41 protein-coding genes and 2 other annotated features are annotated in these 40506 nt (G+C 33.4%); of the genes, 36 read left to right on the top strand and 5 right to left on the bottom strand.

Annotated elements, in window-relative coordinates; all coding sequences use genetic code 11:
- The first annotated feature begins 513 nt into the window (after positions 1–513).
- The 5 genes from COC46_RS22230 (at position 514) to COC46_RS14000 (ending at position 5383) form a co-directional block, all read left to right on the top strand.
- Positions 514–687, top strand: coding sequence for a hypothetical protein (locus COC46_RS22230; protein WP_088013656.1), 174 nt, complete (start codon positions 514–516; stop codon positions 685–687).
- Between the two features lie 71 nt (positions 688–758).
- Positions 759–986, top strand: a binding site (T-box leader).
- Between the two features lie 69 nt (positions 987–1055).
- Positions 1056–2321, top strand: a complete 1266-nt coding sequence (hisS, locus tag COC46_RS14015) for a histidine--tRNA ligase (protein ID WP_098810327.1) — start codon at positions 1056–1058, stop codon at positions 2319–2321.
- 19 nt (positions 2322–2340) lie between these two features.
- Positions 2341–4110, top strand: coding sequence for an aspartate--tRNA ligase (aspS, locus tag COC46_RS14010; protein ID WP_098810326.1), 1770 nt, complete (start codon positions 2341–2343; stop codon positions 4108–4110).
- Between the two features lie 165 nt (positions 4111–4275).
- The gene (locus tag COC46_RS14005) at positions 4276–5043 is read left to right on the top strand and encodes a tRNA threonylcarbamoyladenosine dehydratase (RefSeq protein WP_088013659.1); all 768 of its coding nucleotides are present in this window, start codon (positions 4276–4278) and stop codon (positions 5041–5043) included.
- Positions 5044–5137: 94 nt separating this feature from the next.
- Positions 5138–5383 carry a hypothetical protein gene (locus tag COC46_RS14000; RefSeq protein WP_098810325.1) on the top strand — a complete coding sequence of 82 codons (246 nt, stop codon included), beginning with the start codon at positions 5138–5140 and terminating at the stop codon, positions 5381–5383.
- A gap of 57 nt (positions 5384–5440) precedes the next feature.
- Here COC46_RS14000 and COC46_RS13995 read toward each other — a convergent pair whose 3' ends face one another.
- Together COC46_RS13995 and COC46_RS13990 are read right to left on the bottom strand one after the other, a co-directional pair.
- Entirely contained in the window at positions 5441–5659 is a 219-nt protein-coding gene (locus COC46_RS13995) for a hypothetical protein (protein ID WP_098810324.1), read from the bottom strand.
- A gap of 97 nt (positions 5660–5756) precedes the next feature.
- Positions 5757–6188 (bottom strand): Myb-like DNA-binding domain-containing protein, encoded by a 432-nt coding sequence (locus COC46_RS13990; protein WP_098810323.1) that lies wholly within the window; start codon positions 6186–6188, stop codon positions 5757–5759.
- A gap of 138 nt (positions 6189–6326) precedes the next feature.
- Here COC46_RS13990 and COC46_RS13985 point away from each other — a divergent pair, with 138 nt between their 5' ends.
- Positions 6327–7616 carry a replication-associated recombination protein A gene (locus tag COC46_RS13985; RefSeq protein ID WP_098810322.1) on the top strand — a complete coding sequence of 430 codons (1290 nt, stop codon included), beginning with the start codon at positions 6327–6329 and terminating at the stop codon, positions 7614–7616.
- A gap of 42 nt (positions 7617–7658) precedes the next feature.
- Here COC46_RS13985 and COC46_RS13980 read toward each other — a convergent pair whose 3' ends face one another.
- On the bottom strand, positions 7659–8306 hold the full coding sequence (locus COC46_RS13980) for a DUF2306 domain-containing protein (RefSeq protein WP_098810321.1): 648 nt from the start codon (positions 8304–8306) through the stop codon (positions 7659–7661).
- Positions 8307–8412: 106 nt separating this feature from the next.
- Positions 8413–10173, bottom strand: a complete 1761-nt coding sequence (locus COC46_RS13975; RefSeq protein WP_098810320.1) for a hypothetical protein — start codon at positions 10171–10173, stop codon at positions 8413–8415.
- 309 nt (positions 10174–10482) lie between these two features.
- Here COC46_RS13975 and COC46_RS13970 point away from each other — a divergent pair, with 309 nt between their 5' ends.
- The 28 genes from COC46_RS13970 to COC46_RS13835 all read left to right on the top strand — a co-directional run bounded on the left by COC46_RS13970 (position 10483) and on the right by COC46_RS13835 (position 36787).
- Positions 10483–10815 (top strand): DUF4257 domain-containing protein, encoded by a 333-nt coding sequence (locus COC46_RS13970; RefSeq protein WP_176545157.1) that lies wholly within the window; start codon positions 10483–10485, stop codon positions 10813–10815.
- 42 nt (positions 10816–10857) lie between these two features.
- Positions 10858–11070 carry a hypothetical protein gene (locus tag COC46_RS13965; protein ID WP_098810318.1) on the top strand — a complete coding sequence of 71 codons (213 nt, stop codon included), beginning with the start codon at positions 10858–10860 and terminating at the stop codon, positions 11068–11070.
- 840 nt (positions 11071–11910) lie between these two features.
- The gene (gene cymR, locus COC46_RS13960) at positions 11911–12327 is read left to right on the top strand and encodes a cysteine metabolism transcriptional regulator CymR (RefSeq protein WP_098810317.1); all 417 of its coding nucleotides are present in this window, start codon (positions 11911–11913) and stop codon (positions 12325–12327) included.
- 45 nt (positions 12328–12372) lie between these two features.
- On the top strand, positions 12373–13518 hold the full coding sequence (locus COC46_RS13955; RefSeq protein WP_098810316.1) for a cysteine desulfurase family protein: 1146 nt from the start codon (positions 12373–12375) through the stop codon (positions 13516–13518).
- Positions 13519–13545: 27 nt separating this feature from the next.
- Positions 13546–14664, top strand: coding sequence for a tRNA 2-thiouridine(34) synthase MnmA (gene mnmA / locus COC46_RS13950; protein ID WP_098810315.1), 1119 nt, complete (start codon positions 13546–13548; stop codon positions 14662–14664).
- A 221-nt stretch (positions 14665–14885) separates the two neighbouring features.
- Entirely contained in the window at positions 14886–15545 is a 660-nt protein-coding gene (locus COC46_RS13945) for a tetratricopeptide repeat protein (protein WP_098810314.1), read from the top strand.
- 34 nt (positions 15546–15579) lie between these two features.
- Positions 15580–17937: an SF1B family DNA helicase RecD2 gene (recD2, locus tag COC46_RS13940; RefSeq protein WP_098810313.1), complete on the top strand. Its 2358-nt coding sequence runs from the start codon at positions 15580–15582 to the stop codon at positions 17935–17937.
- Between the two features lie 109 nt (positions 17938–18046).
- Positions 18047–18238 (top strand): hypothetical protein, encoded by a 192-nt coding sequence (locus tag COC46_RS13935; RefSeq protein ID WP_098810312.1) that lies wholly within the window; start codon positions 18047–18049, stop codon positions 18236–18238.
- 13 nt (positions 18239–18251) lie between these two features.
- A complete protein-coding gene (locus tag COC46_RS13930; RefSeq protein ID WP_098810311.1) occupies positions 18252–18386 on the top strand; it encodes a DUF3918 family protein in 135 nt (44 codons plus the stop codon).
- A gap of 119 nt (positions 18387–18505) precedes the next feature.
- The gene (locus tag COC46_RS13925) at positions 18506–19060 is read left to right on the top strand and encodes a GNAT family N-acetyltransferase (protein WP_098810310.1); all 555 of its coding nucleotides are present in this window, start codon (positions 18506–18508) and stop codon (positions 19058–19060) included.
- A 39-nt stretch (positions 19061–19099) separates the two neighbouring features.
- The gene (locus COC46_RS13920) at positions 19100–20167 is read left to right on the top strand and encodes an AI-2E family transporter (protein ID WP_098810309.1); all 1068 of its coding nucleotides are present in this window, start codon (positions 19100–19102) and stop codon (positions 20165–20167) included.
- A 366-nt stretch (positions 20168–20533) separates the two neighbouring features.
- Positions 20534–23185 carry an alanine--tRNA ligase gene (gene alaS / locus COC46_RS13915; protein WP_098810308.1) on the top strand — a complete coding sequence of 884 codons (2652 nt, stop codon included), beginning with the start codon at positions 20534–20536 and terminating at the stop codon, positions 23183–23185.
- A 114-nt stretch (positions 23186–23299) separates the two neighbouring features.
- On the top strand, positions 23300–23566 hold the full coding sequence (locus COC46_RS13910; RefSeq protein ID WP_056472706.1) for an IreB family regulatory phosphoprotein: 267 nt from the start codon (positions 23300–23302) through the stop codon (positions 23564–23566).
- Between the two features lie 3 nt (positions 23567–23569).
- Positions 23570–23986, top strand: a complete 417-nt coding sequence (ruvX, locus tag COC46_RS13905) for a Holliday junction resolvase RuvX (protein ID WP_098810307.1) — start codon at positions 23570–23572, stop codon at positions 23984–23986.
- A 97-nt stretch (positions 23987–24083) separates the two neighbouring features.
- Positions 24084–24374, top strand: a complete 291-nt coding sequence (locus tag COC46_RS13900; RefSeq protein WP_056472710.1) for a DUF1292 domain-containing protein — start codon at positions 24084–24086, stop codon at positions 24372–24374.
- A gap of 120 nt (positions 24375–24494) precedes the next feature.
- Positions 24495–25589: an endolytic transglycosylase MltG gene (mltG, locus tag COC46_RS13895; protein ID WP_255294905.1), complete on the top strand. Its 1095-nt coding sequence runs from the start codon at positions 24495–24497 to the stop codon at positions 25587–25589.
- Between the two features lie 233 nt (positions 25590–25822).
- Positions 25823–26488: an O-methyltransferase gene (locus tag COC46_RS13890; RefSeq protein WP_098810306.1), complete on the top strand. Its 666-nt coding sequence runs from the start codon at positions 25823–25825 to the stop codon at positions 26486–26488.
- Entirely contained in the window at positions 26475–27407 is a 933-nt protein-coding gene (locus tag COC46_RS13885; protein WP_098810305.1) for a peptidase U32 family protein, read from the top strand. Before COC46_RS13890 ends, COC46_RS13885 begins: the two co-directional genes overlap by 14 nt.
- A 130-nt stretch (positions 27408–27537) precedes the next feature.
- Positions 27538–28815: a peptidase U32 family protein gene (locus tag COC46_RS13880; RefSeq protein ID WP_098810304.1), complete on the top strand. Its 1278-nt coding sequence runs from the start codon at positions 27538–27540 to the stop codon at positions 28813–28815.
- A gap of 20 nt (positions 28816–28835) precedes the next feature.
- On the top strand, positions 28836–29471 hold the full coding sequence (gene udk, locus COC46_RS13875; RefSeq protein WP_098810303.1) for a uridine kinase: 636 nt from the start codon (positions 28836–28838) through the stop codon (positions 29469–29471).
- A gap of 211 nt (positions 29472–29682) precedes the next feature.
- The gene (gene greA / locus COC46_RS13870) at positions 29683–30159 is read left to right on the top strand and encodes a transcription elongation factor GreA (protein WP_098810302.1); all 477 of its coding nucleotides are present in this window, start codon (positions 29683–29685) and stop codon (positions 30157–30159) included.
- Positions 30160–30232: 73 nt separating this feature from the next.
- Entirely contained in the window at positions 30233–31993 is a 1761-nt protein-coding gene (locus COC46_RS13865; protein WP_098810301.1) for a peptidoglycan D,D-transpeptidase FtsI family protein, read from the top strand.
- Between the two features lie 65 nt (positions 31994–32058).
- Positions 32059–32655 carry a YrrS family protein gene (locus tag COC46_RS13860; protein ID WP_098810300.1) on the top strand — a complete coding sequence of 199 codons (597 nt, stop codon included), beginning with the start codon at positions 32059–32061 and terminating at the stop codon, positions 32653–32655.
- Positions 32656–32812: 157 nt separating this feature from the next.
- Positions 32813–33505 carry a 5'-methylthioadenosine/S-adenosylhomocysteine nucleosidase gene (mtnN, locus tag COC46_RS13855; protein WP_098810299.1) on the top strand — a complete coding sequence of 231 codons (693 nt, stop codon included), beginning with the start codon at positions 32813–32815 and terminating at the stop codon, positions 33503–33505.
- 167 nt (positions 33506–33672) lie between these two features.
- Entirely contained in the window at positions 33673–34392 is a 720-nt protein-coding gene (locus tag COC46_RS13850; protein WP_098810298.1) for an ABC transporter ATP-binding protein, read from the top strand.
- Positions 34389–35405, top strand: coding sequence for an ABC transporter permease (locus COC46_RS13845; protein WP_098810297.1), 1017 nt, complete (start codon positions 34389–34391; stop codon positions 35403–35405). Before COC46_RS13850 ends, COC46_RS13845 begins: the two co-directional genes overlap by 4 nt.
- Positions 35406–35459: 54 nt before the next feature.
- Complete coding sequence (locus COC46_RS13840) at positions 35460–36053, top strand: TetR/AcrR family transcriptional regulator (protein WP_255294906.1); 594 nt, start codon at positions 35460–35462, stop codon at positions 36051–36053.
- Positions 36054–36553: 500 nt separating this feature from the next.
- Complete coding sequence (locus tag COC46_RS13835) at positions 36554–36787, top strand: YrhC family protein (RefSeq protein ID WP_098810295.1); 234 nt, start codon at positions 36554–36556, stop codon at positions 36785–36787.
- Between the two features lie 72 nt (positions 36788–36859).
- Here the strand turns inward: COC46_RS13835 and sigK are convergent, their stop codons facing one another.
- Entirely contained in the window at positions 36860–37579 is a 720-nt protein-coding gene (gene sigK / locus COC46_RS13830) for an RNA polymerase sporulation sigma factor SigK (RefSeq protein ID WP_098810294.1), read from the bottom strand.
- Positions 37580–37837: 258 nt separating this feature from the next.
- Positions 37838–38064: a binding site (T-box leader), on the top strand.
- Between the two features lie 104 nt (positions 38065–38168).
- On the opposite strand from sigK, the gene COC46_RS13825 reads away from it, so the two are divergent.
- Positions 38169–39254, top strand: coding sequence for a bifunctional 3-deoxy-7-phosphoheptulonate synthase/chorismate mutase (locus tag COC46_RS13825; RefSeq protein ID WP_098810293.1), 1086 nt, complete (start codon positions 38169–38171; stop codon positions 39252–39254).
- 36 nt (positions 39255–39290) lie between these two features.
- A complete protein-coding gene (locus tag COC46_RS13820) occupies positions 39291–40391 on the top strand; it encodes a prephenate dehydrogenase (RefSeq protein ID WP_098810328.1) in 1101 nt (366 codons plus the stop codon).
- Positions 40392–40506: the final 115 nt, after the last annotated feature.

Genomic DNA, 40506 nt, shown 5'->3' with positions numbered 1-40506 from the left:
AACTTTATGGGGTCAGTACAAACTGAGAATCGCATTTAAAAATGGAAACCGCAAATAAAAACTGGAAACCGCAAATAAAAACTGAGAATCGCAAATAAAAATGAGGAATCGCAAATAAAAACTAAGAATCGCAATTAAAAACTAAGAATCGCAAATTAAAACATGGAATCGCAATTAAAAACTGAGAATCGCAATTAAAAACTCGGAATCACAATTAAATTCTGAGGAACAGATTATTATCCAAAAAAATGGTGATTTTTTTGGATAATTTTATAGAATCTACCTGGTTTTTATTACAAATACAAAATAAAATAAGCAAGACCTCACATAAATAACTAAAATCCCATTAAATCCTTTCGCATATACAATTTTTTATGACGATATAAATTGAATAGAAATACTCAAATTTTACACATTTTCACCTATGTCGCAAGAACTGAATTTACTTTAGTTGATTAATCCATGTAATATTTGGACATCCTATAAACAACATACTTGGAAGGAGACTGCAACATGAGAATAAATAACCGTAATAGTCTAGGATCAGGTAGAAAAGGTGTCTTAAATATGGATTTTCATGAGTTTCAAAACAGAGGACAAGAATCCAATTCATTAGAGATGGCTAGCGAGTTTGGATTAACTTTAAGAGAAGTTCGTGATTTAAAAAGACAGTTAGAGCGTTCGTAAAAAAATTTTATCTGTCCTTGACATTTATTGTATCCGAACGTAAGATATTAAATAACATATTGATACATAGTAACATTCCATAGACGGAGAAAAGTAGGATAGGAACTCTTGTAGAGAGAGGAAGTGCCGTGGCTGAGAGCATTTCCACAAGTAGACTATTTGAAAGACACTCCCGAGGTTTTATTCTGAACGGAATCTAGTAAGGATAAACGTAATCGGCGTTAACGATGAAAGTGGGAGAACAGTTTATCGTTCTTCAATTAGGGTGGCACCACGGGCTTATAACTCTCGTCCCTACTGATTTTATTTCAGTAGGCACGAGGGTTTTTTGTATTTTTATAAAGGTTTATTATTTAGGAGGATTTACAATGTCGATTAATATCCCAAGAGGTACCCAGGATATTTTACCTGGTACGATTGAAAAATGGCAGTATATTGAAAAGTTTGCAAAGGATTTATGCAAGCGATATAACTATAACGAAATTCGTACGCCAATGTTTGAGCATACTGAATTATTCCAACGAGGAGTTGGGGATACAACTGATATCGTTCAAAAAGAAATGTATACATTTACTGATCGCGGAGATCGTCAATTAACATTACGTCCAGAAGGAACTGCGTCAATTGCTCGTTCTTATGTTGAACATAAAATGTTCGGAAGTAGTAATCAACCTACAAAGTTATACTATATTGGTCCTATGTTCCGTTATGAACGTCCACAAGCTGGTCGTTATCGTCAATTTGTACAATTCGGTATTGAAGCATTAGGAAGTAATGATCCATCAATCGATGCTGAAGTATTAGCACTTTCAATGGACCTATATCGTGGTCTTGGTTTAAAAAATGTTAAATTAGTTATTAATAGTTTAGGGGATTTACAAAGCCGTAAAGCACACCGTGAAGCACTTGTTAATCACTTCAAACCAGTTGCAAATGAGTTATGTAGCGATTGCAATAAGCGCTTAGAAACAAACCCATTACGTGTGTTAGATTGTAAAAAAGATCATGATCACCCATCTATGAAAACTGCACCTTCAATTTTAGAATATTTAAATGAAGAGTCATTAAACTATTTTGAAGCTGTTCAATCTTATTTAACAGCTATGAAAATTCCATTCGAAATAGATGCGAATTTAGTACGTGGTTTAGATTATTATAATCACACTGTATTTGAAATCATGATAGAAGGTAAAGGATTCGGTACAATATCAACTTTAAGTGGCGGTGGTCGCTATAATGGTTTAGTTGAAGAAATCGGTGGTCCAGATACACCTGGTATTGGTTTCGCGTTAAGTATCGAGCGTTTATTATTAGCTCTTGAAACAGAGGGGATCGAACTTCCAGTCCAACAAGAAATGGATGTATTTTTAATCGCACTTGGAGAAGAAGTGAAAAAAGATGCAACTGCTATCTTATATCAATTACGTAAAGCTGGTCTTGTTTGTGAAAAAGATTACCAAGATCGTAAAATAAAAGCTCAATTCAAAGCAGCAGAGCGTTATAAAGCAAAATTTGTAGCTGTTCTAGGTGAGGAAGAATTATCACGCGGGGTCATTAATTTAAAAGACCAAGAAACTGGTGTACAAGAGGAAGTCGCATTAGACATCTTTGTTAAATACGTAAGCTCTAAATAAACAAATGGGGGAATTGAAAATGGAACAACGAACGCATCTATGTGGAGAACTAAGAGAATCTCATATCGGTCAAAGTGTAACACTTAAAGGTTGGGTACAAAAAAGACGTGATTTAGGTGGATTAATTTTCATTGATCTACGTGACCGTTCTGGACTTGTGCAAATCGTTTTTAATCCTGAAACTTCAGGTGAAGCATTAGCATTAGCGGAATCTGTGCGTAATGAATTTATTCTTCATGTTCAAGGGCAAGTAGTATCTCGTGGTGAAGGTACAGTTAATACAAATCTTGAAACTGGAGCAATTGAAGTTTCTGCAGAAAAGCTTGATATTATTAACAAAGCTAAGAATCCTCCATTTGCGATTGAAAATAAATCAGAGGTTGCTGAAGACCTTCGCTTAAAATATCGTTATTTAGATTTACGTCGTCCGGTTATGTATGACACATTTAAATTACGTTCAAAAATTACAAAATCAATTCGTGATTTCTTAGACGGTGAAGACTTCTTAGAAGTTGAAACACCAATTTTAACGAAGAGTACACCGGAAGGAGCTCGTGACTATTTAGTGCCTAGCCGTGTACATCCAGGTGAGTTTTATGCTTTACCACAATCACCTCAAATATTTAAACAATTATTAATGGTTTCAGGCTTTGAGCGTTATTTCCAAATTGCACGATGCTTCCGTGATGAAGATTTACGTGCTGACCGTCAGCCAGAATTTACTCAAATAGACATTGAAACTAGTTTCTTATCTCAAGAGGAAATTATGGAAATGACTGAAAGAATGATGGTTAAAATGATGAAGGAAACAAAAGGTGTTGAATTAGTAACGCCACTTCCTCGAATGAGCTATGCGGAAGCGATGAATCGTTATGGTTCTGATAAACCAGATACTCGTTTTGGATTAGAGTTAATCGATGTTTCTTCTTTCGCAAAAGAAAGTGGATTTAAAGTATTTACTTCAGCGGTTGAAAACGGTGGCCAAGTTAAATGTTTAAACGTAAAAGGTCAAGCAGCAAACTATTCACGTAAAGACATTGATGGTCTTCAAGAATATGCTGGTCGTTATGGAGCAAAAGGCCTTGCTTGGTTAAAGCTTGAAGAAGATGGTTTCAAAGGACCAATCGCTAAATTCTTTAGTGAAGAAGAATTTGCTACATTAAAATTAGCTGTAGAAGCCGAAGCTGGTGACTTAATTTTATTCGTAGCGTCAGATGCCTCAGTCGTTGCAAACAGCTTAGGCGCACTTCGATTAAAACTAGGTAAAGATTTAGATTTAATTGATCAATCTAAATTCAATTTCTTATGGGTCACTGAATGGCCATTACTTGAGTACGATCCAGAATTAGATCGCTACTTTGCGGCTCATCATCCATTCACATCACCTGTTCGTGAAGATATAGCAAAATTAGATTCTGAGCCTGGTAGTGTAAAAGCTCAAGCTTATGACTTAGTATTAAATGGCTATGAGCTTGGTGGTGGATCAGTTCGAATTTACGAAAGAGACGTCCAAGAAAAGATGTTCAAGTGCTTAGGATTCTCAGAAGAAGAAGCGCAAGCGCAATTTGGTTTCTTAATGGAAGCATTTGAATACGGGACTCCACCACACGGCGGAATTGCGTTAGGTTTAGACCGTATCGTAATGTTACTTGCAGGTCGCACAAATTTACGTGACACAATTGCATTCCCTAAAACGGCGTCAGCAAGCTGTTTATTAACAAATGCACCAAGTCCAGTTTCTTCTGCACAATTAGAAGAATTAGCGTTAAAAACAACTGTAGAAGAGTAAAATAAAAAGGAAGGGTGAAGGAAGTGAATTTCTTAACCCTTTCCTTTTTCTTGTTGAAAGATTAAGAAAAAATCTGTATTTCTTTAATTCAAGCTTGATGTAAATAGCTTGTATCATGTATATTTAAATCATTGTAATCTGATTAAGATAGTGGGAGTTGAATAAATGTTACACCAATTTTCTCGTAATGAGCTTGCTTTTGGTAAAGCAGGTTTGGAGCGATTACAAAACAGTACGGTTGCTATTTTAGGTATTGGAGGAGTTGGCTCATTTTCTGCAGAAGCTTTAGCGCGTTCTGGAGTCGGTCGTTTAATTCTAGTGGATAAAGATGTTATTGATATAACAAACGTGAATAGACAAATTCATGCTTTATTATCGACTGTTGGAGAGCCTAAAGTAGAAATGATGAAGCAACGTATTCTTGAAATTAATCCTGAGTGCGAAGTAATTACTCATAGAATGTTTTATACAGAAGAAACATTTGAAAAGTTTTTCGAAATTCCATTAGATTTTGTAATTGATGCATCTGATACAATTACATATAAAATTCACTTAATTAAAGAGTGTCGCCGTCGTGGAATTCCACTTATTTCAAGTATGGGTGCTGCCAATAAGATGGATCCAACACGATTTAAAATTGCAGATATTTCCAAAACAACACATGACCCGATTGCAAAGGTTATTCGAACTAAACTTCGCAAAGAAGGTATTCAAAAAGGGGTTACAGTTGTTTATTCAGATGAAAGCCCAATTGTCATTCGCGAAGATGTACGTAAAGAAATCGTGCCAGATGAAAATACAAAAATTCGTAAAGCAAAAATGCCACCATCTTCAAACGCATTTGTACCTTCAGTTGCTGGCCTGATCGCAGCTAGTCATGCTGTACGTGAATTAATTAAAGATATTGAAATTAAGCGTGTAGGAAAAGAATAAAAACAACTTAGTGGGCAGTCTGACTGTAGGAATTAATTTCCTACAGTTTTTTTATTTATAATGCAAAAACTACCTTCAATAGGAGGTGTTTGTAATGAATAGAGCTTTGAAAGTGTTATGTACTTTCGGATTATCTTTAACAATATTAACTGCATGTAGTGGTAATAATGACATGGAAAAAGATCGAACTCAACAAAATGTAGACAATTTATCCAATCAGATAAATGTACTATCTAAAAATAAAAATAATGTCGTCGAGAAAAAAGGTAGAGTTGGTAATGATGGCGTTGTTAACGACATGGAATCGGTTAAGTTGAATAAGAGAAAACCTAGTAAGTAAAATAAAGCCCCCAATTAGATTGGGGGTTTCAAACTTTTAGTAGCTTTCTTAGTTGGTTTACATATTTAAATCCTTTTCTTTTTTAATTCTATTTTTACGTATCCTCACAAACTGACGTCCAATAATTGAAATTCCAATTAATATAACAACAAGAAATAAAATTTGAATATATGATAAATTAAAGTATTTAGCACCTGTAACAATTAAAAGTGTTGAAAGTGTACCTTTAATAATAAAAAATATAATGATCCAAAGACCGCCTTTTTTCCAATTCATTTATGATACTCCTTACTTTGCATGCATTTTGTTACTTCATTATACAATAGTACGAGATTTAATAACCTGTGAATGTTTTACAGTATTTTGTCTAAAGTTAATCAACTAGATTGATTAATACTTTTTGTTTCTTTTGGATGAATGTTTTTGCATTAATTATTTTCTTATTTAAATCTTCATTTTCTTGTTTTATTTTTCTAATTTTTTCTTTCAGTAGACTATTTTGTTTTTTAATTCGAAGATTTTGTTCTAAATTTTTTAAGAATTGGATGCTCATTTCTAAGTTCAATGAGGAATGATTTATAGGCGTATTTAATTCGGTAAATTCATAAGAATCCTTTATTTCATTATTTTGTTTTTTTGATATTTTTCGGTATCGAGAAGCACATGCAGCTTTTGTTCGATTAATAATATTTGCTACCATTTCAAATGCCTCTTGTTTGGATTTACCTTTATTTTCATACTTTTCAACTATTTCAATTAATGTATGTTCATCTTCAGTTGACCATTTTGTTTTAGGAGCATTCATTTTTTTCACCTTCTTAAATTCATCTAATATTATCTTCACCAAATAATTTGTTTAATAAAGAGAAATATTTTCAGGTGAAGATGAAAAATGTTTCCAATTCATTTACAATAGAAGGAAGAGTTTAAAGGAGGGGGAAAAATGAGTCATGAACCTCTAGCGTACCGTATGAGACCAAGAACAATTGATGAATTAATTGGTCAGGATAAAATTATTGGAAAAGAATCAGCTTTATATCGATTAATACATAACGGACGAGTTCCTTCTATGTTAATTCATGGAGAACCTGGAATAGGTAAGACATCGTTTGCATATGCGATTGCTGGTACTGTTGATAAGCGATTTGTAACTGTTAATGCGACTACTTCAGGTAAAAAAGAACTTGAGGATATTGTTCATGAAGCAAAAATGTTCGGTGAGATTATTCTTTTTGCTGATGAAATTCATCGTTGGTCGAAACTACAACAGGATTATTTATTATCATATGTAGAAAGTGGTTTTATTACTTTAATTGGAGCGACAACTGAGAATCCATATCACGATGTAAACAGTGCGATTAGAAGTCGCTGCAACCATATACTAAAACTAGATCCGCTTTTACCAAAACATATTTATAAATTATTAGATAAAGCCTTAAGAGATGAAGATAGAGGGTTAGGTCAATTACAAATCCAAATTTCAGAAGAACAAATTTTAAAAATTGCTCATGGAGTAAATGGTGATGCGAGGTCCTCATTAAATATTTTGGAATCAATTGTCTACGGTTCTCCTAAGGAATCAGACGGAACAATTGTAGTTCAAGATGAGATTATTGATGAGTTTCTTCGTTCTAAAGGATTTAATCACGATAAAAATGGCGACTTTCATTATGATACATTGTCTGGATTTCAAAAGAGTATTCGCGGAAGTGATGTTAACGCTGCACTATATTATTTAGCGAGGCTAATTGAAGCAGGTGATATAACTAGCATCATACGGAGATTATTAGTTATTGCTTACGAGGATATCGGATTAGCTGGCGATCCTTGGAAGGTTGTATTAGCTTGTGAAGCGGCAAAGCAAGTTGGATTTCCTGAAGCAAGAATTATTCTTTCAAATGCAGTAATTGAACTGTGTTTGTCATCAAAATCTAATTCTAGTGTTACATCAATTGATCGTGCATTAAATGATGTGAGAAGTGGGCTACATGATGATATTCCAGCACATTTAAAGGATAGCCATTATGCGGGAGCTAAGGATATGGGGCATGGGATTGATTATATTTATCCACATGATCATCCATTAGGAAATTTTGGCGGTTGGGTAAATCAACAATATCTTCCAGAACGACTTGTGAATCAAGTTTACTATAAACCAAAAGAAGCAGGGAACGAAAAACGTTATGGAGCTATTTTTGAAAAACTACAACAGTTCAAGAAAAATCAAAAATAATACATAAAAAAAGAGAAGGTAGTTTTAAGCGAGATTATTCGCCTAAACTACCTTCCTTTTTTTATTCTCTCTTTTTAAAATTCCCCATACTATAATAATGAAATTAATGAATAATCCTAGCCATATATTAACGTTTAAAGCTTCTTCAACCATGCTCTCTCTACCACCAGGGATATGAAATCCATTTAGTAAAAAGTAAACTAAAAATATAATTGGCACTAAAAGTCTACCACTGACTGCTACTAAAGTGATTCCGAAACTTCGAGTCATCCAGATTTTATGAGTACTGAAATCTTTCTTCTTTGCACTAAGAACTCCCTTTAATGTAGTGAAAATCCATAATATAGCTAAAACAAGGAAAGAAATTGCCTTTGAAAAATTATCAATATAAAGAGTAACAATTAATGCAAGAAGCCCACTTATATAAACACTAATATAATAAATCTTACCAATTATACGATGGGTTCGAGGATTACGAATTCTAATGTCTTTAACAAATTGTAAGAAACCAGCAATTAAAGCGATAAATGCAAAAAAGATATGTGTAATTAAAGCAGGGAATTGAATTGAAGCTGAACTGATTTGGATACGACTATTTTCAGGAGATAGTAGAAAATAAGGAGCCATAAAAGGAATGATGACACAAAGCGAAAAAATAAATAAAATCCACCAACTTTTTTTAGAATACATAAAAAAACTGCCTCCGTTATTTAGTGTGAAAATCTAATTAAGCAATATCATATCAACTTAATATGAACGGAGCATGAATAAAAAAGTCGAGATAATATCTCGACTTTTAAGCACTTACATCATTATCAAAAACTTCTTTATTTGGAGTTTCTACTAAATGATTTGTTAATAGTTTTATTTCGAATAAAAGTAGTTCAGGGTTTATAAAAGTTGATGGAATTGATAAAATCTCTTCGTCATCATGATCATAGAAAACAATATAATTTACTTTTCGTTGATATGCAGCCAATTTACCTTCGTTTTTACCCCATTTTCGAAGTTCAATTGTTATCCGGTTTATCTTATGAAGCTCAATTGACTTCAATTCTTTTCCCTTTTTTAAGCTTAGCTGTCTACTAGTTAAAATAACTTTCGATTCTTTTCGAAGTTGGATTGTGGCATACACTTTAAATAAGAAAATAAGCCAGAGTATAGATAGCAATAAAAAATAAATAGGATCATGATTACCAAAAGCAGTACCGGTTCGCATAGCCGTTAGAAAACCAAGAAAATAAGTCCCAAAATGCCAAGGTGGCTTCGATTCCAAAATGACTTCTTGCCCTATTTTATCGCTTTCCTCTTTATTTAATAATTCAAGTTGATTCTTATGTTCATCCTCAGTATATTTATCCCAATTTGTAAATGCCGTTATTGTTTCATCAAAAAATCGAGGACTAGGAATATTTTCAGTAATATATGCACCTACATATGCAGCCATCCAATCTTTTTCGTTCCAGTTTTCTTGATGACTGCGAAATCTAGTTAAATAATAAGTTACTTCTTGTTCATAATAGTTTGAAGTATCATAGCGTTTTATAACTTCGATTTCGTCAGGTATAATCCCGAACTCCTCATGAGCAATTAAATAAAGGAACAATCTGTTTTTTACAAAACTTTGTTGATGTTCTTCCGTAAAAGTATATAAATCATTTTTTGAGACTTCATTTAGTTTTGTATAAAACCATACAGCTGATTCTATATTGTGGGCACAGTAATCAAGAAGTTCCTTTTTAATTTGAACGCCTTGTCCCATTAGTGAGATTACAGCATCAACCTTTAAATAAGGATCCTTATACTCAAGTGATTCTACTAAATATTCACGAATACAGTCATCAAAAAAATATTGCATTAACTGAAGGCAAATCCCCATCTCAGTTCGAACGATAAGGTAAGATTCCTTCCAAGCTTGGTACACATATTTTAAATTGTAATCTTGATCGTAATGTAAATATGAATCTAATTTATGCTTATAAAACAGTTTAATTTGCTCTTTCACATATTCGTTTTCAGCAAATGTAAAAGGAAGAGTAATTGAATTCCTTTTACATAGAAGAATCAAGTGGAAAATAGAAACAGAAGTTTCTTCATTTTCGATTAAATATAATAAATTTTTTACAATATCTGGAGCCCAATTTGTCTCCTCGAAAATAAATTGAACATCAATATCCAGTGAAAATCGATTAATATTTTTTTTGATAATTCGTATATAAGCATCTCTAGCTGATTCGGATTTAAGATTTATTAATAAATATAGGGCTTGAAGTTTTGCGCGTTCACTATATGATTCAAAATTCTTTTCGATTGGCGTTATTAATTCTGGGAGTTCAAACTCTGAACAAAAACCGACTAAATGATAACTTCCATCATCCCAATCTTCTATTGATTTCGGGAAGCTATTTCCCGCTTCTTCCAATAAAAAAATTAACGATTCAATAGAAGCACTTGAACGAAGAGACTTCCTAAGTTGGTCAATTCCTTTTGCTCGCTGATATAAATCCTGATGACGTAGCTGTTTTACTATGTTCTTGAATTTTCTTTGTATGGCCAACTTATAACCTCCTCTAGCTTCTTTTTAAATCAAATATATCATATTAAGGGTAATGGGAAATAGTTAAATAGACTTATAGTCTATTTGTTTAATTAATAAAACAGGACTTTTAACTTGTTTTTTGTTTTAATTGGATAAATTTTACAAATTGTTTTGAAAATTAATTTTTAAGCTTTTATAATAATAAGTACAAGCTGTTCATACTTTAATATAGAACTTGTCCAATCCTAGCGATCATTTCGATAAACTTATTCTCGAAACGAAAGTAGGAATTTTTTTTGTACCTAAAATTAAGAATGGAGGATGAACATGGTTAAGCTCTATGTCTTGGCGATCGTCATTGGTGGAGTGACCGGATTTATTTTTCACATCTTGTTTAACAAAGGTACGATTATGCTCCCAGTGAGACGAAAGAAAGGCTTTTATTTAGGATTTCTTGCGGACATTTTATTTGGAGCAACAGCCTCGACATTATTTGTTTCTTTATTTATACCAGAGAACATGCTAAAGGATATACGTATGGTAATTGGATACTGTATATTAGCTGGCCTCTCATCACAGAGCTTCCTTTTAAGTAGGGCACTTAACACTGAACGGGAAAGGGTAAGTTCACTGCATAATATTTCAAAGCAAATAGTATAGTAGTTTCAATAATATTCTTAGCTGAAATGAAGGAGGCATGTAATGAGGCTAGTGTTAACACCTGAAGAGAAAGCGATTTATTTAGATTTATTAGAGGATTTATTAAATGCTGATACCGAATACGAAATAAAAAGCATCGAATTCAACATCTTAAATTTTTTAAATAACATAAAAGAATCTCGAAAAAATGTTGAAGATTTCGATGAAAAAGCGGCAACTGCTCAATTCGTGCGAGCTGGGAAGTTGAAAAGTTAAGTAGAAAAAAATCTAAAAGAAAAACACCTTCTATGTCGTTTAGATAAACTAGATGACATAGTGGGTGTTTTTTTATTACCATAGAGACACATACCCCATCTTATGAGTAAGAAAAAAAGGCCAATTAGCGTTTTTAGTAACTCATGAGGCTTTCATGAGTAAGAAAAAATGGCCAATTAGCGTATTAATTAACTTATGAGGCCTTCATGAGTAAGAAAATAAGTCCAATAATCGTTTTTAGTAACTCATGAGTCTTCATGAGTAAGAAAATAACTTCTATTAGCATATTAATTAACTCATGGGCCCTTCATGAGCAAGAAAATAACTTCTATTAGCATATTAATTAACTCATGAGCCTTCATGAGTAAGAAAATAAGTTCAATAATCGTTTTTAGTAACTCATGAGCCCTTCATGAGTAAGAAAATAGGACCAAATATCGTTTTAATTAACTCATGAGCCCTTCATGAGTAAGAAAAAAAGCCCAAATATCGTTTTTATTAACTCATGAGCCTTCATGAGTAAGAAAATAAGTCCAATAATCGTTTTTAGTAACTCATGAGCCCTTCATGAGTAAGAAAATAAGCCCAAATTTCATTTTTAGTAACTCATGAACCCTCATAAGTAAGTAAATTTCTACATGGTAATCAAAAAAAACTAAAAATTATTTCCATACGATTTTTATGTTAGATATTACACTTTTCCAATTGGATTAGGCGTATTTTTTCCCAGACATGTGAATTTATAGTATAAATAGTGTACAATATTTGTATTACTACAGTTTAAAAATAGGATAAAACAGATAAAAATAAGAGATACAGTTTATTGAACGGAGTGAATTAATGAAGATTTCAACTAAGGGAAGATACGGACTGACAGTTATGATTGAATTAGCTAAAAGATATTGTGATAAACCAATTTCACTTAAAAGTATTGCGAAAGCACAAAATCTTTCTGAGCATTATTTAGAACAAATTATCTCTCTATTACGAAATGCGGGATTAGTTAAGAGTATTCGTGGAGCATATGGTGGGTATATTTTAACAAAGGAACCAAATGATATTTCTGCAGGCGAAGTGATAACTGCTCTTGAAGGATCGTTATCTCCAATCGAAAATCTAGAGGATGAAAATCCTGCGCAAAGAGAGTTATGGACTCGAGTTCAGAAGGCGATTAATGAAGTGTTAGATCATACTAGTCTTGAAGACTTAGCTAAATTAGAATCTGATGATTTAAATGGATATATGTTTTATATATAATTTTAGTGCGTTTGAACGCTTCATCAAAGAAAGGATTTAATAAAAATGGAACGTATTTATGTAGATCATGCTGCAACTTCTCCAATGCATCCTGAAGTTATTGAAAAGATGGTTGTAGAAATGCAAGAAACTTTTGGAAATCCATCTAGTATTCATTCTTTTGGTCGACAAGCAAGGCAAAAGATTGATGCTGCACGCATGATTTGTGCCAATAGTATAGGAGCAAAAGTTAACGAAATTATTTTTACGAGCGGTGGAACTGAGAGTGATAACTTTGCAGTTCGAGGTGCTGCTTATGCAAATCAAAAATATGGTAAGCACATTATTACCTCAAGCATCGAGCATCATGCTATATTACATACATGCAATGCTCTTGAAAAGGAAGGCTTTGAGGTTACGTATTTACCTGTTGATCATACAGGTCGTGTGAATGTAGCGGATGTAAAGGCTGCACTGCGTGATGATACGATTTTAGTATCTATTATGATGGTTAATAATGAAATCGGAACAGTTCAACCAATTAAAGAAATTGGTGAACTTCTTAAAGACCATAGAGCTCATTTCCATACAGATGCAGTACAAGCTTACGGCTTAATTCCTATAAATGTTGAAGAACTTGGTGTCGACTTTTTATCAATTTCCTCACATAAAATTAATGGGCCTAAAGGTGTAGGATTTCTTTATATAAGTGAAAATGCGATTTTTACGCAATTACAATTCGGTGGACAGCAAGAACGAAAACGTCGTGCAGGTACAGAAAACGTTCCTGGGATTGTTGGATTAGCAAAAGCTGTGGAATTAATTCAGATTGAAAGAGAAGAGCGTGTAAAAAGTTATTTACGTTTTCGCGAAATTTTAATAAGTGTCCTTAATGAAAATGGAGTTCGTTTTGAAAAAAATGGAAATGAGACGTTTTTTGCACCACATGTGTTAAACTTATCATTTGAAGATATTTCAATTGAATCATTTTTAGTGAATCTTGACTTATCAGGTATAGCAGCTTCAAGTGGATCTGCTTGTACAGCTGGTAGTATAGATCCTTCGCATGTTTTAGTTGAAATGTTTGGAATTGATTCACCTAAAATCCAATCTTCAATTCGATTCAGTTTTGGTTATGGAAATACAGACGAACAAATTCGTATACTTGGGGAGCGTGTATCTTCAATTGTAAAACGATTAGTTAAAATATAAATTTTAAGGTGCGAGAGGATATTATTTATGAATAAAAAAGATCCAAAAGACACTCGCGTAGTAGTAGGAATGTCTGGTGGTGTAGATTCATCTGTAACGGCATATTTATTGAAGCAACAAGGATATGATGTCATCGGGATTTTTATGAAAAACTGGGATGACACAGATGAATTTGGTGTATGTACAGCAACTGAAGATTATGAAGATGTAATTGCAGTTTGTAATCAAATAGGAATTCCGTATTATGCAGTGAATTTTGAAAAGCAATATTGGGATAAAGTGTTTACTTATTTTTTAGATGAATACAAAAAGGGTAGAACACCAAACCCTGACGTAATGTGTAATAAAGAAATTAAATTTAAAGCATTTCTTGACCATGCAATGACACTAGGTGCTGATTATGTAGCAACTGGTCATTATGCTGGGGTTGAGTTTCGTGACGGTGAATATAAAATGTTACGAGGCATCGATAGCAATAAAGACCAAACTTATTTCTTAAATCAGCTTGGCCAAGAACAATTATCGAAGGTTATGTTTCCTCTTGGAGGCTATTTGAAGCCAGAAATTCGTAAAATAGCTGAAGAGGCAGATTTAGCAACTGCTAAGAAAAAAGACAGTACAGGAATTTGCTTCATTGGCGAACGTAACTTTAAAGAATTTCTTAGTAACTATTTACCTGCTCAACCTGGCGAAATGAGAACGATGAGTGGGGAAGTTAAAGGGAAACATGATGGACTAATGTATTATACGATTGGTCAACGTCATGGTCTTGGAATTGGTGGAAATGGTGATCCTTGGTTCGTAGTAGGAAAAGACTTAGAAAATAATGTTTTATTAGTTGAACAAGGATTCCATAACGAGCTACTTTATAGTAATGAAGTACTCGCTTCAGATATTAGTTGGACATCTGAAAAGCCAAAAGAAGGATCATTTACATGTACTGCGAAATTCCGTTATCGCTCAGAAGATAACGAAGTAACAGTTCAAATTTTAGATGATAATTCAGTAAGAATTCTATGTCATGAAAAAATTCGTGCAATCACTCCGGGACAAGCCGTTGTATTTTACGACGGAACAGACTGCCTAGGTGGAGGAACAATTGACCGTGCATTTATTGATGGTAAAGAATTAACGTATTTAAGATGATTTTAATCACCCCAATCATAATGGTTGGGGTTGTTTTTTTTGAAAAGAAATAACCAATTGGACGTGATAAATTTAAAGAAACGTTCCTTTGAAATGTATACGGCGGTGTGATAGTGTTAAATAGATAAATTATGTTTTGGTTATTTCTAAAAAGTTTAGTAATGATATTAAAATGGTGATAATCCAATATAATTGAAAGTAAATACATAGAGGTGTTATACATGAATAATTTTGAACGTGGAGTAGCAGCCCTTCAAGACGGAAATTTAGAAGATGCAGCTAATTATTTAACAAAGGAAATTGAAGAAAATCCTACTAATTCATTAGCTTATGTAAATTTTGGACAGCTTTTACTTTCGATGGGTGATGTAGAACGCGCTTGTCGCTTTTTTGAAAAGGCTTTAGAAATCGATCCAGAATTAGCAGCAGCTCATTATGCAGTTGGGACAGTGTATTTTGAGGATGGAAAGTTTGAGTTAGCAAAAAATCATTTTCAACATTGTGTGAAACTGGGCATGAATGATAGTGATGTACATTTTATGATTGGATTATGCTGTGTAAATAATGGAGATGATCGTTTTGCACTTCCATTTTTTCAACGAGCAATTGAGCTAAACGAAAAAGACGTCGATGCATTATTCCAATATGGTCTTACTTTAGCAAAGTTAGAGATGTTAGAGGAAGCAAAAGTAAATTTAGAAAAGGTATTACAATTAGATGAACAGCATGCTGATGCACATTATAATTTAGGGATTATTGCGATGTTTAATGATCAAGTTGAAATTGCTAAAGATCATTTTAATAAAGCGATTGAAAATCAAGATGATCACATGCTTGCTATGCATGCATTGAAAGTGATTGAAAATAAAGAAGAAGAATAAGTTTTTTTAGTTTTAAGGCTTGGGAGGTGGAGAAATGCAAACGCAAAGTGAAATGGAATTGTTTGTTGATGAGACACCTTATATTAAAGGGAATGTCACAACAATTATCTTTTATAATGCAGAAAATTTTTATACTGTTGCAAAGGTAAAAGTGGTCGATACAAATTTATCAAATTGTGAACAGGAAATGACAATTACTGGGAATATTCCAAGAATGAATGAAGATGAGTCATATACATTTAAGGGGATCGTAAAAGACCATCCAAGGTATGGTAAACAATTTCAAATTTCATCGTTTGAAAAAGAGCTTCCATCTACTAAAAAAGGGGTTATCCAATATTTATCATCAGATTTGTTTAAAGGAATTGGAAAAAAAACGGCCGAGAAAATTGTTAATCATCTAGGTGAAGGTGCGATAAATAAAATTTTAGACAACTCTGATAGCTTAGAAGCTGTTCCCGGGCTGGCAAAAGCAAAGGCTAAAGAAATTTATGAGACCATTTTATCTCATCAAGGTCTTGAAAAAGTAATAAGCTTTCTAAGTAGCTACGGAATAGGAACAGGCTTATCAATTAAAATATATAAGACTTATAATGAATCAACTCTAGATGTCATTCGAACAAATCCATTTAAGTTGATTGAAGATGTGGATGGAATTGGATTCGGAAGAGCAGATGAAATTGGTCGAGCAATTGGAATTACAGGAAATCATCCTGATCGGATACGAGCGGGTTGTATTTATATTTTAGAGCATTTATCGATGCAAGAAGGACATGTTTATATTACGCAAGACCAGTTTATTGACGAAACTAGACAATTGTTAATGAAACAGGATAAAGAGCTTGTCGAAGCAGTCGACATTTCTCGGGAAATGAAACGATTAGTCGCTGACGGAAAGCTTGTTATGGAAGATGAGCGGATTTATTTAGCTGCTCTTTATTATGCTGAAAAAGGAATTGTGAATGCGATTCAAAAATTATTGAGCGATGCTCCTGATCTTGGTGAAATGACTGAAGCTAGATTTGCAAAAGAGTTAGAAGAACTCGAAGCAAAAATGAAAGTAAAATATGCACCTTCGCAAGCACAAGCGATTAAAAAGGCCATGGAGTCTCCTATGATGGTTTTAACAGGTGGGCCAGGTACAGGGAAGACGACGGTTATTAAAGGTATTGTTAATCTCTTCTCGACAATACATGAACTATCATTGGATCAGCATTCTTATCCGAAAGATGATCCATTCCCATATTTGCTTGCTGCACCTACTGGCCGAGCGGCAAAACGCATGAGTGAAGCAACTGGATTACCGGCAGTTACAATTCATCGATTACTTGGTTGGACAAGAGAAGGAGAATTTAGCCATCATGAGGAAAACCCACTTAATGGAAAATTACTGATCATTGATGAGTTTTCAATGGTTGATGTCTGGTTAGGGAATCAATTATTAAAAAGCATTCCTGAAGGCTGCCAAGTAATTTTTGTAGGTGATGAGGATCAATTACCTTCAGTTGGACCAGGTCAAGTTTTAAAGGATTTATTAAACTCCGGTACAGTTCCAACGGTACGTTTAAAAGATATTTACCGTCAATCTGAGGATTCTTCAATTATTTCATTAGCACATTATATTAAAGATGGAACAATCTCGGAGGATTTATTTGAGCAAAGAAAAGATCGATCATTTATCGGTTGTTCAAGTCAACAAGTTGTCGATGTCGTCAAAAAAGTGTGTGAAAATGCCAATAAAAAAGGATTTCCTGTAAGAGATATTCAAGTACTTGCACCAATGTATCGTGGACCAGCTGGAATTGATGCGTTGAACGAAGGGTTACAAGAGGTTTTTAACCCTAAAAAAGAAAAACAACGTGAAATGATTTTTGGTGATACAACATTCCGCACAGGTGATAAAGTACTTCAGCTTGTAAACGTTCCAGAAAATAATGTCTTTAATGGAGATATGGGTGAAATTGTGAACATTTTTTTCGCAAAAGAAAATGTAGAACAACAAGATCTTATCATCGTATCGTTTGATGGAAATGAAGTGACCTATACTAGACCTGACTTTTCTCAATTAACACTTGCTTATTGTTGTTCAATCCATAAGTCGCAAGGAAGTGAATTTGATATTATTGTGCTTCCAATTGTAAAAAGTTATTATCGAATGCTGCGAAGAAATTTAATCTACACAGCAGTGACTAGAAGTAAGAAATTCCTAATTATGTGCGGAGAACAAGATGCATTTATTCAAGGGATCGGAAGAACTGATGATGGACAACGACAAACTACTTTATGTATGAAGTTAAAAGGGATTGAGAATGGTGAAGTACCAATAAATGACGATTTACCTTTTCAGCTTTCAGACGAATTACCAAATCTTTCACCTTATGATTTCATGTAATTGACTAAGAATATATAGTGCAAGACGATTCCTGTACTAACGTATATTTTTATGAAAATTTGGTCACAATGCTTAGAAACATTGCCTTTTTTAGGCTAAGGGAGCGAGCATTGTGATTTGTCCAAATTGTCATAGTAAAGACTTAGGGAAGATTGGTGTAAATCAATATTATTGCTGGGGATGCTATATTGAACTAACAATTAATAAAGGCATGATTTATACCCACCAAGTTGAAGAAGATGGTACGTTAAGTTCGTTAGATGATTTGTTTGACGAAGAGGATCGAAAACTTAGTATGTAGGAGTGGGTAATTAATGGCTAGAAAAAGCTCTTTATTAGGTTTAGGTTTAGGTGCAGGTGCACTTGCGATGAAATTAGCGTACGAAAATAAATGGCTTTCTTCAAAAAATATGAAACGCATGAGAAAGTCATTGAAAAAAATGCTTTAATTTTTAAGGCACATGTCTCTATAGACATGTGCTTTTTTATGTTCATTAGAAATTAATCATTGAAAACTTTTCCATGCTCTTATATCATGTTTTAAAAGCATGGAAAAGAGATGGTAATAATGGGAGTGGAGATAAGTCTTGTTAAAAATAATTTAAAATTTGTGGAGCAGGTTTTTAAGTTATCATCTGATCCAGGTGTAAAGGACACTTTAGGAATTAAAGTCGATAAGATTGAGGATACAATTGGATTTATTAATTTTATTATTCAACAGGAATTAGAAGGTAAAGTAGTAAATCGTATCATTTTGAATAAGCAGGATGAGGTAGTTGGAATGACAACCTTAAAGCATATCGACCGAGGAGATGGCGTTTGTCATATTGGTACTTGGATTGGAGTTCCATTTTGGGGTGAAGGATATAATGAGGCATCAAAAATTGAAATTTTAAAAATTGCTTTTAATGAGTTGAAAATGGACTATGTAATTGCAGGTGCAAAACAGTCAAATACTAGATCAAGGCGTGCACAAGAGAAGTTACCTTATCTGACAGTTGGTGTTGAGAAGGAATTTCCAAAGGAACTAGCGATCATTGAAAAAGAAGCAGGGACTAAATGCGTATTGAATGTTGTAAAGCGAGAAGATTTTACGAATTTCATAGCTGGTCACATAATTTAATTGAAATTCTCCATACTATTATCAGTATGGAGGTTTTTTATGGACGGGTTAAAATTAAAGTGGATTTACCGATTATGCTTAATTTTGTTAATCGGATTAGTTGGAATTGTATTTTATTATTTAAAACCAGTTTATTTAAATATTGTAATAGGTATTTTAAAATCGATGGTTCCATTTTTGATTGGATTAGTGATTGCTTACTTGTTACATCCAGCAATTGAATACATTCATAAAAAAGGGATAAAAAGAGTATTTGCGATTCTACTAATTTATTTATTATTTTTTGGAGGATGTATATTAGGGCTATACTTGCTACTTCCTATTTTTAAACAACAATGGCACGATATTTTAAAAGCATTCCCTAAAGTAATGGCTTTATATGATCATTTTTTATCGAAAATAGACCGAAAGACTTCAAGGATGCCAATCTTTATTCACAACCGTATTGATTTAATGATCAATGGCGCGGAAAAATCTGGATTATCATTATTAAATAAATCTGGAGAATGGATGAAGCAATTAGTAAATAATATGATTTCGATTTTTATTATCCCATTTATCGTATTTTACTTTTTAAAAGATTATAAAGTCTTAACGGGTATGTTTTGGAAAATTGTCCCTTATAAATGGCGTTATGAGACAAAAGGTTTAGCCAAGGAACTGAATAATTCTTTTGGTAAATATATTCGTGGCCAAATACTAGTTTGTTTTTTATTGTTTATTTTAGCAACAATTTTACTATGGGTTGTTCGGATGAAGTATGCACTAGTCTTAGGAGTAATCATAGGAATCACAGATATTATTCCGTATTTCGGACCGGTTATTGGAGCGATACCAACTCTATTTTTGGCTGCTTCTGAGGGAACAAGTTTATTGATCAGAGTAGGGATTATCTTAATTGTTTTACAATTAGTTGAAGGAAATATTCTTTCCCCATTTATAATAGGGAAGTCAATTCATACTCATCCGGTTATCATTATGTTTTCACTATTAGTTGCGGGTGAAATTGCTGGTTTTATCGGTTTATTACTCGCTGTCCCAGCGCTAGTTGTCATTATTTCTATCATTCGATATTTCAGTAATAGAAAAGAACGTCTCTCAACTTGACTTTCATTTTTTACAATGATACTATTTTTTCATACAATTATATTTGCAAAATTTTGAAGGAACAAGTATGTCACAGACCATTTAAGCATGTGCTAAAGAGAGAAGTTTCCTAGGCTGAAAGAAACTTTAATGAAGGGTGACAGAAAAGCTACTCCTGAATGCAGCTAATCACTGACGTTTGACCACGTTACGGTCGCTTTGAGGTGATGAATAGACTTTGAGGTAGTAATTACCTAAGCAATTTGCTTTCTATTCATAATCAGGGTGGTATCGCGAGTACATCTCGTCCCTGTTTTAGGGACGGGATTTTTTTGTTTTTTAAAGCATTTTATCACATTATAAATTTACTAAATGGAGGTTAATATAATGAAAAAGCTAACTGCTGCGCAAATTCGCCAAATGTACTTAGACTTCTTTAAAGAAAAGGGGCACGCTATTGAGCCGAGTGCATCTTTAGTACCAGTAGAAGATCCAACATTATTATGGATTAATAGTGGTGTAGCGACATTAAAAAAATATTTTGATGGTCGTGTAATTCCAGAGAATCCAAGAATAACAAATTCACAAAAATCAATTCGTACGAATGATATTGAGAATGTAGGTAAAACAGCTCGTCACCATACTTTTTTTGAAATGTTAGGGAACTTCTCAATCGGTGATTATTTCCGTGAAGATGCTGTAACATGGGGATGGGAGTTATTAACTTCATCTAAATGGTTTGGTTTCGAGAAAGAAAAATTATACGTTACTGTATATCCAGAAGATAAAGAAACGTATGATTTATGGATTAAATTAGGGTTAGATCCAGAGCATATTATCTTACTAGAAGGTAACTTCTGGGAAATCGGTGAAGGACCATGCGGACCTTGTACAGAGATTTTTTATGATCGTGGAACAAAATATGATCCTGAAAACATTGGAATTAAATTATTAAAAGAGGATTTAGAGAATGATCGATATTTAGAAGTTTGGAATATCGTATTTTCCCAATTTAATTCAAAAGATGGTTTAGACCGTAAAGAATACCCAGAATTACCGAGTAAGAACATTGATACTGGAATGGGCTTAGAGCGTATGGCAAGTGTACTACAAGAAGTTGATACAAACTTTGATACTGATTTATTTATGCCAATTATCAATGTAGTTGAAACAATTTCTGGTGAAAAATACCGCAATGGTGAATTAGATAAGGATACTGCTTTTAAAGTAATTGCTGACCATATTCGTACTGTATCTTTTGCTGTTGCAGATGGAGCACTTCCTTCAAATGAAGGTCGAGGATATGTATTACGTCGATTAATCCGTCGTGCTGTTCGTTTCGCAAAAAAATTAGGTATTGAGCGTCCATTTATGTTTGAACTAGTTCCTGTTGTTGCAGAAATTATGGAAAGCTACTATCCAAATGTGAAGGAAAAAGTACCGTTTATTCAAAAAGTGATTAAAAATGAAGAAGAACGTTTCCATGAGACATTACATGAAGGATTATCACTGCTGACAAATGTGATGAAGGATGCTAAAGCTAAAGGAAGTACTGTAATTAAAGGTGAAGATGTTTTCCGTCTTTATGACACATACGGATTCCCAATTGAATTAACTGAAGAATATGCAGAAGAAGAAGGATTAACCGTTGATCATGACGGATTCGAAGTTGAAATGGAGAAACAACGTGAACGTGCTCGTTCGGCAAGACAAGATGTAGACTCCATGCAAGTACAAAGTGAGGTACTTCGCGAAATTAAGGAAGCATCTTCATTTGTAGGGTATAGTGAAGGTTCAGTCGAATCTACAGTTCTTGTTCTAATAAAAGACGGAGAAAGAGTTGAAGATGTAGCAAATGGCGAAGAAGCTCATTTAATTCTTGATGTAACTCCTTTCTACGCTGAAAGTGGAGGTCAAATTGCAGACCGTGGAACGATAACAGCTTCTGGTTTAAAAGTAGAGGTTCTTGATACACAAAAGGCTCCTAACGGACAAAATTTACATCGAGTAAAGGTTGTTGAAGGTGCACTATCAGTTGGTGCTAAAGTTACATCAACAATTAATAAAGCTAACCGTTCAAGCATTGTTAAGAACCATACAGCTACGCACCTTTTACACCAAGCTTTAAAGGCTGTACTAGGAACTCATGTAAATCAAGCTGGGTCACTAGTAAACCAAGAGCGTCTTCGTTTTGACTTCTCGCATTTCGGTCAAGTAACTGGAGATGAACTAGAAACAATTGAAAAAATTGTAAATGAAAAAATTTGGGAAAGCATTCCAGTTCAAATTTCTGAAAAAGCAATTGCTGAAGCAAAAGCAATGGGAGCAATGGCATTATTCGGCGAAAAATATGGTGATGTAGTACGAGTAGTACAAGTTGGAGATTATAGTTTAGAGCTATGTGGTGGATGCCATGTTGATAACACAGCATCAATCGGTACGTTTAAAATCATCTCTGAGTCAGGAATCGGAGCTGGAACTCGCCGTATTGAAGCAGTAACAGGCAAAGCGGCTTATGAATATATGCAGGAACAAATTGGCCAACTAAAAGAGGCAGCTGGTCTATTAAAGTCTAATACGAAAGACGTTGTTGCTCGTATTGAAACTTTACAATCAGATTTAAAGCAAGTACAAAAAGAAAATGAATCACTTTCTTCAAAATTAAGCAATATTGAAGCAGGAAATATTAGTAATAACGTAAAAGAAGTAAATGGAGTAAAATTCGTAGCTGCAAAAGTAAATGGAGCAGATATGAATAGTCTTCGAACGATGGTTGATGATCTAAAAAATAAAATTGGATCTGTAGTTGTTTTACTTGGATCTGCAAATGAAGGCAAAGTTAACTTGATTGCAGGTGTTACAAAAGATTTAGTAGGTCAAGGATACCATGCAGGAAATCTAATAAAAGAAGCTGCTTCAATTTGTGGAGGCGGAGGCGGAGGCCGTCCAGATATGGCTCAAGCTGGTGGTAAGGATCCTTCAAAATTAGACGAGGCTGTTGCTTTTGTTGAAAATTGGATGAACACGATTTCAAAATAACAGAAAAATCGTGTACAATAACAGAAATAAAAATTTTTAGCTGATTCGTAACTGCTTCATAAAAATGGTACAATATAGTTAGCTAAAAATATACGGATAAGTGGGGTGCTTTGTATGGATTCATTTGATAAAACGATGAAGTTTAGTTTGCAAGATGAAGGCCAGGATATACGAGTTAATGAAGTTTTGTTAAAGGTTCATGACGCTTTACAAGAAAAAGGCTATAATCCAATCAATCAAATAGTAGGATACCTATTATCAGGTGATCCTGCATACATTCCTCGTCATAACGACGCAAGAAGTATGATGAAAAAACTAGAGCGTGATGAAATCATTGAGGAACTAGTTAAATCTTACTTACAACAACATCGTGGAGAATAATTAATGAGAGCACTTGGGCTAGACGTAGGTACAAAAACAATAGGCGTAGCTGTAAGTGATGCTCTAGGTTGGACAGCTCAAGGAATTGAGACAGTCAAAATTGATGAAGATCGTCAGAAATTTGGACTAGACCGACTAAAGGAACTCATCGACAGCTACGAAATTGAAAAAGTAATTGTAGGTTTACCTAAAAATATGAACGGAAGTATTGGAGAACGCGGTGAAGCTTGCAAGCGTTTTGGAAAAATGATTGAAGAAGAATTCAATCTTCCGGTTATACTATGGGATGAAAGACTTTCAACAATGGCTGCTGAACGGTTTCTAATTTCTGCTGACGTCAGTCGTAAGAAAAGAAAGCAAGTAATCGATAAAATGGCAGCGGTAGTTATTTTACAAAACTACTTAGATAGTATAAAGTGATAAAGAAGAGTGGAGTTTGGCAGGTTAGATTAGCAAACTCCACATATTCACTTTTATACTTGTACATAAAAGGATCAAAATAATAGAGGTGATATAAATGGAACACGGTGAAGACAGACAAATTACAATCATCGATGAGGAAGGTAATGAGATTCTTTGTAATATTATTATGACTTTTGAATCAGATGATTATGGTAAATCATACGTAATTTACAGCCCAGTAGGACAAGAGTTTGATGAAGATGGAGATCCAATCTATCATGCTTCTAGCTTTATTCCTGCAGAAGACGGTGAAGATGGAGAATTATATCCAATCGAATCAGACGAAGAATGGGAAATGGTCGAAGAAGTATTAAATACTTTCTTTGACGAAGAAGAAGGAGAATAATATTCTCGAATTTAAAAATGCTAATCACTAATAAGGTGTTTAGCATTTTTTTTATGTAGAAAATTGCCGATTCACCACATATTTGTAGTATACTATAACGTGGAAAAGGAGGTCGGTAACTTGACTTTGAATGAATTTAATCAGAATGGATTCAAGAACTCAAATAAAAAAGGCAGAGTTATACGCATTTTTACATATCTTATTATTGCTATTCTTGTTGTAGTTGGAGCAGGTTTTGGAGCTTACAAATATATGTTAAAACCTGTAAATTCAGCAAATAAACAAATTAATTTAGTAACTATTCCAGAAGGAAGCTCAGTTGATGATATTGCAGAAATTTTCAAAAAGAAAAATTTAATAAAAAATACATCAATTTTTAAACTATATGTGAAGTTGCATAATAACGCTAGTCTAAAATCAGGAAACTATCATTTTAGTGAAAGCCAAGGAGTTGCAACGATTGTAAACCACCTACAAGTCGGAGGGAAATATCAAGTAGCTGTTAAGAACTTAATGATTCCTGAAGGAACACAGTTAAAGGAAATAGCCGCGATTATTGCAAAAGAATTTAAATTAGATGAAGCGGCTGTACTAAAACAGTTGAACGACAAAGCTTATATCCAAGGTTTACAAAAAAAGTTTCCACAATTATTAACAAATGAAATGTTTAAAGCTGGGATTCGTTACCCATTAGAGGGATATTTATATCCTTCAACTTATAAGTATGGGGATTTTACTCCAAGCTTAGATCAAATTATTACACCAATGTTAACTGAAACGGTGAAAGTTTTGGATCATTATAAGGAAAAAATGAATCAGCTTAAGCTTACGCCTCATCAGACTTTAACAATGGCTTCTTTAATTGAGGAAGAAGCGACGGGTACAACAGATCGAAAGCTAATTTCAAGTGTGTTTTATAATCGACTTAAAATAAATATGCCTCTACAAACAGATCCGACTGTTTTGTATGCTTTAGGTAAACATAAAGAGCGAGTATTATATAAAGATTTAGAAGTTAAATCTCCATATAATACTTACTATGTTAAAGGATTACCAATTGGTCCAATCGCAAGTGCTGGCGTGGATAGTATAGTGGCTGCTCTTGAGCCAGCTAAATCAGATTATCTATATTTTCTTGCTGATAAAACAGGTAAAGTAATCTTCACTAAATCGTTATCAGAGCATAACACTGAAAAAGAAAAGCATATAAAATAAAAAATTGGAAATACTTGTATACTAAATAATAAATTCCTCAGTAGACTAAATAGTTTACTGAGGAATTTTGTAAAATCAAAAAATAGTGAAAGCGTTGCAGCAATTCTTGGTACTAGCCAAGGGTCTTTTTTTTATGTTAGAATATTACGGGTCTAAAAAATTCAGATACACAGAAATTTTACTTACACCTTGTTTTAAACAAGGTTGTATTTCTATTGGAGGCTTTATAAGCAATGAATGACGTTTTAGTTCGTCAATACTTGGCGAATTTTTATAAACATAGAGAACCTTTTATAGAAGAAATGGAAACATATGCAATGGAGCATCATGTACCAATCATGGATAAAGCAGGTATGGAATTTATGCTTGGTTTACTTTATTTAATACAGCCAACTTCAATACTTGAAATTGGAAGTGCAATTGGCTATTCAAGTATTCGAATGGCAAAAGAGTTTCCAAATGTGAAGATTGTTACTATGGAGCGAAATGCAGAAAGAATTCGAAAAGCAAAAGAGTTTATTGGTCGAAGTGATTACGGTGATCGAATTCTACTTTTAGAAGGGGACGCTTTACTTTTAAAAGAAAAATTGCCTGACGACAGACAATTTGATGTTATTTTTATCGATGCCGCTAAAGCTCAGTATCAGCGATTCTTTGAATTATATGAGCCGCTATTATCAGACAGAGGTGTGATCATATCGGATAATGTACTATTTAAAGGTCAAGTTGCTGAAAGTGCGGATTTAGTTGAAAATCGACGCAAGAAAGCCTTAATAAAAAGGATTCAAAACTACAATGAATGGCTAATGAACCACCCAAAGTATGATTCGACAATTATGCCGATTGGTGATGGAGTTGCTATTAGTAAAAAAAGGGGAGTTAATAATGATGAAGCCTGAATTATTAGTTACGCCAACTAACCTAAATGATATAGATAAATTAGCCGATGCTGGTGCAGACGCAATTATTATTGGTGAACAACGATTTGGATTACGCTTAGCAGGAGAATTTAATCGTGAAGCTGTAAAAGAGGCAGTGGAAATTGCACATAAAAAAAATGTAAAAGTATACGTGGCTATGAACGGTGTATATCATAATGAAATTCTTGATGAAATTGAAGATTATATTGCGTTTTTAAGAGATGCAAATGTAGATGCAGTGGTATTTGGAGATCCTGCAGTTCTTATGTCAGTTCGTGAAATTGCTCCAAATATGCAATTACATTGGAACACTGAAACAACGGCTACGAATTGGTTTACATGTAATTACTGGGGTAAACGAGGATCTAAACGTGCTGTATTAGCTAGAGAACTAAGTTTTGAAGCAGTAACTGAAATGAAAGAAAACGCGAAAGTTGAAATCGAAGTACAAGTACATGGAATGACTTGTATGTTCCAATCAAAACGTTCTCTTGTAGGTAACTACTTTGAATACCAAGGGAAAGATTTAGAAATCGTTCAACAAAAGAAATATGATGAAAATATGTTCTTAGTTGACCACGAGCGTAACAATAAATATCCGATTTTTGAAGATCAAAACGGAACTCATATTATGAGCCCAAATGATATTTGTATTATTAACGAATTAGAAGATTTAATTGATGCAAAAATTGATTCTTTTAAAATCGACGGTGTCTTAAAATCATCAGAATATATCATTGAAGTAACAAAACTATATAGACAAGCTATTGACCTATGTGTAGATGACCGTGAAGCTTACGAAGAAATAAAAGATGAGCTTTTTGACAAAATTGAAGCAATTCAACCAGTAAATAGACCACTAGACACAGGATTCTTCTTTAAAGAAACAGTGTATTAATAAAAGAAGTATTAGAACTTGAAAGGCAGGAAAGACAAGGAAATCTAGAGATGAAGAAGATCGAGTAAAAGGTCATTCTATTATCATAGTACCTTGTCCATTAGTCCTGTATTAAAGAGGAGGATAAATGATGGCAATTGGACAATTAGATAAAATAGTTGATGGCAAACGTGTAATCGTTAAGAAACCTGAGCTATTAGCACCAGCTGGTAATTTAGAAAAATTAAAAATTGCAGTAAGATATGGCGCTGACGCTGTATTTATTGGTGGTAGAGAATTTGGTTTACGTTCGAATGCAGATAACTTCTCTTTAGAAGAAATGGCTGAAGGGGTAGAATTTGCAAATAAATTTAATGCGAAAATTTATGTAACAACAAATATTTTTGCTCATAACGAAAACATGGACGGATTAGTTGAGTATTTACAAGGTATTGAAGCGGCAGGAGTTACGGGTATTATCGTAGCTGACCCTTATATTATTGAAACATGTAAAGAGGCTGCTCCTAAATTAGAGGTGCATTTAAGTACGCAACAATCTTTATCAAATTATCGTGCTGCACAGTATTGGAAAGAAGAAGGATTACATCGATTAGTTTTAGCTCGTGAGACAAGCTATGAAGAAATAAAAGAAATTAAAGAAAAAGTAGATGTTGAAATTGAAACATTTATTCATGGAGCGATGTGTATTGCGTACTCTGGTCGTTGTACTTTAAGTAATCATATGACTGCACGTGATTCAAACCGTGGTGGATGCTGTCAATCATGTCGTTGGGACTACGATTTAGTTCAAACTGAGTCTACGAATCCAGATGCAATGGAAAATCCTTTATTTGCTGAAGAAGATGCTCCATTTGCAATGAGCCCTAAAGATTTAAATTTATTACGCTCAATTCCTAAATTTATTGAAATTGGTGTAGATAGTTTAAAAATTGAAGGCCGTATGAAATCAATTCATTATGTAGCAACAGTAGTTTCTGTTTACCGCAAAATAATTGATGCATATTGTGCTGACCCAGAAAACTTTGAGTTTAAAGAAGAGTGGGTTGAAGAACTAGATAAATGTGCTAATCGTGATACAGCTTCTTCATTCTTTGAAGGGTTCCCAGGAATGAAAGAGCAAATGTATGGAAATCATAGCAAAAAAACAACGTATGATTTTGCTGGTCTTGTATTAGACTATGATGAGCAAACAGGAATCGCAACAATTCAACAACGTAACTACTTCAAACCAGGGGACCAAATTGAATTCTTTGGACCTGAAATCGAAAACTTCAAACAAACAGTTGGTGTAATTGTGAATGAAGAAGGAACAGAAGTAGATGCTGCAAGACATCCATTAGAAATTGTAAAAATTAAAGTGGATCAAAAAGTATATCCTTACAATATGATGAGAAAAAAGTTAGTTTGATAAGAAAGAGGGATTGAAGTATGGGGAAAAAGCCCATTGTAATTGGAATTGCTGGAGGGACTGGCTCTGGAAAAACTTCAGTAACAAAAGCAATTTATGATCAATTTAAAGGTCATTCGATTTTAATGATACAGCAAGATTCTTATTATAGAGACCAAACTCATTTGCCAATGGAAGAAAGATTGAAAACAAATTATGATCACCCATTAGCATTTGACAATGATTTGTTTATTGAGCATATCAAAGATTTATTGCAATACAAAGCAATCGAGAAACCTGTATATGACTATACAATTCATACAAGATCTTCAGAAACAATCCCTGTAGAGCCGAAAGAAGTTATCATTTTAGAAGGTATTCTAGTATTAGAAGACGAGCGTTTACGTGACTTAATGGATATAAAAATATTTGTAGATACGGATGCTGACTTACGAATTCTTCGTAGAATACAACGAGATATAAAAGAACGTGGAAGAACAGTTGATTCTGTAGTAGATCAATATGTAAATGTTGTACGACCTATGCATAATCAATTCTGTGAACCATCAAAAAAATTCGCCGACATTATTATACCTGAAGGTGGTCAGAACTTTGTGGCTATTGATTTAATGGCTACAAAAATTCAGACTATACTTGAAAGAGTAAGTGTATTATAATACCTTCATATGAGAGATTAATTCCTAAAAATAATTTTGGAAAGATGGAGAAGCATAAACTTCTTCATCTTTCTATATAAAAGAATGCGTTTTCAAAACTTGAATGTTTCATTAATTATTCTCATACACTGTTTGTACAACCATTGTATAAACATATATATTTAGAAGTTCTACATAAAGAAACGGTGGATACTAAAAGGAGTGTACAAAAATGGCTAACGAAAAAAAATTCCCTATGACTTTAGCTGGGAAGCAAAAATTAGAACAAGAATTAGAAAACTTAAAAACAGTAAAGCGTGCTGAAGTAGTAGAGCGTATTAAAATTGCTCGTAGCTTCGGTGACCTTTCTGAGAACTCTGAATATGATGCTGCAAAAGATGAGCAAGCATTTGTTGAGGGTCGTATTACAACTTTAGAAAATATGATTCGTAATGCTGAAATTATTACTGAAAGCAACGAAGCATCAGATACAGTAACTTTAGGTAAATCTGTTACTTTCTTAGAATTACCTGCAGGCGACGAAGAAACTTACACAATCGTAGGTAGTGCTGAAGCTGACCCATTTGAAGGTAAAATTTCAAACGATTCACCAATCGCTAAAAGCTTATTAGGTAAAACAGTTGGTGAAGAAGTAACTGTTAGTACTCCAGGTGGAGATATGCAAGTAAGAATTCTTGCTGTTAAATAATTTGATTTGTTTAACAATTTAATAGTTTGAAAAAAGAACACCCCGTCTACACTGTAGATGAGGTGTTTTTTATATGCAAAGACGGATCAAAGCCATATTAATTATTTTTTCGTTATTATTTACTTTAATCGCATACAGATGTTTAGATATTGGTGTACTTCATCAAAAGAATTTTGGCCCACAGAAAGTAAATTTAATTGAACGAAGTGTTGCGCAAAGAACATTTCAGTTTCGGATTGATAATGGTCGAGGAAAAATACTTGATCGGAATGGGAAATTATTAAGTGCACAATATACGCCAAAAGTAATTTTATTTCCTTTTTTAAAGAGTATTGATTGGCCGATTGAAAAACTATCTTCAATCACTGGCGTACCTGTAGCAAGTATCAAAAATCAATTTAACGGTAAAAAGGAACCTTTCACATTGGATGGAATTAAAACACCTTTATCATCTGAAAAAATTGATGAAATAAATAACTTACATGTCTCTGGTTTAATTTCCATGTTGTCTCAAGATAAAGACGATCAACAACTAGCAGAACACCTAATTGGAATAGCAAGAGAAAATAAGGAACAATATGAAAAGCAATATGAAAGTGATCGAGATTATAAACCTAAAGAGTTTGGAGTAATTGGTTTAGAAGCCCAGTTTGAAGATTTCTTAAAATCTGATGGCACATCTAATTTAATGCTCCATGTAGATAATTTAGGTAAACCAATGTTTGGAAATGAAGTAAAATATGCGAAACCTAGTAATCCTTTTTATCCAGTTTCCCTTTCCACTACAATTGATAAAGATTTACAGCAAATTCTAGAACAATCTGTTAACCAAGCTAAACTTCAAAAAGGTGCCGCAGTACTTATCGACATAAAAACAAATAAATTATTAGCAATGGTTAGCCGACCAACTATGAATTTCAAAAAATTATTTTCTAAGAATGATAATACAGCAACCAATTATGCACTATTAGCTAGTACACCAGGTTCGGTCTTTAAAACTGTTGTAGCGGCAGCCGCAATAGATCAAGGAATTGTAAAAGGAAATCAACTGTTTAATTGTAATAATAATCTAGTAGGAAAATACGAGGATGAAGAGAAAAAGAGAAAAGGTAATTTAACCTTCCAACAAAGCTTTTATGAAAGCTGTAATTACACATTTGGACAATTGGGTAAACAATTAACTTTAAAAAATAAAGATATGTTCCAAACCTATGCTAAGAAGTTAGGTTTAGATGGACCTGTAGGATGGACAGGTTCTGTCTATCATGAAGCTAATTTTAGTCAGTTCCAAAACGAGGGTAAACCAACTTATTTCGTAGGTAACAATTTAAGCGATAAACTACTAAATACATCGATTGGTCAACAAGATGTGAAAGTTTCACCCTTAGCAATAGCTAATATGATGGCTACGATTGCACGAGGCGGAAGTCCAAAACAAGTTAAAGTAGTTGATTCTGTATTATATAAAAATGGTACAGAAATGTTTAACTTTCCAGATCAGACATTAGCTGATGATTATCTAGCTCCAGACTCAATGCAACAAATAAGAGAGCTGCTTCGAGGTGTAGTAACAGATGCTAAAGGTACAGGAAATAGATATACTAGTTTGCCTTTCACACTAGCAGGTAAAAGTGGGACTGCGGAAACAAAAGTAGTTGATGGTAAAATAGTCGAACAAAACAAATGGTTTGCAGGCTATTTTCCGTATGACAAGCCAAGATATGCATTTGCAGTAGTTAGTTTAAATGTTCCAAACGAAGTTACATCAACATCTGACACGGTTACAAATTTAATAAAATCTATATATAACTTTGATAAAACCCACACAAAATAGCTTTTTTTATTCATTAACTCTATGATAAAATAGGGAAAATTAGTTGTTTTTGGAGGATTTTGTCAATGTCTTCAATTGAACCAAACGGAAGAGTCCGGAAATTAAGACGAGCACAAAGAGGAAATTATTTTTTCCGAATACTACTTATCCCACTACTTTTTGGAATTATCTATTTAGGGATTAAAATCTCTTTACCGATTATTAATCAACAAAAAATGGAGCCTAAAACAGCAAAAGCTGAGCTTACTACGACTGTTCAAGAACCAATACAAATGACAGATATACCGAATCCGTATCAAGTGAAATATCGTGAAAAAGTAAACGAGATTATAAGAGATTCAATAAATGATGAAAATATAATGGAATCGACTGTAAAAGAATGGAAACCGAATCCAACAAGACAAAGTGAACCTCATACAGTTCATTATGGCTATAAATCTCAAGACTTCTATGAAATGGAAGAGGCAACATCATATGCAATCACTCTTACAAAAGAAGATTTCTCCGTTTGGCATCTCGGTCAAGGCTTCGATCATCAAAGTATAAAAGTATATGTTGCCACAAATGACTTAAGCTATAAATACGTCGTTTATTTACACTGGGTAGAAAAAGAAGGCTGGCTCCCTATATTGGTCCAAGAAGTAAAAGAGTTAAAGTATTAAAAAATAGGAAGGCGAGAAGGCAGGAAATAACGGAATGATAGGAAATCGATTCCAATGCTATTGAACGGCTTTTCCTAACCCCTGCCTTTAACTTTACCTTAACCCTGCCCTAATGTTAAAATGATTAAAGTTTGATAGAAAGTAGGGAATAAAAAGAATGAAAATCGCTATTATTGGAGCTATGGAAGAAGAAGTACATGTATTACGTGATAAATTAGATAACCTGAAAAAAGAAGAGGTTGCAGGTTCAGAATATAACATTGGTACATACGAAGGAAAAGAAGTAATTTTACTTAAGTCTGGAATTGGTAAAGTTAATGCAGCTATGGCAACTGCAATTCTGTTAGAAAAATATCAACCAGATGTTGTGATTAACACAGGATCTGCAGGCGGACTTCATACTGATTTAAACGTTGGTGACGTTGTTATCTCAACAGAAGTGCGTCACCATGACGTAGACGTAACTGCATTCAATTATGAATACGGTCAAGTTCCAGGTATGCCAGCAGCATTCCCATCGGATGACAAATTAAAGTCAATCGCAAAAAAATGTGCAGAAAAGGTTAATGGTATCCAAGTAGTTGAAGGATTAATTGTAACGGGTGATTCATTTATGAATGATCCAGTTAGAGTTGAGTTTGTAAAAGAAAAATTTGGTGATCTATATGCTGTCGAAATGGAAGCTGCTGCGATCGCTCAAGTTTGCTATGCTTTTAAAGTACCTTTTGTTGTAACGCGTGCACTTTCTGATATTGCTGGTAAAGAATCAAATATTTCATTTGATCAATTCATCCATACTGCGGCTGTTAATTCAACATTAATGGTTGAGGAAATGATTAAAGCGTTATAATTTTTTTTAAGAGAGATGTCCATAAGGCATCTTTCTTTTTTTATCTAAATATAATGAGTGAGTACTCACTTTTTATTGACTGTTGATAAAGGGTGAATTAAGATAGAAATATAGAGTGAGTACTCACTCATTCTAAAAATGTGAAATAAATTGAACGGAGGATTACGATGAGTGATGTTGTTCAAATCCAAAAAGTCGATCGTTTATTTGGTAAAAGAGCTGTGCTAAAAAATATTTCAATGACTATTCAAGAAGGGGAGATTTTTGGAATATTAGGTCCATCGGGTTCTGGAAAAACAACTTTAATAAAATTGATTGCTGGAATTGATAAAAGTTCAAAAGGAGAGGTATTAGTTTATAACAAGGAAATGCCTGATTTCTCTGTTTTGCCGTCAATCGGTTATATGGGGCAATCTGACGCATTATATAGTGATTTAACCGGTACTGATAATTTAAATTTCTTTGGTGCCCTATATAATTTAAAAGGTAAAGATCTGAAAACGAGAATTAAGGAAGTAGCTGGAATTGTTGGTCTGGAAGATGCATTAAACAAACATGTAAATCAATACTCTGGAGGAATGAAGAAGCGTCTATCTCTTGCAATTTCGATCCTGCATAAACCGACATTACTTATTCTAGATGAACCAACAGTTGGAATAGATCCGGTACTTAGAAAGCAAATTTGGAATCAGTTTTTTGAAATGAAAAAGCAAGGTACTACGATCATTATTACAACCCATATCATGGAAGAAGCTGAAAAATGTGAGCGAATCGGATTAATTCGAGAAGGAGAACTGATTGCATTAGACACTACTGAAAATTTAATCTCGCAATCAAAAACAGGCAAAATCGAAGACCTATATTTTAATAATGAGGTGTACTCATGAGAATCTTTGCTATTTCTAAACGAATAATAAAACAATTTTTAAAAGATAGAAGATCACTCGCAATGATTTTCGTAGCACCTATCGTTTTATTGTTTTTATTTTCTTATATATTAAAACAGGATGATACGAAACCGACTTTAGCTTTAGTAGATGCCCCACCAGCATTTGAACATGAAATGAAAGATTATGCGAAAGTAAAAAATGTAAATGCAAAAGACATAGAAGAACAGTTAAAAAATATGGATCTTGATGGTGCCGTCTTGTTTAAATCAGGAAAAATAGTTGTCCAAATTGAAGGAACTGATAAGGCAAGAACAACGGCAGTAATGGATGCTATTCAATCAGCGGTTAAGAATAACACACCGTCTAATCTAAAAATTGTAATGGATCCAATTTACGGTAGTAAAAATATGGAATCATTTGATTCAATTGGACCAATTTTTATTGGATTCTTCTCATTCCTATTTGTATTTATCTTATCAGGGATTTCGTTTGTAAGGGAACGATTAACAACAACACTTGAAAGATTACTCGTTACGCCAGTCAAAAGATGGGAAATAGTTGTTGGTTATATTTTAGGTTTCGGTTTTTTTGCATTAATACAATCAATCATTATCACAGTCTTTTCAATCAGTGTATTAGATATGTATAATGTAGGAAGCGCATGGGAAGTCTGCGTAGTTAATATTCTTTTATCTCTAACTGCTCTAACACTTGGCATGCTGTTATCTGCATATGCAAATAATGAATTTCAAGTTGTACAATTTATACCAGTTATTGCAGTCCCTCAAATCCTTTTTTCAGGTATTTTCTCAACAGCATTTTTACCAAATTGGTTTAAAATGATCGGGGGAATCTTACCACTAACATATGGAGCAGAAGCTCTTAGAGGTATTATGATAAAAGGACAGTCTATTACAGATGTTGTATCTCAATTATTGATCCTACTTGGATTTTCAATAGTATTTATTTCTTTAAATATAGTTGCTTTAAAGAAACACCGTTCAATTTAAGGAGTGTTACCAATTAAATTAGAAGAGTTTTTTCCAGAAGAAAAATTGCAAGAAATGAATGAAAAAGAAATAAAAATTCTTGAAGCAGCAATAGAAATTTTTGCAGAAAAAGGTTTTGTTAGTACATCTACAAATGAAATTGCAAAAAAAGCAAATGTTGCTGAGGGAACTATTTTTCGTTATTTTAAAACAAAAAAAGATTTACTAAAAAGTATTATCAAGCCGACTTTAGTAAAAACAATCGCACCGTTTGAAATGGATCGTTTTTCGAAAGCAGTATTTCACTTAGAACACGAAACATTTGAAGATTTTCTTGATGCGCTTATTAAAAATCGCATGGATTTTGCAAAGAAAAACAAGGCTGTTGTAAAAATAATCATCCAAGAAATGCCATTCCAAGAAGATATGCAAGAAGAACTAAAAAGGCTATTTAAAGATAAAATGTACCCTAAAGTGGCTACTGTATTACAATCCTTTATAGATAAAGGACAAATAAAAGAATTCCCAATTCCAACAGTACTCAGACTAATTATTTCAACGGTAATTGGTCTAGTTATATCTTCAATCGCTTTAGAAAATACACCTTTCTGGAACGAAGAACAGGAAACTAGACGCACGATTGAATATATTAAGGATGGTCTAAAATAACTGAGACAAGTGAAATCATTCAAAGAAGAAAGGGATTTTAAATAATCAAACCTCTAAAAATTAAAATAGCTTCTTTTTGACAATCAATATTTTAAAGATGTGTAAGTATCATCATTAGTTTTATTTTGATATTGATGAATAAAGTGTAATTCATTAGTTCAGTTGACTATTCTTTTGTTTTTAAGATTATTCTTTAGTATAAAGAAAATGATTGGAACGAAAGGGTGCTCGACTCCTATGGGAGATGCGGGAAGGCTGAGACCCCGCAAGGTAACGCCGAGGAGGCTCAGGTCTCGCCCCATGGAAAGCGAGCAACCTGTAGTGGAAATCACTGAGACACAACTTACTTATCAAAATTTAATTTTCAACAACATTCTTGAAAGATCATCATGTTTTTTTATTTCCTAATCTCTACATATACTGCCTTTAATTACCTTCACTTTTCTTGTATAAAATATGTTAAAGTTAATTAGTCATCAAGAAGGGAAGGTGCAGTATACGTGAATATTAAAAAGATTCAGGCGAAAGTTAATGATTTTAAAACATTTGGAGCTATAACAACAGCATTGGCAACTTTTTTCTATATCGGGACTCTCCTTCCAAAGGACGGATTAACCCAACATAAAATATTGACGATTGAGAGTATCGTTTTTGCAATGCTGATTATTGCATTAGGATTTTTTCTGACGTCAAATTATTTTAAACGAAAACTTCAAAACGAAGAACAAGCATAAACCACAAAAATGAATACCCTCCGATTGTTAGTATTGACTAACAATTGGAGGGTATATTTCATTTTCAGTGGTTTATTTTTTATCTTTTTTCTTTTCTTTTTCAGCTCTTAAAAACTCGTGGTACATTTTCATTAAAGCACGTTTTTCAATTCTCGAAACATAACTTCTTGAAATTCCTAGTTTCTTTGCAATTTCACGTTGAGTCAGTTCTTTATCCATATCAATACCAAATCGTTGAATAATGACATCCTTTTCGCGATCGTCTAGAATCTTAATATATTGTTTAATTTTTTCCAATTCCATGTTTAGTTGAATTTGATCGACTACATCTTCTGTCTCAGTTTTTAAAATGTCTAACAGTGAAATTTCATTGCCTTCTTTGTCTTGACCAATCGGATCATGAAGGGAGACATCTTTTTTTGTTTTCTTTAGAGCACGTAAATGCATAAGTATTTCGTTTTCAATACATCTAGCAGCATATGTTGCTAATTTAGTTCCTTTACCTTGGACAAAGCTTTCGATCGCTTTAATTAAGCCGATAGTCCCGATTGAAATTAAATCTTCAGCGTCTTCACCAGTGTTTTCAAATTTTTTGACAATGTGAGCAACGAGTCTTAAATTATGTTCAATTAATAAATTTCGTGCTTCTCCATCTCCGTTTGCCATACGATTTAAATAGAGCGCCTCTTCGGCTTGAGATAGGGGTTGAGGGAAAGCGTTATTTTTTACATACGAAACAAACACAAACACTTCTTTTAAGAACAGACTTAAAGCGGTAAATAGACCAGGCATATAATCACTCCTAAGGAAGGTAAGGTTAGTTGTTATTTATATATTTATGTAAAGTACAAATTCTGTGTGTCTGTACCATAAAAAAAATGTAAGTAGTATAAAAAAAATGTTGAAAATAGTAAGCGCTACCAATGCGATGATGATGTATCTTTTTAAATTTTGTTACATATTCTAGAAAAAAAATGCATTGACAGTCTATTAAAAAGTACTTTATAATCCTCATTAATAACTTTTTTAATGAATCTTTTGACAATTAAATATATTGCGTTGATAAGGGCACAGTAGGCATAACTTCCCTGTTTAAGAGAGCTGACGAAAGCTGCGAGTCAGTACATAAGGTATGCTGAATTACATTCTTGGAGCAATTTCTATTTCATTAAATGAAAATAGAAACGGTCATTCTGATCGTTAACAAAATGAAGGTGGTGAACAGAGTTTTTGTTCACAACTAGGGTGGTACCGCGATTAATTAATTCGTCCCTACTGTTTATTCAGTAGGGATTTTTTGTTTTCATTTTTTACATACTTTACTTCTTGATAAAAGAAGTGGTATTAGAATAGACATTTAAAATTTGAGGAGGAAAAAGAAATGAGTACAAATAATGAGTTAGTGCAATTACGTGATAAGGTTGATGAGATTAATTTAAAAATCGTTGAATTATTAAACGAGCGTGGAAAAGTTGTTCAAGAAATTGGTCAGCAAAAGATTAAACATGGTATCAAGCGTTTCGATCCAGTCCGTGAGCGTGAAGTTTTAGATATGATTGCAAATGTAAATGAAGGTCCATTTGAAACTTCAACATTACAACATATTTTCAAGACGATCTTCCAAGCAAGCTTAGAACTACAAGAGGATGATCACAGAAAAGCTCTTTTAGTTTCAAGAAAGAAAAAGCCTGAAAATACAATTGTTAAAGTGAAAAATGATATTGTCCTTGGTGACGGTTCTCAATCATTTATTATGGGGCCATGTGCAGTTGAGAGCTACGAACAAGTACGTGCAGTAGCACAAGCTATGAAACAACAAGGTTTAACAATGATGCGAGGCGGTGCATTTAAACCTAGAACTTCTCCATACGATTTCCAAGGACTTGGATACGAAGGACTACAAATTTTAAGAGAAGTAGCAAATGAGTTTGATTTAGCAGTGATAAGTGAAATACTAAATCCGAATGATGTTGAAAGATCACTAGAATACGTTGATGTAATTCAAATTGGTGCACGTAATATGCAAAACTTTGATTTATTGAAAACAGTTGGTCAAGTAAATAAACCTGTTTTATTAAAACGCGGATTGTCAGCAACAATTGAAGAATTTATTAATGCAGCAGAATACATTATTTCTCAAGGAAATGATCAAATTATTCTTTGTGAACGAGGAATTCGTACTTACGAGAAAGCTACAAGAAATACTTTAGATATCTCAGCAGTACCTATTCTGAAAAAAGAAACTCACTTACCAGTTGTTGTAGATGTTACACATTCTACAGGTCGTAAGGACTTACTATTACCGACAGCAAAAGCAGCATTAGCCATTGGAGCAGATGCAATAATGGCTGAAGTACACCCTGATCCAGCTGTTGCATTATCAGACTCGGCACAACAAATGAATATTCCACAATTCGAAGAGTTTATGTTTGAGTTAAAAGACTTCCGTTCTAAACTTCAATCATAAATAAAACTACCTAAAGAAGGATAGGCGGTGATTGCCTTGAAAAAGAACGTCCTTTTAATTGGCACAGGATTAATCGGAGGCTCAATTGCCTTGGCAATAAAAAAAGCTCATGATGTAAATATTATTGGGTATGATATTAACGAAAAACAACTTGAAATTGGTAAAAGAATTCAAGTTTTAGATGAAACCTCGGTACAGCTTAAAAACTGTGCCGAAAAGGCTCATCTAATCATTTTTTCTTGTCCTGTAGAAGAGTCAATTAAATATATACATATGTTAAGTGAATATGAACTAAAGAATGATGTCATATTAACGGATGTAGGTAGTACGAAAAGTGAAATTATGAGACATTCAAAGACACTCACAGATAAAGGCTATTGCTTTATTGGTGGGCATCCAATGGCGGGCTCACATAAAACCGGAATCGAGAGTGCAAAAGTTCATTTATTTGAAAATGCATATTATATTTTGACACCAAGCTATAATACTGAAAATGGTCAAATTGATGAATTAAAAGAATGGCTTAAAGGAACAGGATCACATTTCGTTGTAATTGATGAAGATACACATGATCAAATCACAGGAGTCGTAAGCCACTTTCCACATCTGATCGCTGCTAATCTTGTAAAACAGGTTAAGAATTACTCAGTGGATGAACCATTAGTAACAGCGCTAGCTGCGGGTGGTTTTAGAGACATTACTAGGATTGCATCAAGCAGCCCAAAAATGTGGACAGATATAGTGATTCAAAATAAGGATACTTTGCTTTCATTAATTGCGAATTGGATTGACGATATGAAGCAAATGTATCAGCTTGTGGAGAACCAGGATCAAGAAGATATCTTTCAATATTTCAAGGAATCAAAAGATTTTCGAGACAATATGCCAGCTAAAGCAAATGGGGCAATTCCAAGATATTTTGATTTATATGTAGACGTCTTAGATCGTGTCGGTGAGCTTGCAAACATTACGACGATCTTATCGATTCACCAAGTTAGCATTACTAATCTAAGAATTATTGAATCACGTGAAGGTTTACCTGGGGTACTTAGAATAAGTCTTCAAACTGAAAATGACAGAGAGAAAGCAGAAAAATTCTTAAATGTAAATGGTTATGAGACTTATATAGTTTCTTAAAAAAGCACTTTAGAAAGTGCTTTTTTTCAGAGTGTTGAAATATAAAGTTGTCATTATTGGAACAATAGGTAAATTTTATTAATGATAAAGTGATATTAATGTTCTTCAATGCTAA

Source organism: Bacillus sp. AFS041924 (assembly GCF_002577195.1).
Lineage (GTDB): Bacteria > Bacillota > Bacilli > Bacillales > Bacillaceae_G > Gottfriedia.
This window is presented reverse-complemented; position numbering and strand designations above follow the sequence as displayed.

Bases quoted from the DNA above. Each gene is read 5' to 3' on its own strand.
- COC46_RS22230 (WP_088013656.1), top strand. From the start codon at position 514: ATGAGAATAAATAACCGTAATAGTCTAGGATCAGGTAGAAAAGGTGTC.
- hisS (WP_098810327.1), top strand. From the start codon at position 1,056: ATGTCGATTAATATCCCAAGAGGTACCCAGGATATTTTACCTGGTACG.
- aspS (WP_098810326.1), top strand. From the start codon at position 2,341: ATGGAACAACGAACGCATCTATGTGGAGAACTAAGAGAATCTCATATC.
- COC46_RS14005 (WP_088013659.1), top strand. From the start codon at position 4,276: ATGTTACACCAATTTTCTCGTAATGAGCTTGCTTTTGGTAAAGCAGGT.
- COC46_RS14000 (WP_098810325.1), top strand. From the start codon at position 5,138: ATGAATAGAGCTTTGAAAGTGTTATGTACTTTCGGATTATCTTTAACA.
- COC46_RS13995 (WP_098810324.1), bottom strand. From the start codon at position 5,659: ATGAATTGGAAAAAAGGCGGTCTTTGGATCATTATATTTTTTATTATT.
- COC46_RS13990 (WP_098810323.1), bottom strand. From the start codon at position 6,188: ATGAATGCTCCTAAAACAAAATGGTCAACTGAAGATGAACATACATTA.
- COC46_RS13985 (WP_098810322.1), top strand. From the start codon at position 6,327: ATGAGTCATGAACCTCTAGCGTACCGTATGAGACCAAGAACAATTGAT.
- COC46_RS13980 (WP_098810321.1), bottom strand. From the start codon at position 8,306: ATGTATTCTAAAAAAAGTTGGTGGATTTTATTTATTTTTTCGCTTTGT.
- COC46_RS13970 (WP_176545157.1), top strand. From the start codon at position 10,483: ATGGTTAAGCTCTATGTCTTGGCGATCGTCATTGGTGGAGTGACCGGA.
- COC46_RS13965 (WP_098810318.1), top strand. From the start codon at position 10,858: ATGAGGCTAGTGTTAACACCTGAAGAGAAAGCGATTTATTTAGATTTA.
- cymR (WP_098810317.1), top strand. From the start codon at position 11,911: ATGAAGATTTCAACTAAGGGAAGATACGGACTGACAGTTATGATTGAA.
- COC46_RS13955 (WP_098810316.1), top strand. From the start codon at position 12,373: ATGGAACGTATTTATGTAGATCATGCTGCAACTTCTCCAATGCATCCT.
- mnmA (WP_098810315.1), top strand. From the start codon at position 13,546: ATGAATAAAAAAGATCCAAAAGACACTCGCGTAGTAGTAGGAATGTCT.
- COC46_RS13945 (WP_098810314.1), top strand. From the start codon at position 14,886: ATGAATAATTTTGAACGTGGAGTAGCAGCCCTTCAAGACGGAAATTTA.
- recD2 (WP_098810313.1), top strand. From the start codon at position 15,580: ATGCAAACGCAAAGTGAAATGGAATTGTTTGTTGATGAGACACCTTAT.
- COC46_RS13930 (WP_098810311.1), top strand. From the start codon at position 18,252: ATGGCTAGAAAAAGCTCTTTATTAGGTTTAGGTTTAGGTGCAGGTGCA.
- COC46_RS13925 (WP_098810310.1), top strand. From the start codon at position 18,506: ATGGGAGTGGAGATAAGTCTTGTTAAAAATAATTTAAAATTTGTGGAG.
- COC46_RS13920 (WP_098810309.1), top strand. From the start codon at position 19,100: ATGGACGGGTTAAAATTAAAGTGGATTTACCGATTATGCTTAATTTTG.
- alaS (WP_098810308.1), top strand. From the start codon at position 20,534: ATGAAAAAGCTAACTGCTGCGCAAATTCGCCAAATGTACTTAGACTTC.
- COC46_RS13910 (WP_056472706.1), top strand. From the start codon at position 23,300: ATGGATTCATTTGATAAAACGATGAAGTTTAGTTTGCAAGATGAAGGC.
- ruvX (WP_098810307.1), top strand. From the start codon at position 23,570: ATGAGAGCACTTGGGCTAGACGTAGGTACAAAAACAATAGGCGTAGCT.
- COC46_RS13900 (WP_056472710.1), top strand. From the start codon at position 24,084: ATGGAACACGGTGAAGACAGACAAATTACAATCATCGATGAGGAAGGT.
- COC46_RS13890 (WP_098810306.1), top strand. From the start codon at position 25,823: ATGAATGACGTTTTAGTTCGTCAATACTTGGCGAATTTTTATAAACAT.
- COC46_RS13885 (WP_098810305.1), top strand. From the start codon at position 26,475: ATGATGAAGCCTGAATTATTAGTTACGCCAACTAACCTAAATGATATA.
- COC46_RS13880 (WP_098810304.1), top strand. From the start codon at position 27,538: ATGGCAATTGGACAATTAGATAAAATAGTTGATGGCAAACGTGTAATC.
- udk (WP_098810303.1), top strand. From the start codon at position 28,836: ATGGGGAAAAAGCCCATTGTAATTGGAATTGCTGGAGGGACTGGCTCT.
- greA (WP_098810302.1), top strand. From the start codon at position 29,683: ATGGCTAACGAAAAAAAATTCCCTATGACTTTAGCTGGGAAGCAAAAA.
- COC46_RS13865 (WP_098810301.1), top strand. From the start codon at position 30,233: ATGCAAAGACGGATCAAAGCCATATTAATTATTTTTTCGTTATTATTT.
- COC46_RS13860 (WP_098810300.1), top strand. From the start codon at position 32,059: ATGTCTTCAATTGAACCAAACGGAAGAGTCCGGAAATTAAGACGAGCA.
- mtnN (WP_098810299.1), top strand. From the start codon at position 32,813: ATGAAAATCGCTATTATTGGAGCTATGGAAGAAGAAGTACATGTATTA.
- COC46_RS13850 (WP_098810298.1), top strand. From the start codon at position 33,673: ATGAGTGATGTTGTTCAAATCCAAAAAGTCGATCGTTTATTTGGTAAA.
- COC46_RS13845 (WP_098810297.1), top strand. From the start codon at position 34,389: ATGAGAATCTTTGCTATTTCTAAACGAATAATAAAACAATTTTTAAAA.
- COC46_RS13840 (WP_255294906.1), top strand. From the start codon at position 35,460: ATGAATGAAAAAGAAATAAAAATTCTTGAAGCAGCAATAGAAATTTTT.
- sigK (WP_098810294.1), bottom strand. From the start codon at position 37,579: ATGCCTGGTCTATTTACCGCTTTAAGTCTGTTCTTAAAAGAAGTGTTT.
- COC46_RS13825 (WP_098810293.1), top strand. From the start codon at position 38,169: ATGAGTACAAATAATGAGTTAGTGCAATTACGTGATAAGGTTGATGAG.